Annotated in this window: 54 protein-coding genes (2 of these 54 running past the window's edge); 6 read left to right on the forward strand and 48 right to left on the reverse strand. The window is 54.8% G+C overall.

Annotated elements, in window-relative coordinates; genetic code table 11:
* Positions 1-1135 carry the 3' portion of a carbon starvation protein A gene (locus tag DXA66_RS07240; RefSeq protein WP_118527872.1) on the forward strand. It extends 593 nt beyond the left edge of the window, so 1135 of the gene's 1728 nt are visible here — the last part of the coding sequence; its start codon lies beyond the left edge, outside the window; its stop codon occupies positions 1133-1135.
* Positions 1136-1215: 80 nt separating this feature from the next.
* Here the strand turns inward: DXA66_RS07240 and DXA66_RS07245 are convergent, their stop codons facing one another.
* The 5 genes from DXA66_RS07245 to DXA66_RS07265 all read right to left on the reverse strand — a co-directional run bounded on the left by DXA66_RS07245 (position 1216) and on the right by DXA66_RS07265 (position 6367).
* Complete coding sequence (locus DXA66_RS07245) at positions 1216-1908, reverse strand: carboxylesterase (RefSeq protein ID WP_118527874.1); 693 nt, start codon at positions 1906-1908, stop codon at positions 1216-1218.
* A 191-nt stretch (positions 1909-2099) separates the two neighbouring features.
* Positions 2100-3023, reverse strand: a complete 924-nt coding sequence (tsf, locus tag DXA66_RS07250) for a translation elongation factor Ts (protein WP_118527879.1) — start codon at positions 3021-3023, stop codon at positions 2100-2102.
* A gap of 48 nt (positions 3024-3071) precedes the next feature.
* Entirely contained in the window at positions 3072-3794 is a 723-nt protein-coding gene (gene rpsB / locus DXA66_RS07255) for a 30S ribosomal protein S2 (RefSeq protein WP_005940316.1), read from the reverse strand.
* 200 nt (positions 3795-3994) lie between these two features.
* Entirely contained in the window at positions 3995-5932 is a 1938-nt protein-coding gene (locus DXA66_RS07260) for an LTA synthase family protein (protein WP_118527880.1), read from the reverse strand.
* A gap of 135 nt (positions 5933-6067) precedes the next feature.
* On the reverse strand, positions 6068-6367 hold the full coding sequence (locus DXA66_RS07265) for a PRC-barrel domain-containing protein (protein WP_097774865.1): 300 nt from the start codon (positions 6365-6367) through the stop codon (positions 6068-6070).
* A gap of 130 nt (positions 6368-6497) precedes the next feature.
* On the opposite strand from DXA66_RS07265, the gene DXA66_RS07270 reads away from it, so the two are divergent.
* Positions 6498-7112 carry an HAD family phosphatase gene (locus DXA66_RS07270; RefSeq protein ID WP_118527881.1) on the forward strand — a complete coding sequence of 205 codons (615 nt, stop codon included), beginning with the start codon at positions 6498-6500 and terminating at the stop codon, positions 7110-7112.
* 66 nt (positions 7113-7178) lie between these two features.
* Here DXA66_RS07270 and DXA66_RS07275 read toward each other — a convergent pair whose 3' ends face one another.
* The 6 genes from DXA66_RS07275 to DXA66_RS07300 all read right to left on the reverse strand — a co-directional run bounded on the left by DXA66_RS07275 (position 7179) and on the right by DXA66_RS07300 (position 11778).
* Complete coding sequence (locus DXA66_RS07275; protein ID WP_097777933.1) at positions 7179-7337, reverse strand: DUF1540 domain-containing protein; 159 nt, start codon at positions 7335-7337, stop codon at positions 7179-7181.
* Positions 7338-7395: 58 nt separating this feature from the next.
* Positions 7396-7752: a nitrous oxide-stimulated promoter family protein gene (locus DXA66_RS07280; protein WP_118527882.1), complete on the reverse strand. Its 357-nt coding sequence runs from the start codon at positions 7750-7752 to the stop codon at positions 7396-7398.
* A gap of 328 nt (positions 7753-8080) precedes the next feature.
* Positions 8081-8497: a flavodoxin gene (locus tag DXA66_RS07285; RefSeq protein WP_005940293.1), complete on the reverse strand. Its 417-nt coding sequence runs from the start codon at positions 8495-8497 to the stop codon at positions 8081-8083.
* Between the two features lie 152 nt (positions 8498-8649).
* On the reverse strand, positions 8650-9420 hold the full coding sequence (locus DXA66_RS07290) for a heparan-alpha-glucosaminide N-acetyltransferase (protein ID WP_118527883.1): 771 nt from the start codon (positions 9418-9420) through the stop codon (positions 8650-8652).
* Between the two features lie 157 nt (positions 9421-9577).
* Positions 9578-10129 carry an NADH peroxidase gene (locus DXA66_RS07295; protein ID WP_005926148.1) on the reverse strand — a complete coding sequence of 184 codons (552 nt, stop codon included), beginning with the start codon at positions 10127-10129 and terminating at the stop codon, positions 9578-9580.
* Positions 10130-10416: 287 nt separating this feature from the next.
* Complete coding sequence (locus tag DXA66_RS07300; RefSeq protein ID WP_118527885.1) at positions 10417-11778, reverse strand: uracil-xanthine permease family protein; 1362 nt, start codon at positions 11776-11778, stop codon at positions 10417-10419.
* Positions 11779-12171: 393 nt separating this feature from the next.
* Here DXA66_RS07300 and DXA66_RS07305 point away from each other — a divergent pair, with 393 nt between their 5' ends.
* Positions 12172-13293, forward strand: coding sequence for a cysteine desulfurase family protein (locus DXA66_RS07305; RefSeq protein ID WP_118527887.1), 1122 nt, complete (start codon positions 12172-12174; stop codon positions 13291-13293).
* Positions 13294-13502: 209 nt separating this feature from the next.
* Here the strand turns inward: DXA66_RS07305 and DXA66_RS07310 are convergent, their stop codons facing one another.
* The 16 genes from DXA66_RS07310 to DXA66_RS07385 all read right to left on the reverse strand — a co-directional run bounded on the left by DXA66_RS07310 (position 13503) and on the right by DXA66_RS07385 (position 29541).
* Entirely contained in the window at positions 13503-14138 is a 636-nt protein-coding gene (locus DXA66_RS07310; RefSeq protein ID WP_118527889.1) for a thiamine diphosphokinase, read from the reverse strand.
* 18 nt (positions 14139-14156) lie between these two features.
* Positions 14157-15035 carry a ribosome small subunit-dependent GTPase A gene (gene rsgA, locus DXA66_RS07315; RefSeq protein WP_118527891.1) on the reverse strand — a complete coding sequence of 293 codons (879 nt, stop codon included), beginning with the start codon at positions 15033-15035 and terminating at the stop codon, positions 14157-14159.
* 11 nt (positions 15036-15046) lie between these two features.
* Positions 15047-16945: a Stk1 family PASTA domain-containing Ser/Thr kinase gene (pknB, locus tag DXA66_RS07320; protein ID WP_118527893.1), complete on the reverse strand. Its 1899-nt coding sequence runs from the start codon at positions 16943-16945 to the stop codon at positions 15047-15049.
* Complete coding sequence (locus tag DXA66_RS07325; protein ID WP_118527895.1) at positions 16945-17685, reverse strand: Stp1/IreP family PP2C-type Ser/Thr phosphatase; 741 nt, start codon at positions 17683-17685, stop codon at positions 16945-16947. Before DXA66_RS07325 ends, pknB begins: the two co-directional genes overlap by 1 nt.
* 19 nt (positions 17686-17704) lie before the next feature.
* Positions 17705-18745, reverse strand: coding sequence for a 23S rRNA (adenine(2503)-C(2))-methyltransferase RlmN (rlmN, locus tag DXA66_RS07330; protein ID WP_005940261.1), 1041 nt, complete (start codon positions 18743-18745; stop codon positions 17705-17707).
* Positions 18746-18784: 39 nt separating this feature from the next.
* Positions 18785-20119, reverse strand: coding sequence for a 16S rRNA (cytosine(967)-C(5))-methyltransferase RsmB (rsmB, locus tag DXA66_RS07335; RefSeq protein ID WP_118527897.1), 1335 nt, complete (start codon positions 20117-20119; stop codon positions 18785-18787).
* Entirely contained in the window at positions 20119-21039 is a 921-nt protein-coding gene (gene fmt / locus DXA66_RS07340) for a methionyl-tRNA formyltransferase (RefSeq protein ID WP_118527899.1), read from the reverse strand. The genes rsmB and fmt overlap by 1 nt, the downstream gene beginning before the upstream one ends.
* Positions 21039-21575 carry a peptide deformylase gene (gene def / locus DXA66_RS07345; RefSeq protein ID WP_118527901.1) on the reverse strand — a complete coding sequence of 179 codons (537 nt, stop codon included), beginning with the start codon at positions 21573-21575 and terminating at the stop codon, positions 21039-21041. Before def ends, fmt begins: the two co-directional genes overlap by 1 nt.
* Positions 21576-21591: 16 nt before the next feature.
* Positions 21592-23850, reverse strand: coding sequence for a primosomal protein N' (priA, locus tag DXA66_RS07350; protein ID WP_118527903.1), 2259 nt, complete (start codon positions 23848-23850; stop codon positions 21592-21594).
* A 21-nt stretch (positions 23851-23871) separates the two neighbouring features.
* Positions 23872-24444, reverse strand: a complete 573-nt coding sequence (gene gmk, locus DXA66_RS07355) for a guanylate kinase (RefSeq protein ID WP_118527905.1) — start codon at positions 24442-24444, stop codon at positions 23872-23874.
* Positions 24431-24712, reverse strand: a complete 282-nt coding sequence (locus DXA66_RS07360; protein ID WP_097777947.1) for a DUF370 domain-containing protein — start codon at positions 24710-24712, stop codon at positions 24431-24433. Before DXA66_RS07360 ends, gmk begins: the two co-directional genes overlap by 14 nt.
* 22 nt (positions 24713-24734) lie before the next feature.
* The gene (locus DXA66_RS07365; protein ID WP_097774851.1) at positions 24735-25613 is read right to left on the reverse strand and encodes a YicC/YloC family endoribonuclease; all 879 of its coding nucleotides are present in this window, start codon (positions 25611-25613) and stop codon (positions 24735-24737) included.
* A gap of 231 nt (positions 25614-25844) precedes the next feature.
* A complete protein-coding gene (locus tag DXA66_RS07370; protein ID WP_118528073.1) occupies positions 25845-26186 on the reverse strand; it encodes a transposase family protein in 342 nt (113 codons plus the stop codon).
* A gap of 185 nt (positions 26187-26371) precedes the next feature.
* Complete coding sequence (locus tag DXA66_RS07375) at positions 26372-27775, reverse strand: oxaloacetate decarboxylase subunit alpha (protein ID WP_005940236.1); 1404 nt, start codon at positions 27773-27775, stop codon at positions 26372-26374.
* A 16-nt stretch (positions 27776-27791) separates the two neighbouring features.
* Positions 27792-28172 (reverse strand): biotin/lipoyl-containing protein, encoded by a 381-nt coding sequence (locus DXA66_RS07380; protein ID WP_005940233.1) that lies wholly within the window; start codon positions 28170-28172, stop codon positions 27792-27794.
* Between the two features lie 49 nt (positions 28173-28221).
* A complete protein-coding gene (locus tag DXA66_RS07385; protein ID WP_118527907.1) occupies positions 28222-29541 on the reverse strand; it encodes a carboxyl transferase domain-containing protein in 1320 nt (439 codons plus the stop codon).
* Positions 29542-29907: 366 nt separating this feature from the next.
* Here DXA66_RS07385 and DXA66_RS07390 point away from each other — a divergent pair, with 366 nt between their 5' ends.
* Complete coding sequence (locus DXA66_RS07390; RefSeq protein WP_243089052.1) at positions 29908-31863, forward strand: glycerophosphodiester phosphodiesterase family protein; 1956 nt, start codon at positions 29908-29910, stop codon at positions 31861-31863.
* A 530-nt stretch (positions 31864-32393) separates the two neighbouring features.
* Here the strand turns inward: DXA66_RS07390 and DXA66_RS14110 are convergent.
* From DXA66_RS14110 to DXA66_RS07435, 9 genes are all read right to left on the reverse strand, one after another.
* Complete coding sequence (locus tag DXA66_RS14110; protein WP_147365161.1) at positions 32394-33710, reverse strand: nucleotidyltransferase; 1317 nt, start codon at positions 33708-33710, stop codon at positions 32394-32396.
* A gap of 13 nt (positions 33711-33723) precedes the next feature.
* Positions 33724-34461: a DUF6602 domain-containing protein gene (locus DXA66_RS07400; protein WP_097777949.1), complete on the reverse strand. Its 738-nt coding sequence runs from the start codon at positions 34459-34461 to the stop codon at positions 33724-33726.
* A 24-nt stretch (positions 34462-34485) separates the two neighbouring features.
* Positions 34486-37638: a type I restriction endonuclease subunit R gene (locus DXA66_RS07405; protein WP_118527909.1), complete on the reverse strand. Its 3153-nt coding sequence runs from the start codon at positions 37636-37638 to the stop codon at positions 34486-34488.
* Position 37639: 1 nt separating this feature from the next.
* Positions 37640-38431, reverse strand: a complete 792-nt coding sequence (locus DXA66_RS07410) for a hypothetical protein (RefSeq protein WP_118527911.1) — start codon at positions 38429-38431, stop codon at positions 37640-37642.
* A complete protein-coding gene (locus tag DXA66_RS07415) occupies positions 38432-38986 on the reverse strand; it encodes a restriction endonuclease subunit S (RefSeq protein ID WP_243089059.1) in 555 nt (184 codons plus the stop codon).
* 65 nt (positions 38987-39051) lie between these two features.
* Entirely contained in the window at positions 39052-40251 is a 1200-nt protein-coding gene (locus tag DXA66_RS07420) for a restriction endonuclease subunit S (RefSeq protein ID WP_118527915.1), read from the reverse strand.
* Between the two features lie 5 nt (positions 40252-40256).
* Positions 40257-41069, reverse strand: coding sequence for a hypothetical protein (locus DXA66_RS14115; RefSeq protein WP_147365162.1), 813 nt, complete (start codon positions 41067-41069; stop codon positions 40257-40259).
* Positions 41070-41085: 16 nt separating this feature from the next.
* On the reverse strand, positions 41086-42126 hold the full coding sequence (locus DXA66_RS07430) for a virulence RhuM family protein (protein ID WP_118527919.1): 1041 nt from the start codon (positions 42124-42126) through the stop codon (positions 41086-41088).
* Between the two features lies 1 nt (position 42127).
* Complete coding sequence (locus DXA66_RS07435) at positions 42128-43690, reverse strand: type I restriction-modification system subunit M (RefSeq protein WP_118527921.1); 1563 nt, start codon at positions 43688-43690, stop codon at positions 42128-42130.
* Between the two features lie 286 nt (positions 43691-43976).
* Here DXA66_RS07435 and DXA66_RS07440 point away from each other — a divergent pair, with 286 nt between their 5' ends.
* Positions 43977-44519, forward strand: a complete 543-nt coding sequence (locus tag DXA66_RS07440) for a hypothetical protein (protein WP_118527923.1) — start codon at positions 43977-43979, stop codon at positions 44517-44519.
* A 57-nt stretch (positions 44520-44576) separates the two neighbouring features.
* On the opposite strand, the gene DXA66_RS07445 is transcribed toward DXA66_RS07440, so the two are convergent.
* The 6 genes from DXA66_RS07445 to DXA66_RS07470 all read right to left on the reverse strand — a co-directional run bounded on the left by DXA66_RS07445 (position 44577) and on the right by DXA66_RS07470 (position 49131).
* Positions 44577-45845, reverse strand: coding sequence for a plasmid recombination protein (locus tag DXA66_RS07445; RefSeq protein WP_243089053.1), 1269 nt, complete (start codon positions 45843-45845; stop codon positions 44577-44579).
* A gap of 253 nt (positions 45846-46098) precedes the next feature.
* Entirely contained in the window at positions 46099-46332 is a 234-nt protein-coding gene (locus DXA66_RS07450; protein WP_097778380.1) for a complexin-2, read from the reverse strand.
* Between the two features lie 85 nt (positions 46333-46417).
* On the reverse strand, positions 46418-47542 hold the full coding sequence (locus DXA66_RS07455) for a helicase RepA family protein (RefSeq protein ID WP_118527927.1): 1125 nt from the start codon (positions 47540-47542) through the stop codon (positions 46418-46420).
* Positions 47539-47868 (reverse strand): hypothetical protein, encoded by a 330-nt coding sequence (locus DXA66_RS07460; RefSeq protein ID WP_112147763.1) that lies wholly within the window; start codon positions 47866-47868, stop codon positions 47539-47541. The genes DXA66_RS07455 and DXA66_RS07460 overlap by 4 nt, the downstream gene beginning before the upstream one ends.
* The gene (locus DXA66_RS07465) at positions 47865-48941 is read right to left on the reverse strand and encodes a site-specific integrase (protein WP_118527929.1); all 1077 of its coding nucleotides are present in this window, start codon (positions 48939-48941) and stop codon (positions 47865-47867) included. The genes DXA66_RS07460 and DXA66_RS07465 overlap by 4 nt, the downstream gene beginning before the upstream one ends.
* Before the next feature lie 4 nt (positions 48942-48945).
* Positions 48946-49131 (reverse strand): DNA-binding protein, encoded by a 186-nt coding sequence (locus DXA66_RS07470; protein ID WP_118527931.1) that lies wholly within the window; start codon positions 49129-49131, stop codon positions 48946-48948.
* A gap of 333 nt (positions 49132-49464) precedes the next feature.
* Here DXA66_RS07470 and DXA66_RS07475 point away from each other — a divergent pair, with 333 nt between their 5' ends.
* A complete protein-coding gene (locus tag DXA66_RS07475; protein WP_118527933.1) occupies positions 49465-49968 on the forward strand; it encodes a helix-turn-helix domain-containing protein in 504 nt (167 codons plus the stop codon).
* A 157-nt stretch (positions 49969-50125) separates the two neighbouring features.
* Here the strand turns inward: DXA66_RS07475 and guaA are convergent, their stop codons facing one another.
* The 6 genes from guaA to rpsL all read right to left on the reverse strand — a co-directional run.
* Entirely contained in the window at positions 50126-51676 is a 1551-nt protein-coding gene (gene guaA / locus DXA66_RS07480; RefSeq protein WP_118527935.1) for a glutamine-hydrolyzing GMP synthase, read from the reverse strand.
* A gap of 102 nt (positions 51677-51778) precedes the next feature.
* Complete coding sequence (locus DXA66_RS07485) at positions 51779-52411, reverse strand: GyrI-like domain-containing protein (protein WP_118527937.1); 633 nt, start codon at positions 52409-52411, stop codon at positions 51779-51781.
* 265 nt (positions 52412-52676) lie between these two features.
* Positions 52677-53882 carry an elongation factor Tu gene (tuf, locus tag DXA66_RS07495; protein ID WP_118527939.1) on the reverse strand — a complete coding sequence of 402 codons (1206 nt, stop codon included), beginning with the start codon at positions 53880-53882 and terminating at the stop codon, positions 52677-52679.
* Positions 53883-54057: 175 nt separating this feature from the next.
* Positions 54058-56184, reverse strand: a complete 2127-nt coding sequence (fusA, locus tag DXA66_RS07500; protein WP_118527941.1) for an elongation factor G — start codon at positions 56182-56184, stop codon at positions 54058-54060.
* 24 nt (positions 56185-56208) lie between these two features.
* On the reverse strand, positions 56209-56679 hold the full coding sequence (rpsG, locus tag DXA66_RS07505) for a 30S ribosomal protein S7 (RefSeq protein WP_005930552.1): 471 nt from the start codon (positions 56677-56679) through the stop codon (positions 56209-56211).
* A gap of 161 nt (positions 56680-56840) precedes the next feature.
* On the reverse strand, positions 56841-57034 hold the 3' portion of the coding sequence (gene rpsL / locus DXA66_RS07510) for a 30S ribosomal protein S12 (RefSeq protein WP_005940205.1). The gene runs 235 nt beyond the window's last position; 194 of the gene's 429 nt are visible here — the last part of the coding sequence; its start codon lies beyond the right edge, outside the window; its stop codon occupies positions 56841-56843.

A 57034-nucleotide genomic window follows, 5' to 3' on the forward strand; every position in this document is an offset into this window, starting at 1 on the left:
CTGGAAAGAGAATGTGATCAGCATCGTATTCATCGTGCTGTCCTTTGTGGTGGGTGCAAACTTCCCCATCATTCTGGGCAAGGCTGCATGGAGCTACATCACCTTTGTGTACATCTTCTTTGCCGCTGTCCTGCCCATGTGGCTGCTGAAGCAGCCCCGTGACCACATGACCACCTTTATGTTCGTGGCCATGATCGTGGGTGCTGTTCTGGGCCTGATCGTCAACCATCCCGTCATGAACCTGCCGGTGTTCACCGGCTTTACCAACGCCAAGCTGGGCACCATGTTCCCCATCCTGTTCGTTACCGTTGCCTGCGGCGCTGTTTCCGGTTTCCACAGTCTGGTGTCTTCCGGCACCTCCTCCAAGACCGTTACCAATGAGAAGGATATGCTGAAGGTCGGCTATGGTGCCATGGTGCTGGAAAGCCTGCTGGCTGTCATCGCCCTGTGCGTGGCCGGTGCTTCTGCTGCTGCAGACGGCACCCCCGCAGACGGCACTCCGTTCCAGGTCTTCAGCCGCGGCGTTGCCAGCTTCTTCGTGGGCTTCGGCCTTGACCAGCACTTTGCCTCTGTGTTTATGACCATGTGCGTTTCCGCACTGGCCCTGACCAGTCTGGATGCTGTGGCCCGTATCGGCCGCATGAGCTTCCAGGAGCTGTTCAGCGTGGACGACATGGAGCATGCTGAGGGCTGGCGCAAGCTGCTGTGCAACGTGTACTTCTCCACCTTCCTGACTCTGGCTTTCGGCTTCCTGCTGACCAAGATCGGCTACGCCAACATCTGGCCCCTGTTCGGTTCTGCAAACCAGCTGCTGAGCGCTCTGGTTCTGGCCACCCTGTGCGTGTTCCTGAAGGTCACCGGCCGCAGCAACAAGATGATCTTCCCTCCGCTGATCATCATGCTGTGCGTCACCTTCACCGCTCTGGTGCAGCGCCTGATCGCCATGGTCAAGGCCATCAGCAATGCCGCTGCTGTCACCATCCCCGCTGGCGAGACCACTTGGGGTGCTGTGTTCATTGCAAACGGCCTGCAGCTGATCCTGGCCGTGCTGCTGATCGTTCTGGGCCTGAACATCGTGTTCCACTCCTTCAAGGCCTATAAGAATGCTGAGCACAACAGCGAGGCAAAGGTTTGAGTTTCAGATCCTGCTGAACTGAATCTGTAAATGCAAACTGCCGCTGACGGCGTAAAAACCGTCAGCGGCGTTTTTTGTACTCAGAGATTGGCCTCTTCCCAGCTCTGCAGCACGGCCAGCTGCAGCGGGGTGTGGAACCAGTGTTCCCCGCCCTCCATGATCGTCAGATGCGCCCCGCTTTCCTGACGGAAGCGCTCGATCATGGTGCGGCTGGTCAGGGCATCCCTGTCACCATACAGCACCTGCGTGCGGCCATGCCAGTGCAGCGGATGTTCCCGCACCCAGCACAGATATGGCCATGAGAGGGTCTCCCCAAGATCCGTGGGGATCTCCCCTGCCCGGTGCAGCTGTTCCTCGGTCACATGGGCATATTGCATCATATTCGTGATGAGAGCTTCCATATCCACCACCGGAGAGACCAGAAGGGCCTGTTCCGGCGCGTCTCCCTGCAGCGCCTGCATGGCAAGCCACGCGCCGATGCTGACCCCATACAGCCGGATATGCGCCCACACCGGCTTCATGCGGGCATAGACGGCTTCTATCTCCGGCACAGCCACCCACGGCAGAAGCCGCTCCGGGCTGTTTTTCCGTGCGCCATGCTCGGGCAGGTCGATAGCCAGCACCTGCCAGCCTGCTGCACAGGCTGTAGCGGCAAAGCGCTCTGCCTCTTCCTTGCAGCCGTTCTTGCCATGGAGATAGAGGTAAACATTCCGGCTCCGGCTGCCGTACAGGATGGCAGGGATGCCCGCAAGAGTCATGGTTTGTTTTTTCATAAGGGATTCTCCTTATCCGATCATGCTCTCCATTCGGAGAGACGTTTTGTTTACACTGCGCATTGCTTTTCGTCCTCCCTTCTTTCCGTTTTCTCTATGATAGCACATCCGCCCGCCAAACACAAACAAAAAAGGAGCCGCAGCGCCCTATTACGGGTACTGCAGCTCCCAATTCAACTTTGGAAGTTAAATTACTTCACCATGCTTGCAACTTCAGCAGCGAAGTCGTCAGCACGCTTCTCCAGGCCTTCGCCCTTCTGGAAGCGGGTGAACTTGACGATCTTGATGTCGCCGCCCAGATCCTTAGCGACCTTAGCGGTGTACTGAGCAACGGTCAGGTCGCCGTCCTTGACGAACTCCTGATCGATCAGGCAGTTCTCCTTGAAGAACTTCTTGATCTTGCCCTCGATCATCTTCTGCTTCACAGCCTCGGGCTTGTTCGCGGTCTTGGGATCGCCAGCCATCTGAGCCAGCATGATCTCCTTCTCCTTGGCCACGACCTCAGCGGGGACAGAAGCCTCATCGACATAGCCGGGGTTAGCAGCTGCGACCTGCATGGCGATGTCCTTGCCGTAGGTAACGAACTCGTCCTTAGCCTCGATGCCGTTGGTGGTCTCGAAGTTGACCAGAATGCCGTGGGTGCCGCCGCCGTGGACGTATGCAGAGCAAACGCCCTCGTAACGGACGAAACGGCGAACCTTGATGTTCTCCTTGATGACCAGGATCAGGTTCTTCAGAGCCTCGTCCACGGTCTCGCCGTTCTCGGTCTTGCAAGCCATCAGAGCCTCAACATCAGCAGGGTTCTGCTTCATGATGACCTGAGTAGCCTCCTTGACGAAAGCAACGAACTTGTCGTTCTTGGCAACGAAGTCGGTCTCAGCGTTGACCTCGATGACAACACCCACCTTGCACTCGGGGCAGTAGTCAGCGTAGACCATGCCCTCGGCAGCGGTACGGCTTGCCTTCTTGGCAGCGGTAGCCAGACCACGCTCACGCAGGATCTCGATTGCCTTCTCGAAGTTGCCGTCAGCCTCGGTCAGAGCCTTCTTGCACTCCATCATGCCGCAGTCGGTCTGCTTGCGCAGTTCCATAACGTCCTTTGCAGAAATAGCCATTTTCGTATTCTCCCTTACACGTTATTTTGTTGTTTGTGGGATGGGAAATCAGGCGTTTGCTGCATCCTCAGCGGGAGCGGCCTCCTGGTTGCCCTGCTTGCCTTCCAGCACAGCGTCAGCCATAGCGCCAGCGATCAGCTTGACAGCGCGGATCGCGTCGTCATTGCCGGGGATCACGTAATCGATCTCGTCGGGGTTGCAGTTGGTATCAACGATAGCCACGATGGGGATGTTCAGCTTGCGGGCCTCAGCAACAGCGATGCGCTCCTTGTGAGGATCAACGATGAACATAGCCTTCGGCAGGGTCTTCATGTTCTTGACACCGCCCAGGTACTTGTCCAGCTTCTCCATCTCCAGCTCCAGCTTGGCAACTTCCTTCTTGGGCAGCAGCTCGAAGGTGCCGTTCTCCTTCATCTTAGCCAGCTGATCCATACGGTCGATGCGCTTGCGGATGGTGCGGAAGTTGGTCAGCATACCGCCCAGCCAGCGAGCGTTGACATAGTGCATGCCGCAGCGCAGAGCCTCGTCACGGATGGACTCCTGAGCCTGCTTCTTGGTGCCGACGAACAGGATGTCGCCGCCCTCAGCTGCAACTTCCTTCACGTAGTTGTAAGCCTCGTCCAGCTTCTTCACGGTCTTCTGCAGATCGATGATATAGATGCCGTTGCGCTCGGTGAAGATGTACTTTGCCATCTTGGGGTTCCAGCGGCGGGTCTGGTGACCGAAGTGCACACCTGCTTCGAGAAGCTGCTTCATAGAAACGACTGCCATAATAAAATACCTCCAGATATTGTTTTGCCTCCGCACACCGTGATCCCGGGCCGTATCGGACGGTTCGGGACTGCCCTCCACCCATTTGGGCACAAAAGGGCATAGTGATGCGTGTGTAATGCTTTGTTATAATATCACAAACAAACGCCGGTTGCAAGAGTTTTTCTCTGTTTTTTACAAAGAAATCGTCTGTTTTTCGCTCATTTGCCTGTGTCCACGCCGCTCAGGCCCGCAAGGCCCATGCGCTGCAGGGCGTATCCCCTGCCGAACATCAGGTCGTACTGCAAAAGCCAGTGCTCTGCGCACCACCGCTGCTGGAACTCGGTAGGCTCCTGCGTGGTGGTGCCGTCCAGATTCATGGTGGTTCCGCGGGTATTGGTGCGGCTGGCCACACGCAGCTGACGGTTCAGGAACTGGAAGTAGAGCGGCTCTTCCAGACCGTAAATGTCCATCATCACCGGCGAGATATCGTAAGCGGCAATGGTGCCAAGGTCCACCTGCTGCTGGCTGTAGTTGGACCACATCAGCAGCGTGGTCTGGTGCAGGCGGGGGTCTGCGCTGGAATCGCTGGCATAGCCGGTAGTGGTGTAGACATCGTAATTGGAATCGATGGGGTTATAGTGGTCGCCCCAGAACACCAGAATGACCGGCTCGTCCACCTGCGAGAAGTATTCGGTCAGTTTGCCCAGCATGGCATCTGCATCCCGGATACCGGTAGCAAAATCTTCCAGCGCACCCACGGTGCTGGGCTTGAGGCCCGCCGGGTGGGACAGCACCTTCACCCGCTCGTCGTCCGGGTAGTTGTCCTTGTTATAATTGGTATGGTTCTGCATGGTGACAGCGTGCAGGAAGATGGGCTTGTCCGAGCTGGACTTCATGCTCTCGTACTGCTGAATGATCTGGTCGGCCATGGAATCATCGGTGACAAGGCCGCTGGTCCAGTAGTGCTTGCGCACCTTGGTCACGCCATGCATATCCTCAAGGCTGATAAAATCGTCAAAGCCGAGGTTGGGGTAAGCCTTGTCGCGGCTCCAGTATTTTGCCCAGAAGCAGTGCACGGCTGCGGTCTGGTAGCCCTTGAGCTTGAGGTAATTGGGCATGGCGAACATGGGCTTGGTCACATGCTGCTGGTAGGGCTTGCTGCCGCTGGGCAGGAAGGATACCGAGTAGCCGGTAAGGGCTTCAAACTCCACATCGCAGGTGCCGCCGCCAAAGCTGGGGCTGTAGGCCCGGCCATAGGCGCTGGTCTGCTGCAAGGCGTGCAGGTTCTTGGAGACATCGGTATCAAAGGTGATGCCGTACTGTTCCAGCTCCGAGACATCCCAGTAGGACTCGTCCATCACATAGATGATGGTGGGCTGCTTCACCTGCTCGTCCTTGGGGGTCACGGCGCTGTAGCTGGTGGAGTACAGCGGGCTGGTGGCAAACTTCTGGCTCTCGTCCACATTGTCCAGCAGGGCATCCACCGCTTCCTGCGAGTATTCCTCGGGCTTCGAGATCTCCAGATTGGTGAGGTTGGTCATAAAGCCGGTGATTACGCCATAGTAGCGATAGTAACGGTCCTGCATCCATGCATCCGGCGTAATGCCCAGCACCTGCGTGACAGCGGGCTGCAGGTACACGCCGAACACCAGCAGGCAGAGGGCCGCTACGGTGGCGGCACTGCCCGCCAGCCGGGGCAGCCACCGCTGTTTGTGACGGCCGCGGTACAGGAAAAAGCTGCCCGCCGTCAGCACCAGCACCACGATGATGGCCACGACCATGCTGGGCTGGATCTTGAGGCCCGCAGCGGATGCCACACCGGCAGCCTCCGACACCTGTGTCAGATCCCATGGCAGGAACGGCTCGCCGCGCAGCTGCAGGGTGTAAAAGTTCACCGCGCAGGGCGCACAGCCCAGCACCGCCATGCCCAGCGTGGACAGCGGCGGGCAGCGGAACACCCAGTCCAGCAGCAGCCACACCAGAAACAGCAGCAGCCACGCCAGCAGATAAGCCCCGATGTGCGGGAAGATAAAACTTGCAAAAACGTCTGCGCTCAGGCTCCCGCGGGCGATCCCCTCGCCCAGCAGCAGCACGATCAGCGATGCCGCCAGCGGGAATACCATCCGCAGCGCCAAAAGCGGTTTGGGAGTTTTCATAATTCCTGTTCCTTTCCTCATCCGTGAAACCTCAGATCAAACGCAAAAGCACATTTCTTTACGCTTTTTGCACAAAGCTTCTGCGATTATTATAGTCACTTCCACAAAAAAGTCCACCCTGTTTTTGCAAAAAATTTACAAACCCAGCTTCACGCGCAGCTTTTGCCACCATTTGAGCTGTTCCGGCTGCGGCGGTGCTTCCGGCAGGGCCGTGTGCACCAGCACTGCATCCGTGCCAATGGTCTCGATCTCCTGCCATGGGATGGTCAGGCTATCGTCCCGGCCAAGCAATCCGAACAGCCTTGGCCGCCCCAGCAGGATCAGGCTCTGCAGCCGGGCGGTGGCAGGGTCAAAGGTCAGGTCATCGGCCCGGCCAAGGCAGACCCCCTGCTCCAGCTGCACCACCTCTTTTTCACACAGTTCCCGGATGGTCAATGCCCTTCTCCCCTTTCTGCCACAGCTTATGCAGCCGCCGGGCGCATCATGCAAAAAGCAGTGGAAACCGCATGGCAGATTGTGGTATACTGTGGGCAGAGCATTCCATGAGAAACAGAGGAAATTTTAAATGTATAAAAGCATCGTGTTTGATCTGGGCGGTGTCATGGTGGATTTTGCCCCCCGCGCCTATCTGGTAGACCGCATTTGCAATGAAGAGATCGAGGAGCAGGTGTACGACCTGACCTTTGGCAGCGAGGAGTGGAAGCAGCTGGATGCGGGGCTTGTCTCCCGCTTTGACGGCAATCAGGCCATGCTGCGCAACGCCAAGGCCGCCGGGCGCGAGTTTGAGGTGCAGGGCGTGCTGGACGACTGGCTGCACATCCTGCGCCCGCGCCGCCGGATGCAGGAGCTGGTGCGCCGCCTGAAGAACCATGGCTACAGCGTGTACTATCTCAGCAACATCCCGGAGGACGTGCTGGCCCTGCTCAAGGAGCGCGGCGTGCTGGACCGCTTTGACGGCGGCGTAGCCTCCTGCGAGGTGCACGTCAACAAGCCCGACCCCCGCATCTATCAGGCCCTGCTGGACAAATACGGTCTGAAGGCCAGCGAGTGCGTGTTCATCGACGACAATCTGGCCAATGTGCAGGCCGCATTCACGCTGGGCTTCGTGGGCATCCAGATGAAGGAAAGCGTGGGCACCCTGATCCGCAGCCTTGCCACCTGCAATGTGGCCCTGCGCTGACCTCCGTGACCCAAAACAGCTCCTGCCGGAAATGCTCTGGCAGGAGCTGTTTTGCTGCTTTAGGAATTACTTTTTCTCGTAGCTCTGGCAGTAGTGCGGGGTCTCCACCTGCTGCGTATCGCAGGTGCACTGCTCGGTCACTTTGATCTGGGGCAGGTCGCACTTGCAGCCGCTCACATTGTGGCAGCACTCGCAGACATCACAGGTAACGCCAATGTTTTCCATATTTATCACCTCTCTGTCCACAGTATGGCCTGCGGGCAGGGTGTTTATTCTGGAAAACTCAGCCAGCCTTTTTCGCTTCGCGCTTAGACCGGAGTGTGACTGCTACATGCCGGATGGAAAGCACCGGGTGCACCGGCAGCATCCGCGGGCCTGCCCAGCGCATCACCGCGCGGATCTTCTCCCGCATTTCCGGCTTGTAGCAGTGCACTTTGCAGGCCGAACAGAAGGTTTTGGTCTCCATGAACGGGCATTTGTCAATGCGGGCCAGGGCGTAATCGTGCAGCTGCCGGCACTCCGGGCACAGGCTGCCTTTGGGTGTTTTGTGCTGCCTGCGGCAGTAAAGAGCGATCATCTCGCTCACCAGCATCTTTTCATCTGCGCGCTTCTGATCCAAGTTCTTCGGGGTATCCTGCATGGGATGGGGCCTCCTGCTGCCTTATTTTTTCTACGGTCCGACCGCATTGCAGCGCGGCGCACCGCACGGCGCAAAAATGCAAAGCCTACCGTAACACCAATTGCTGCAGCCACTGCCATATACACCGCCTTCTGAAACCAAAGCGGCAGGAGCGCAGACCTTTCCGTCTGCTGTCCCCTGCCGCAGTTTTGATGCATTCTGTACAGAGGCTGCTGCTTTTGCGCGAAAGTTAGCATTTACTAACTTTCAACTCTGCAAAAACACCGTTTTTCGGTGTTCTCATAGTTTATCGCACCCGTCTCTGTTTGTCAAGAGAAGCTTCTCCTGCTTACCATGCAGCCAGATCTGCACCCAGCTTGCGGCATGCAGCCTGAACATCATCGTCCGGGGCCTCGTTGCAGATCAGGCCCTCACCGTTCAGCACCTGTGCGCCGTCGCCCTGAGCACGCTCCACCCAGTCACGCATCCACTGGCCGTCGCCCCAGCCGTAGGAGCCGAACAGGGCGATCTTCTTGCCGTTCAGAGAACCCTCCAGATCAGAGAACATCGGCTCGAACTCGCTCTCCTCCAGCTGCTCCGCGCCCATTGCGGGGCAGCCAAAAGCCACTGCATCAAACTCAGCCAGCTTTGCGGCGTTCATCTCGCTGCAGGGCACGATGGTGCCGTTTGCACCCTCTGCCACGCAGTTTGCCATGGTCTCGGTGTTGCCGGTTGCGCTCCAGAATACGACTGCTACTTTACTCATAAAGATCGTCCTCTCTCAAATCAATATTAGTTAGATATATCTAACTTTATGTTCCATGAAAATGCGTCCAACCACGCAGACGCATCCTCATTTGGTTAGTATCTTCTAACCATTGATAGAATACCACAGCTTCCCTGCCCTGTCAAGCCTTTTCAGCGAAAAATCATCGCCCACACCGTCAGCACCGCGTAGATCACCGGCTGATGCAGCAGATACAGCACCAGCGAGTGCCGCCCCATCCAGCCCAGCGCCGGGCACACCGAACGGCGCAGCGGTTCCATCCGCGCCCGGCCCACCACGCCGTGCAGAAAGTACCCCGCCCAGAACAAAAACAGCCACGGCAGCAGGCCAAAGTAATCGGTGGAGTAGAAATCGAAAGGCGGAAAGCCGAAAAACGCTGTAAAGTAATTCGCGTACCATGCATCCGGCAGCGCAAGGCGCAGCCCGCCGAAGCCGAGCCAACGCTCGTCCAGATGATAAGTCAGTGCAAACAGCACCGCCGAAACCGCCAGCCCTGCGGCGGGCGGGATCTTTTTCAGCAGCGGTTCCAGCAGGCCGGTAAGCAGCATGGCGCTGCCCAGAAAGGTCAGCACGCCGAACACTACCCGATCCTCCGGCATGAAGAGCAGCGTCACCGCCGTGACCAGCGCCCCGGCGGCAAACACCTGTGCGCCGCGTTTCAGGGTGTGATGTCCCAGCGGCACGCAGAAGCCGGACAGCAGGATGAACACCCAGCAGATGCTCTGCTGCCACAGCCGCCCCGGCCAGCCGATATACCAGTCCATCCAGATGCCGAACAGAAACATCAGGTCCCAGCAGGCGTGATACAGCATCATGCTGATCAGGTCCAGCCCGCGCAGCTCGTCCAGCAGGGCGTAGCGGCCCGCCGGGGCCTTTTGCCGGGTGGTGTGTCCGTTTTTCATTCCCCCGTCTCCCCTTTCGCAGTTCATTGAACACGAGATAAATTATAACCCACCGCCGCTGTGCCTGTCAACGGAACCGTTCCGTAGGTTGAACAAAAAACCGCTGCACAGCGGCAAAGCCATGCAGCGGTCAGAATGGATAACCGGGGAAACCTTATCAGACTTCGGTGTTGAAGTAGCGCTTCAGCAGGCCCTCAAAGCCGCGGCCGTGACGGGCCTCGTCCTTTGCCATCTCGTGAACGGTGTCGTGGATGGCATCCAGATTCAGGGCCTTTGCCTTCTTGGCCAGATCCATCTTGCCTGCACATGCGCCGCACTCGGCCTCGGCACGCATCATCAGGTTCTTCTTGGTGCTGTCGGTGACAACTTCGCCCAGCAGCTCTGCAAAGCGGGATGCGTGGTCTGCTTCCTCGTAGGCATAACGCTTGTAAGCCTCAGCGATCTCGGGGTAGCCCTCGCGCTCAGCCACACGAGCCATTGCCAGATACATGCCAACCTCGCTGCACTCACCCTCAAAGTTTGCGCGCAGGCCGTCCACGATCTCCTGCGGCACGCCCTCGGCCTTGCCGATGCCCACAACATGCTCGGTGACGTAGGTGTTGCCGGTCTTCTCCACAAAAGCGGAAGCAGGAGCCTTGCAGACGGGGCACTGTGCCGGGATCTCGCCTTCAGCAATATAACCACAAACGGTGCAAACGTACTTCTTCATAAGAATAGACCTCCATCATTCTTTTTATATCAGTTAGAAAACAGGCTGGGCGGTGTTGGTACTCACCGGCCCTTGTCATGGCTCTATTATAGCGAATGATTCTTAGTTAGTCAAGGATAATTTTAAGAATAATTCCTATTTATTTTGCCTTACAGATAAATTCCGGCAGGGTCACTAAAAACCATCATCAAAAACTGTGTGCTTTGCCCTGTGCACCTTAAAAACAGCAAAGCCGCCCTGCACACACAGGACGGCTTCTGCCTTGTTCTTCCTTCTTCTATGGGAGATCAGACCTGCAGGTTGCTGCTGGTAGCGGCTTCGGAGCCGTCAGCAGCATCAAACTCGTAGTCGTTGCCGGGCAGGATAGCGTTCAGCAGGATGCCTGCGATCGCGGCCACAGCCAGACCGGACAGGTTGATGGTGACGCCTGCAACGGCAAAGCTGACGCCGCCCACAGAGTTGAAGCCCAGTGCGCACACCAGAATGACAGCGGCCACGATCAGGTTGCGGCTGTTGGTAAAGTCCACGCGGTTCTCCACCACATTGCGCACACCGATGGCGGAGATCATGCCATACAGCACAAAGCTGATGCCGCCGATGATGCCGGTGGGGATAGTGTTGATGACAGCCTCAAACTTGGGGCTGAAGCTCAGGATGATGGCCAGGACAGCCGCAATGCGGATGACCAGCGGATCGTAGATCTTGCTCAGAGCCAGCACGCCGGTGTTCTCGCCGTAGGTGGTATTGGCCGGGCCGCCCAGCAGGCCGGCCATGGTGGTAGCAAGGCCGTCACCCAACAGGGTGCGGTTCAGGCCGGGGTCGTTGATATAGTTGTGGCCCACGGTTGCGCTGATGGCGGCGATATCGCCCACATGCTCCATCATGGTTGCCAGTGCAATGGGGATGATGGTGAACAGTGCGCTGATGAACTCCGGGCTGCCGTCGATGGCAAACAGGCCCGTGGCCTCCTTGTGCAGAGGGATGCCCACCCATGCAGCCTCAGAAATGCGCTGGAAGTCCACTGCACCGGTCACCAGTGCCACTGCATAGGACACCAGCACACCGATGAGGATGGGCAGGATCTTGACCATGCCCTTGCCCCAGATGTTGCACACGATCACGACACCCAGTGCCACAAAGGCCAGCAGCCAGTTTGCCTGACAGTTGGAGATGGCGGAGGGAGCCAGGATCAGGCCGATGGAAATGATAATGGGGCCAGTGACCACCGGCGGGAAGAATTTCATAATGCGGCGGATGCCGAAGGTGGAGATCAGCACGCTGGCCACCAGATACACCAGACCGGAAAATGCGATGGCGGCGCAGGCGTAGGGCAGCATCTTGGTGTTGGCAACGGTCAGGTTGCCGTCTGCATCTGCCAGCATGGGGGCCACGATGGAGAAGCCGCCCAGATACGCAAAGGAGGAGCCGAGGAATGCAGGCACCTTCTTTTTGGTAATGAGGTGGAACAGCAGGGTGCCCAGACCTGCGCACAGCAGGGTGGTGGAAACGCTCAGGCCGGTGAGCAGCGGCACCAGCACCGTTGCGCCGAACATGGCAAACATGTGCTGCACGCCCAGAATGAACATGCGGCCTGCGCCCAGCTGGCGCGCGTCGTAAATGCCTTTGGAGTAATCGATCTTTTCACTCATGAAGTTTTTCTGCCTCCTACAGAACTCGCAGCCCAAAAAAAGAGGCACCGCCGTCAGCAAAACGGCAATGCCCCTGAAATTTGGGAACAATGATCCCGCCCGGAAATGAGAAGTGCAATGCAGCGCAGTCGATGATTCTTGTGCAGCATGGTGCGCTCCCCCTTTCATTCAGGCTCTTTCCAAACCGCCGCCAAAAGCCCCGCAAAAGGCCGCAGCGGGCAGTCCTTCAAGAGATTATAGCAGACTTTTTGCCGCCGTGCAACTATTTTGCTTAATTCTCCTGTATTTCCAGCCCGGAAGTTTGTGCCGCTTCTCTTGCAATCCGGCCCAAAGCGCACTATAATATAACCTACCATTGCAATCTGTATTATAAGAGAATTATCAGGAGAGTTTATGATCTATCTGGATTATTCCGCCAATACCCCAGTAGACGAAGCGGTTTTACAGCGCTTTTGCGAGGTGGAGCGCAATTGCCCGGGCAATGCCAATTCCCGCCACGCAGCAGGCACTGCCGCAAAGGCTGCCATCGATGCCGCCACCCAGAGCATTGCCCGCAGTCTGAATGTGCAGCCCGCCGAGATCATCTATACATCCGGTGCCAGCGAGGCCAACAACTTTGCCATCAAGAGCATCGCCCGGCTGGAGCGCCACCATGGCAGACACATCATTTCCACCCCGCTGGAGCACTCCTCGGTGAGCGGCAGCCTGACCGCCCTGCAGGAGCAGGGATACGAGATCGACCTTGTGGACATCCGGCAGGACGGCACGGTGGACCTTGCCCACCTGAAAAAACTGCTGCGCCCGGACACCATTCTGGTGGCCGTCACTGCCGTGGACAGCGAGCTGGGCGTGGTGCAGCCGGTGGCCGAGATCGCGGAAATGTTGAAGGCCTGCCCCCACTGCCACTTCCATGTGGATGCCACACAGGCCGTGGGCAAGCTGCCGGTCAGCTTTGCGGGCATCGACACCATGAGCCTGACCGCCCACAAGTTCTACGGGCTGAACGGCATCGGTGTGCTGGTCAAGCGGCGCGGCCTTGCGCTGGAGCCGCTCATCCATGGCGGCGAGAGCACCACCATCTACCGCAGCGGCACCCCCACCGTGGCGCTGGCCTGTTCGCTGGCGCTGGCGCTGGAAAAGGCAGTGAGCGAGCTGCCCGCCCGGGTGGAGCACATCCGCGCCCTGAACGCCCGCCTGCGCACCGGGCTTGCCCAATACCCCAAGGTGCGCATCAACAGCCCGGACACCGCCGTGCCGCAGATTTTAAACCTGAGCGTACAGAACGTGAAGGGCACCGTGTTCCAGCGGGAGCTGGATGCCAGGGGCGTATGCGTCTCGGTCAAATCGGCCTGCTCTTCGGACGGCCTGCCCTCCCGCGCCGTGTTTGCCGTGAGCCATGATCGGCGCAACGCGCTGTCCTCGTGGCGCATCAGCCTGAGCCACCTGACCACGGAACAGGAGATCACTGATTTTATGCAGGCCTTCGATGCCTGTTACAACGCCCTGACGCAATAAAAAGGAGTATTATGAAGCAAGATCCCCCCGCCGACCAGCAGCGAGGGGATCCTTTTTACTGTTTTTGAATGCCGAACAGTCTGCGCAGAATGCCGCGCAGCGCCTTGGGGCTTCGGATCACAACTACCTGCATATGCTCCCCGCCTTTCCGTTTTCTGGCCCATCCTATGCAGGCAGGGGCCGGAACGTTCCGGCAAGGGCAGCAGCGCTCAGTCTGCGATGGTCTCCACCACCACCAGCGCACCGCTGCGGGTGGAGATGGTGATGCAGTCCGACCCGGCAGCGTACTCGTTGCTGACACCCAGCGGGTAGCTGGCGGTCAGCTCCGCATCGGTCAGCTCATAGTAGGAGCCGCGCTCGCACACGCCCTGCGCCCTGCCCTCCATCGGGAAGGCCGAGAAGAAGAAGTACTTCTCCTTCGGGTAGCAGCGGGTCTCGCCGGGCATCACGTAGGTGATGCGGCTGCGCTCATCCAGCAGGGTGGTGCGCACACCGCGCTGTTCCAGCCCAAGGCCGGTGCACAGGTTTGCAAGGGTGTGCTCCACCCGTCTGCCGCCAAGGCCGCCCAGCAGCAGCACCTCATCAAAGCCCTTTTCCGAGACCAGCTTTGCGGCATACTCGGTGTCGGTATCGTCCTTCACATGGGGCAGCACGATGATATCGTCGTCCTGCTGTTCCGGGCAGGGGGCGGTGTCAAAGTCGCCCACGATGATGTTGGGTCTACGCCCCAGAGGTGCGCAGTTGCGGTAGCCTGCATCACAGGCAATGATAAAGTCGTCCGGCCGCAGGGCCTCTGCCAGCTCCGGAGAAACCGGGCAGGCCGAAATGATCACACAGCGTGACATGAATCTCTTCCTTATCCTTTATACTTTCGGGCGCTGCCAATCCTTCACGTCCTTGACTTCCTCGTACATGGCGCAGTAGCTGTCGTACCGGGTCTGGGAGAGCCTGCCCTCGGCCAGTGCGGCGCGCACGGCACAGCCTTTTTCGCTGCGGTGGGAGCAGCCGGTGAACTGGCACTGGCCCAGATAAGGCCCGAACTCCGGGAACGCATGCTCCAGATTTTCCTTGGGGATGAACCCGGCGCGGTTCGCTTCCAGACTGGCAAAGCCCGGCGTATCCGCAATGCGCCCGCCAAAGGCTTCAAAGATCGTCACCTCACGGGTGGTGTGGCGGCCGCGGCCCAGCTTCTGGCTGATGGCACTGGTCTCGCGCTCTGCTTCCGGCAGCAGATGGTTCAAAAGGGTGGATTTTCCCACGCCGGAGTTGCCACAGAACGCACACAGCCTGCCGCTGATCCACTGCTTCACCTCGTCCAGCCCGCCGCCGGTCTCGTAATCGATGCGGATGAACGGCAGGGTCGATCTTTCGTAGGCCTTACGCAGGAATTCCGCCTCGGCCAAGTCGCCCTTGGTGCACACGATCACCGGCTGCACGCCCTTGTCCACCGCAATGGCAGAAAGCTTATCCAGCACCAGCGTGCTGGGCGTGGGCTGGGTGGTGCTGGCCACAAGGAACAGCACATCCAGATTTGCCACCGGAGGCCGCACGAACACATTTTTGCGCGGTGCGATCTCGGCAATGACGGCTGCACCGTTCTCGGTCTCCAGCGTCACCTCATCGCCCGCCACCGGCGTGATCTTCTGCTTGCGGAAAATGCCGCGGGGCTTGCATTCCACAATGCCCTCCGGCGTTTTCACATAGTAAAAGCCGCCGATGCCCTTTGTGATATATCCCTTCATGCACGCCTCCGTCAGCTCAGCAGCGAGGACCACCAGTCGGTCAGCGGTTTCTGCGAGGGGTCGCCGCTGCCCGCTGTGCCCTGTTCGGTGCCGGTCTCGGTGCTGGAAGAAGAGGAGCCGCTGCCAAACAGGCCGCTCCACCAGTCGCCGCCGGTGGTGCTGTCGCTGGGTGCTTCCGGTTCCGGTGCAGGCTCCGGCCCTGCGCTTACCACAATGTTCACGCGGCCGTTCAGCTTTGTGGTAGAGCCTGCCGCCGGGTCCTGACTGATGACAGTGCCCACCGGCTGGTCGCTGTACTGCTCGGTCTGGCTGCCAAGGCCCAGATGGTTCTGCACCAGCAGGGTGCGGGCATCAGCGGTGCTCATGCCGGTCAGCGAGGGCACCTTGGTGGTGGTTGCCACCTGCGGGCGGCTGATATACATCACCACAGTGCTGCCTGCAGCCACCTGACTGCCCGCCGCCGGGTCGGTGCGGATCACCGCGCCGGATGCCACAGAGGTATCCACAGCCTGCGTTACCAGCACCGAGACACCCAGCTCCTTGAGCTGCTGCTCTGCATCGGCCTGCACATAGTTGGTCAGGTCCGGCACGGTAACGTACTGGGTGCCAAGGCTCACAGTCAGGGTCACATTCTGGCCCTCGCGCACCGTGCGGCCGGACACCGGCGACTGCTTGTAGATATAGCCCGCCGCATAGTCACTGTTGTACTCCTGCTCCCAGGTAACGCTGATCTGGCCGGAAACCACCTGCTCGGTGGCAGCAGCCTCGTCCTGCGTCATGCCGATATAATCGCCCAGCGTGATATCGGCCTTGTTGTTCATCAGGTTGGAGGAATCGTTCAGGATCATCCAGCACAGCGCAAGGCACGCCAGTGCAAATGCAATGGTAATGCCGAACAGTGCCGGCAGGAATATGGTGCGCTTTTTCTTGCGCGGTGCGGCCTTTTTGCCGCGGGGCGCAGGCTTTTCGGCCTGACGGTTTGCACGGTTCTGGTTCATGGTACGTTTCACCACCTTTTCGGGAGCATCTTCTGTAATATACTTGTACTCGAACATCACGGAGGGGTTCTGCACGTAGGCGTCCAGCGCATCCAGCATTTCGCGGGCGGATGCGTAGCGGTTCTGCGGCAGCTTTGCCATGGCCTTTTCGGTGATCTCCACCAGTGCATTCGGCACCTCCGGCGCGATCTCGTGCAAAGACTTCGGCTTATCGGAGATCTGCTTGATGGCAACTTCCACCATGTCGTCTGCATCAAAGGGCAGATGACCGCTGAGCATCTCGTACATCATCACGCCCACCGAGTAGATATCGCTGGTGCAGTCGGTCTCATCGCCCTTGGCCTGCTCCGGGCTGATATAGTGCACGCTGCCCATGGCCTTGCCGCTCAGCAGCTGGTTCTCGGCACGGGAGATGCGCGCAATGCCAAAATCCATCATGCGCAGCTGGCCGTTGTCCAAAAGCATGATGTTCTGGGGCTTGATGTCCCGGTGCACCACACCGTTGGCGTGGGCATGTTCCAGCGCCTTTAAGATCTGGGAGATGAAGTGCACGGTTTCCCGGTTGGTCAGCCTGCCGCCGCGCTGGTTCAGGTACTCGCGCAATGTCATGCCGTCCACATATTCCATCACGATATACTGCAGATCATCATTCACCGATACATCGTACACTTTTACGATGTTGGGGTGGTTCAGCAGCGAGATGGCCTTGGATTCATTTTTAAAGCGGCGCACAAGGTCCGGGTCGTGCATATACTCCTGCCGCAGCACCTTTACCGCCACCACGGTACCGGCAGGCACCGGGCCGTTGTGCCCCAGCATGACCGCCTTGTAGACGTTTGCCATGCCGCCGGAACCGATCAGCTCCCGCACCTCATACAGGCCGTCCAGCTTTTTGCCGATCAGGTTGTCCATCAGCGCACCTCCTCCACACGCAGCAGCAGCGCGGTGATGTTATCCGGGCCGCCGTTCTCGTTGGCCGTGCGGATCAGAAGGTCCGGCAGGTCGTAGAACCTGCCGGTGCGCAGCAGCTGTTCCAGCTGTTCTCTGGGCACGGCATTGGTCAGGCCGTCCGAGCACAGCAGCAGGATATCCCCTTTCTGCAGCGGTGCGGTGGTGAACTCCGGGTCCAGCCGGTAGTCCACGCCCAGCGCCTTGGTGATGATGTTTTTCTGAGGGTGGTGCTCGGCTTCCTCCACGGTAATGGTGCCGCAGTCCACCAGCTCCTGCACATAGGAGTGGTCGTGGGTGAGCTGGGCAAGCCTGCCGTCCCGGTACAGGTACGCCCGCGAGTCGCCTGCATGGCACAGGAACACCTTGCCGCCGCGCACCAGTGCGCACACGGCCGTGGTGCCCATGCCCGCCAGCGATTCCTCACGCAGGGCCTTCTGGAACACAAAGCGGTTGGCGCTGAGCAGGCTCTTTTTCAAAAAGGTCTCCTCTTCGCCGGGCAGGCACTTGGAAGCATACTGCTCCTGAAAGCAGCGCTCGATCACATCGCACGCGCTCTGGCTGGCTTCCCTGCCGCCGCGTGCACCGCCCATGCCGTCGCATACCAGCAGCCATGCGGCATCGCCGGGCAGTTCTCCTGCGCGATAATCGTCCTGATTATCCTGCCGGACCCTGCCGACATCCGTTTTTCCTGCAAGTTTCATAGGCTTCTCCCTTTAATATTTACGCTTTCCCGTTCATTTCGTCACGGCGCAGCTGGCCGCATGCGGCGCTGATCTCGCTGCCAAGGCGGCGGCGCACCGTAGCGTTCACGCCAAGGCTCTCCAGCTTCTGCTGGAAGCGGTGCACGTTGGCTGCATCGGTGGCCGAGTACGGGCTGCCGTCCACCGGGTTGATGGGGATCAGGTTCACATGGGCACCCATGCCCCGGATCAGGTTTGCCAGCTGTCTGGCGCAGGCATCGGAATCGTTGACACCGCGCACCATGGAATATTCAAAGCTCACGCGGCGGCCGGTGGTATCCTGATAGCGGCGCACGGCCTGCATCAGCACTTCCACGGGATAGGCATCGTTCACCGGCATCATGCCACTGCGAATTTCATTGTTGGGTGCGTGCAGCGACACCGAGAGGGTCAGCTGCAGCTTTTTCTCGGCCAGCTGGTCGATCTTGGGCACCAGACCGCAGGTAGAAAGGCTGATGTTGCGCATCCCGATGTTCACGCCCTCGGGCGAGGTGATGTTCTCCAGAAACTTCATCACTTCGTCAAAGTTATCCAGCGGTTCGCCAATACCCATGAGCACGATGTGGGAAATGCGCTCCCCGATATCCTTCTGGGCGGTATAGATCTCAGAGCAGATCTCGCCTGCTTCCAGATCGCGCACGCGGCCCGCCTGGGTGGACGCGCAGAAGCGGCAGCCCATGCGGCAGCCCACCTGCGTGGACACACACACCGTGTTGCCGTAGTGGTAGCGCATCACGACGGTCTCGATGCAGTTGCCGTCCGCCATGCGCAGCAGATATTTTACCGTGCCGTCCTTTGCTTCCTGCCTGCGCTCGATCTTGGGCGCGGCAATGTAGAAGCTTTCTTCCAGCTTTGCCAGCAGGGTCTTGGGCTGGTCGGTCATGGCAGAAAACTCGGTGACCAGCTTCTGGTGCACCCAGTGGAAGATCTGCTTTGCCCGGAAGCCCGGCTGACCCATCGCTTTCAGTTCAGCGGTCAGCTCTGCCAGCGTAAAGGAAGAGATACAGCGTTTTTGTTCCATTGTGTTCTCCTATTGTTTTTTACGAACAAGCCACCTGTTTCATTGCAGCTTTTCCCCGTTTTTCTGCATGGCACACAGGAAAAAGCCGTCCATGCCGGTACGGGTGGGCACCGAAAGCGCGCCGTGCTCCCCTGCCGTCATCCCGGCGGGCAGCGCTGCGGCAGGCTCCACCACCGTAAACTCCGGGTGGCGGGCCAGAAATGCCGCGATCTGCTGCTGGTTTTCTGCCGGGTCGATGGTGCAGGTGGAGTACACCAGCCTGCCGCCCGCTTTCAGCAGCTGTGCCGCCGTATCGAGGATGGCCGACTGCGTGGCCAATAATTCAGCTTCGCGGGCCGGTTCCAGCTTTTTGTAGCGCAGATCCGGCTTTTTTGCCAGAATGCCAAGGCCGCTGCAGGGCACATCCGCTAAAATGCGGTCGGCCTGCGGCAGGGCCGGGTTCACCTTTGTGGCATCGTTGCACAGGGCTTCCACATTGGTAAGGCCCATGCGCTGCACTGCCGTGCGGATCAGGCCCACGCGGTTCTCGGCGGCATCGCAGCTGTAAAGCCTGCCGGTGCTGTGCATCTGCTCGGCCAGCAGGATGGTCTTGCCGCCGGGCGCGGCGCACAGGTCGATGACTGTTTCTCCGGGCTGTGCGTCCACGCAGAGCGCCGCCAGCTGGCTGGCCTGCCCTTCCACATGGAAGTACCCCTGCCGGAACAGCTCATTTTCCGCCGGGCTGCCCTCGAAGCGGGCCAGCACACTGCCGGGCACAATGCCCCGCTTTGCTTCCTTTGCGCCGGAAGCCAGCAGCTTTGCACAAAGCTCATCGGCGCTGCCTTTCAGCGGGTTCGCCCGCAGGCTGGTCATGCCGCCGTCGGCCTTGTAGGTAAGGATATCCAGTGCTTCGTCCGGGTAGTTTTTGTGCAGAAATTCCGCCACATCCCGCCCGGCAGAGCCAAGCACCATGAGCCGCTCCACTTCGTTTTTGAAGCTTGCGGTGCTCAGGTCGTAGCTGCACGCCTTGCGCAGCACGGCGTTGACCAGACCGGATGCGCTGGATTTTTTGAAGGCACGGGTCAGCTTGACGGCCTCGTTCACCGCAGCGGACACCGGCACCTGCATATAGCGGGCCTGCGCCAGCGCCGCGCGCAATATTTCGCGCACCGGTGCATCCAGCTTGGCAAGGCCCTTGGGCAGGAACTGGCACAGGATGTAGTCCAGCGTGCCCTGATGTTCCAGCACCGTGTAAAAGATGGCGCTGGCAAAAGCTTTATCGCGGCCTTCCAGCTGCTGGCGCTTGAGTTCGGCATCCAGAACAAGGTTGGAAAAGCCATCCTGCTCCTGCCGCACCAGCGCCGCCACTGCCGCCGCGCGGGGATTCGCCGCCATCAGAGGATATCCCCCGTTTTCAGGCGCTGACCGGCCGCAAAGGCGGTGCCGTCCATGGGCTTTTTGCCTTCCGGCACCACATTCAGCAGCTGGACGGCCCCCTCACCGCAGGCCACCGTGAGCGGCTTTGTGGCCAGCACGGTGCCGGGCGCTTCGCCGTGAGCTTCCACGGCACGGCACTCCATCACCTTGAGCTTCTTGCCGCCGGAGGTGACAAACCATGCACCGGGCCACGGGTTCATGCCGCGCACCCAGTTGTGGATGTGGGCAGCCGATTCGGTCAGGCGGAACTCTGCCATCTCCTTGTTCAGCATAGGTGCAAGGCAGGCGTTCTCATGATCCTGCGGCTGGGGCTTCAGCGTTCCGGCGGCGATGGCGGGCACCACCTCACACAGCACCCGTGCACCCACAGCGGTCACGCGGTCAAACAGCTGGCCGCTGGTCTCCTCCGGGTCAATGGCGATCTTCTCGCAGCAGAGCACATTGCCGGTGTCAAGGCCCTCGTCCATCTGCATGATGGAAACGCCGGTCTCGGCATCGCCGTTCAGCACGGCCCACTGCACCGGGGCGCTGCCGCGGTACTTGGGCAGCAGGGAGACATGCAGGTTGATGCAGCCGTACTTCGGCGCTTCCAGCACAGACTTCGGCAGGATGCAGCCGTAAGCCACCACCACGATCAGTTCCGGGGCCAGTGCGCGGATGTTCTCGTCCTCGCTGCCGTCCCGCAGGGTGCGGGGCTGGAACACCGGCGTGCCGTGGGCAAGGGCCACTTCCTTGACCGGGGGTGCGGTAAGCACCTGCTTGCGGCCAACCGGCTTGTCCCGCCGGGTGTACACCGCGCAGATGTCATGCCCGGCGGCATACAGTGCTTTGAGGCACTCTGCGGCAATATCCGGCGTGCCCATGAACAAAATGCGCATTACTTGTTTCCTTTCGCTTCGCGGGCAGCTTTTTTGCCCTCTTCGGTATCCTCATAGAAATACTCGCTGGACTGCATGATGGTAATGCCGTCCAGATGGTCGTTCTCGTGCTGGATGCAGCGGCCCAGCAGATCCTCAGCTTCCAGCTCGAACCACTCACCGTGGCGGTCCTGTGCGCGCACCTTGACAGCGACGGGGCGGGTCACAGCGCCGTTGTGGCCCGGGAAGGACAGACAGCCCTCGTAGGCGGTCTCCTCTTCCTCGGATACGGCCAGGATCTCCGGGTTCACAAAGTCGATGAACTTATATTCGTAATCGGCGGGGATCTCCTCGGGCGCGTCGGTGGTGTCCCACACCACGAACAGACGGCGCAGCATGCCCACCTGCGGGCCGGCCAGACCCACGCCGTCGGCGGCGATCATGGTCTCGTGCATGTCGTCCAGCAGGGTAGCCAGACGGTCATCAAAGGTGGTGACGGGGCGGCAGACCTTGTTCAGGATGGGATCGCCCTCTTTTACAATGTTACGGATAGCCATTTATGGTACCTCCAAATCAGATGTCACCGTCCGAGTGCAGGTCCACCGCAACGGTGGCCTTGGACGGAAGTTTTTCCTGTTCGTATCTTTCCAGTGTGCTGCGCACGAGGTCGCGGAAGCGGCGGTCGTTGCGGCACTTGATGGTAAGTTTGTAGCGGTAGGTGTCGTTGATCTTTTCAATGCTGCCGGGCGTGGGGCCAAGCACCCGCAGCGGCAGGTCCGGCTGTTTTGCCGCCTGCTGGCCCAGAAGGGCCGCAAAGCGCGCCGCCGCCCGTGCCACCTCGATCTCCTTTGCGCCTGCAAAGCCAATGACGCACAGCCCGCAGAAGGGCGGGTAGAGGCCCAGCTTGCGGTAGGCGATCTCCTGCTCAAAAAAGGCATCGTAGTCCTGTGCGGCGGCAAGGTTCAGCACCGGGTTATCGGGGTCGGTGGTCTGGATGATGGCAAAGCCGGGGTCTCTGGCCCGGCCGCTGCGGCCCACCACCTGTGTGATGAGGCTGAACACGTTCTCATACGCGCGGAAGCCCTGCGCAAACAGCAGCGAGTCGATGCCCAGCACGCCCACAAGGGTCACATCCTCAAAATCCAGTCCCTTGGCCACCATCTGGGTGCCCACCATGATGTCATATTCGTGGTTTGCAAACCTTGCCAGCAGCTTTTCGTGGGCATCCTTTGCGGCAGTGGAATCCTGATCCATGCGCAGCACCCGCGCATCCGGGAACAGCTTTGCCAGCTCTTCCTCGGCTTTCTGGGTGCCGAAGCCCCGGTACTGCAGCTTGCCGCCGCAGGCGGGGCACACAGTGGGCGGTTCCATCTGGCTGCCGCAGTAGTGGCACAATACCTTGTGCGCCGCTTTGTGGTACACCATCGGCACGCTGCACTTTGTGCACTTGAGCACCTCGCGGCAGTCCTCGCACTGGGCCATGGTCTGGTAGCCCCGGCGGTTCAGCAGCAAAATGGTCTGCTTGCCTGCATCCAGATTGCGGCGGATGGCATCTTCCAGCGCAAGACTGATCTCCCGTGGGTTGCCTGCCGCCAGCTCTGCGCGCATATCCACGATCTGCACCGTGGGCAGCGGGTTGCCGCCGTAGCGCTGGGTCAGCCGCACCAGCTGGGTGCGGCCATGCTGGGCCGTGTAAAAACTCTCGGTGCTGGGGGTGGCGCTTGCCAGCAGCAGCAATGCACCGTTTTCCGCCGCGCGCTGCCGGGCCACCTCGTGGGCAGAATAGCGGGGCGCGGATTCCGAGCGGTAGGTGTGCTCCTGCTCCTCATCGATGATGATGAGCCCGATGTTTTCCAGCGGCGAAAAGATGGCACTGCGGGTACCCACCACGATGTCTGCGCCGCCGTCCTGGATCATCTGCCACTGCAAAAGGCGTTCGGTGTGGTTGAGGGCAGAGTGCTGCACCGCCACCCGGCGGCCAAACTGACTCTTGAGCCGCAGGATCATCTGCGGGGTCAGGCTGATCTCCGGCACCAGCACCAGCGCACGCCTGCCCTGCTCCAGACAGCGGGCAATGAGCTTTAAAAACACCAGCGTTTTGCCGCTGCCGGTCACGCCGTAGAGCAGCGCCGAGTGGGGTGCATCGTCTTCCAGCTTTGGCAGCAGAGCATCGTAAGCCGCCTGCTGCTCCTGCGTGAGGGTGATCGGCTCGTTTTTCAGCGGAATGGACGCATACAGGTCGATGGATTTATTCACCTTGCTGCATTCCAGCACGCCTTTGGCGCACAGGTTATCCAGCACGGCACGGCTGATGCCCTTGTCTTCCAGCTCGTTCAGGGTGCGCGGCCCACCGCCCAGCAGCGCCACTGCCGCCAATTGCTTGGCTGTCGGCTTCGGCTTTGGCGGCAGCCCGCCCACAAGGCGGTAGGAGTTCTCGGTGTGGCGGGTGAGCTGCTTTTGCAGCACCGGCGTTACGCCGTCTGCCGCCACGGCAGGCTTGTACTGTGCACCATAGGGAATGACCGCCTTGACCGCTTCGTAATAGGTGCAGAAGGTGCGCTCCTTCAAAAAGTGCACCAGCCGCAGCAGTTCCGGGGTCAGGCAGGCCGAAGCCGGGGCCACGTCGAAAAGATATTTCAGCTTTGCACTTTCCGGTTCGGCATCGCAGGCCAGCACCACGCCCATGCGGGCGCGGCTGCCGCGGCCAAAGGGCACCAGCACCATGCTGCCAAGTTTTACCGCATTCTGCTGATCCGGCATGACGGCATAGGTATAAAGCTTATCAAAGTGGAAGGTCGCATTGCTGACGGCAACGCCTACCGTTTTGGGCATTCGTCCAGCTCCTTCAAAATGTTATTCTGCGGCACCAATGCGCTGGCAGATGGCCTGATACAGTGCATCGGCGCAGGCATCGACCTGGTCGTTGACCAGCTTCAGGGTGAATTCATCCTGCTGGGCCAGCTCCTGCCGGGCGGTGGCAAGACGCTCCTGAATGCTGTCCTCGGTCTCGGTGCCGCGGCCGCGCAGACGGCGCTCCAGCTCCTCCACCGACGGCGGCAGCAGGAACACGGTGGTCGCGCCCGGGAACATGCGGCGGATGTTCGCTGCGCCGTGCACATCGATGACCAGAACGACCACCTTCCGGGCTGCAAGGCGCTTGTCCACTTCCTCGCGCAGGGTACCGTAGTAGTTGCCGTTGTAGAAGTTGTGCTCCACCACCTGATCGTTCTCGATCAGCTGCTGGAACTGCTCCCGGGTGCGGTAATAATAATCCACGCCCTCCTGCTCACCGGGACGCGGTGCGCGGGTGGTGGCGGAAACAGTCTTTTCGATCTCCGGGTGTGCTTCGCGCAGTGCCTTCACCACGCTGTCCTTGCCGGTACCGGCCGCGCCGGAGACCACAAACAAATATTTATCGTTCGCCATGGGTCTGTTCCTCCTCTGTTGGTGTTTTGCCCTCCTGCCCTGCCGCACGGTTGGCCACCGTTTCCGGCTGAAGCGCCGAGAGCACCACATGATCGGAGTCCATGATAAGCACTGCACGGGTGCTGCGGCCATAGGATGCATCGATCAGCATTCCGCGCTCCCGCGCTTCCTTTACAAGGCGCTTGACCGGGGCGGAATCCGGGCTGACCACTGCCACCACACGGCCTGCACTGACCATATTGCCAAACCCGATGTTGATGAGCTTCATAAACCCCTCCGAATTCTCTGTATCACTCCAGATTCTGGATCTGTTCGCGGATCTTTTCGATCTCCGCCTTCATATCCACCACGATGCGGGTGATATCCAGATCCTGACACTTGGAGCCGATGGTATTGGTCTCGCGGTTCAGCTCCTGCGTCAAAAAGTCCAACTTGCGGCCCACCGGCTCGTCCAGCTTGAGGATATCGCGATACTGCGCAATGTGGCTGCGCAGGCGCACCGTCTCTTCATCCACAGCGGTCTTATCACCAAAAATAGCGGCCTCGGTCAGCACGCGGGCATCGTCGATATCGCGGTCCTCCAAAATGACCTTGAGCTTCTCGTACAGGCGGTTGGTGTAGGCTTCCACGCGGCCTGCGCTCAAGGTCTCCACCCTGCCCACACACTCCTCGAGGAAGTTCAGACGGTTTTCCACGTCTGCCTTCATCTTGGCACCCTCGGCGGCGCGCATCTCCACAAAGCGGTCCAGCGCCTGTGCGGTAACGGCAGAAACATCTTCCCACAGCTGTTCCTCGTCCACATCCGCGTGGCGGGTGGTGAGCACATCCGGGAAGCGGGTCAGCACGCCCGCAGAGATATCGTTCTTGACACCCAGCTGTTCCGAAATATCCCGCATGGCCTGCTGGTAGCTGCGTGCCAGCTCCATGTTGACGGCCACCACCGTATCGGCAGCGTCCACATTCTGCACGGTCATGCTCAGCTCCACCTTGCCGCGGGAAATGCGCTCGTTGAGCTGCTTTTTCAAGCGGCTGTCCAGATAGCTGCAGGTGCGCGGGATGCGCGAAGAATACTCAAAGTAGCGGGAATTCACGCTGCGCAGCTCCACCGTGATCTCACGGCCATTGCGCACAGCAGTCCCCCGGCCAAAGCCGGTCATGCTTAAGATCATAACGCTCTCCTGTTCTTACATTTTCAGTGTTTCAGCTTACAAGTTTCGGTATACGTATCCGCCTTTGGGTACACAAACCCATGTTACGATACATATAGTTCCATTTTACTATTCTTCGGCCCAAAATTCAAGGTGCACTGTTGCGTGCCGCCGCCAAAACCGGCCGCAATACACGGTGCAAAGCAAAAAAGCTCTGATACAAAATCTTCCGATCCTGTATCAGAGCCTGTTTCAGTTGGTTTTATATACGCAGGTCACGCTGTTCTGCAGCAGATTTGCGTTCAGCAGTGCGCGCTCCACCCAGTGGATATTGTCCGCAATGGTATCGCGGGAGACACCGTATTCTGCCGCAATGTTCTCCATGCTGCGGTACTCGCGGCGGTAGAGCAAAGTCAGCACCAGCTTATCCTGCATTGTGATCTTGGTAAAATGCGGCCTGCGCCGGTGTTCCTTGCAATAAGCCGCATTCAGTGCTTCCAGCATCTGGGCAAATTCCTTCCGAGTGATGCCGAAGGTAAATTCATAATCCTGCTCTGTAAATTCCGCAAGGCGCTGTACCGTGATGCTTCTCATGCAGATCACCTCTTCTTTTTCCGGGGATGCCCGGGTGTCGGCTGCATCCATTTTGATTCATTATAAAATGGATGGATTTTCATGTCAATGAGCCGCCGCCCATTTTTGGGGCCAGATCCGGTGCAAAACACAAAAAGGAGCCTCCCGCCGCAAAAGCGGGAAGCTCCTGAATCCGTTATGAAAGATCAGACGGGATGAGACTGATTGGTGTAGTCCACATGGTCGCCGTCCACGCCCTGCTTCTTGGCATTGCGCTTTTCAAAGAACTTGGGTGCCACCTGCGGGAACATTGCGTAGGTCAGCACATCCTCTTCCTGCGTTGCCCACTTGGCAGCTTCTGCCTTCAGCTTGTCCATCTCAGGAGCCAGAGTATCAGCAAAGCGGCAGGTAATGGGCTGCTCGTCGCCCAGGATCTTCTTGGTGAACTCGGGCTTGATGGGAGCGGGAGTCTTGCCGTAATCACCGTGGACCAGACCCTTGAACTCCTTGGTGACCATCTTGTAGCGCTCGCCCAGGATCACGTTGAACACAGCCTGCGTACCAACGATCTGGCTGGTGGGGGTGACCAGCGGCGGATAGCCTGCATCCTCGCGGACGCGGGGGATCTCTGCCAGCACTTCGTCCAGCTTATCTTCCTTGCCGGCATCCTTCAGCTGTTTGAGCATGTTGGAGAACATGCCGCCCGGCACCTGATACAGCAGGGTGTTTGCATCCACGCCGAGGCTCTTCGGGCTGATCTGGCCGTTGGCAATGTACTTCTCGCGCAGCTTTGCAAAGTATGCGCGCACAACGTTCAGCTGTTTCAGATCCAGACCGGTGTCGTAATCGGTGCCCTGCAGGGCAGCGACCAGACTCTCGGTGGGCATGTGGCTGGTGCCCAGGCTCAGGGGGCTCATGGCGGTATCGATGATGTCGGCACCTGCCTCGATGCCCTTCAGGATGGACATGGAAGCCAGACCTGCGGTGTAGTGGCTGTGGATGTCAACAGGGATGCTGACGGTCTCCTTCAGCTTCTTCACCAGATCGTAGCAGGTATAGGGGGTCAGCAGACCGGCCATATCCTTGATGCAGATGGAGTTTGCGCCCATCTCCTCCAGGGTCTTGGCGTAGGCTGCAAAGTACTCGTTGTTGTGCACGGGGCTGAGGGTGTAGCTGATGCAGCCCTGCACATGAGCGCCTTCCTTGTTGGCTGCCTTGATGGCGGTCTGCAGGTTGCGCGGATCGTTCAGTGCATCGAAAATACGGATCACGTCGATGCCGTTTGCAACAGACTTCTGCACAAAGTACTCAACGGCATCGTCTGCGTAGGGGCGGTAGCCCAGCATGTTCTGGCCGCGGAACAGCATCTGCAGCTTCTGGTGGGGCAGCTCCTTGCGCAGGATGCGCAGGCGCTCCCACGGGTCTTCGTCCAGAAAGCGGATGCAGCTGTCGAACGTAGCGCCGCCCCAGCACTCCACGGAGAAGTAGTTAATCTTATCCATTTCCGGCAGGATGGGACGCATCTCATCCATGGTCATGCGGGTGGCCAGCAGAGACTGGTGGGCATCGCGCAGGACGACCTCAGTAACCTTGATCGGCTTTTTGGCCATGATTGTCACCTCTCCCTTAGTTCATGGAAACCAGAACGTCACCGGAGTTGACGGTGTCGCCCTTGTTGACGTTGATGGAAGCCACAGTGCCATCCTGCGGAGCAACGATCTCGTTCTCCATCTTCATGGCCTCCAGGATCACCAGCACGTCGCCAGCCTTCACGGATGCACCGGCCTTGACCTTGACATCCAGAATGTTGCCGGGCATGGGAGCCTTGACGGCAACGGCACCAGCAGCGCCTGCAGCAGCCTTGGGAGCAGCAGCAGGAGCCGGAGCAGCCTTAGGAGCAGCGGGTGCGGCAGGAGCTGCAGCAGCAACCGGAGCAGCACCAGCGGCAGTCTCCTCCACGGAGACGCTGTAAGCAACGCCATTGACGGTAATATTGTAGTACTTCATGGAAGGATCCTCCAAATCAAAATCGTATCAAAAAGATTTATACAGACGATTACAGAGCCATGTTGCCGTGCTTCTTGGGCAGGCGGGCAGCACGCTTGGTGCTCAGCAGTTCCAGTGCGGCAACAACGCTTGCACGCACATTGGCTGCATCGCAGGTCAGGTCAGCAGCGCCGCAGGCAACTGCATTTGCTGCGCTGCACACCTCGGCGGTGTAAGCAGCAGCCTTTGCGTTGGTGGCTGCAATGATGTTGTCGGAAGCATCGATCTCTTCCTTGTACAGGACGCTGACCGCTGCGCTGGGTTCCAGTGCGCTGACGGTGCAGCCAGCCACGGCAATGCGCAGATCGGCAGCAGCCAGAGCGGTGTAAACAGGGCCGACGGCCTTGCCAGCCAGCACAGCCACCTTTGCGGTGGTAGCGTCGGCATAGGTAGCAGCCAGACGGGCAGCCTCACGGATGCCGCCTGCAATGTCGTCGGTCGCGCTGGGCACAAAGCCCTCGGTATCCACAATGGTGATCACCGGCACGCTGAAGGCATCGCACAGACGCACAAAGCGGGAAGCCTTGGCCACGCAGTTGTGGCACAGGGTCTTGCCGGTGGCCACAACGCCCACGGCGTTGCCGCCCACGGTGGCAAATGCAGTGTAAACAGACTTGCCAAAGCCTGCATACAGCTCCACAGCGCTGTCCTTATCGACCACGGCAGCAGCAGCCTTTGCAGGCTCTGCACCGGCAGTCAGAGCAGCAGTGGGCTGCTCGAACTCAAAGATCGCAGGGCCGGTCAGGTTATTGGCCGGCAGCAGGCCCACGATGTGAGCAGCTTTCTCGGCAGCTTCCTCAGCAGTGGGTGCCACAATGGCAGCCACGCCAGCCTTTGCAGCGGCGGCTGCGGTGCCGGCATCGGCCACCTTGTCGCCCTTGGCAGCAGAGGTGAACGGAGCGGTGAAGAACAGCTCTGCGCCCTCAGCCATGATGCAGACATCTGCATTGGCAGCGCTCAGTGCGCTGGTGCCGCCGCAGACACCCAGAACAACAGCCACCTGCGGGATCACGCCGGAAACCTTTGCGATCTGCGCATTCAGCTTTGCGCTGGCGGTCAGCACGTCCAGACCCTCAGCCAGCTTTGCGCCGACGGAGTTGTAGAAGGTGACGACCGGGCAGCCAGTCTGAGCTGCCATCTCCAGAACCTTGATGTTCTTTTCAACATCCTTTACGGTAACAGCTTCGCCGTTCTGGTAAACAGCGTAAGCCTGCTGACCTGCCGCATAGCCGCAGGCAGCGCTCACTGCACCGTCAGCAAACAGTGCAGTGTATTCCCCGTCATCAAAAAACTTGGCGAGGATTTCTCCCTTATTGATCTTTGAAGCCATGGTAAGACCTCCTGGTTGTCTGTGTGAGCTTTCAAAATTAGTTTTATTATACTGAATTTTCCATAAAAATGCAAGAGATTCTATAAAAGTCCATGCGAATCAACATCTGTCGCGCAAAGTTCTACAATTTTTTAACGATTCATCGTTTCTCCGCTTTCCCGCCTTTTTGCGGGCATTTTGCACCGCACACTCAGCTGCCAAAAATTCTCTTTCAATTTTGTGGATTCTGTCTTCCCCTGCTGCATTTTATTTTATAAGAAGTTATGTTACACTATATTTAATATGTAAATTTTTTTCGCAGAACAGCCCGCCGAGAAGCTTCGGGGCGGGTCATTTTGCAGAATATAAAAGGAAGGCCATGTCAAATTGAAAGATCTGCTCACTTCACTCCGCGCCTCCAACGAAACCTACAACTCCATGAAGCACTCCGCCCGGGCTATCATCCGCCGCGCCGAGATTCCCCTGCTCGCGGTCATCGTCCTGTATAAGGCTGCAACGAACCTGCTGTTCGTCCCCCTGATGCAGCAGCTCTGGTCGCTCACGCTGCGGTTCGCACCCATGCACTACCTGAGCAACAACAACGCTTCCGATATCTTTTCCTCCCCCGCGATCATCCTGTGCATCACGCTCATTGCCATCCTGACCGCGTTCTGGGCGCTGTATGAGTTTTCCGTCCTGCTGCATGGGCTGGATCTTGCCCGCAAGGGCGAAACGATCTGCCTACCTGCCCTGCTGCGCACCTCTCTTGCGGATATCCGCCACGCATTCCTGCCGCAGAACTGGCTCGTTCTGATCTACAGTGCCGTGCTGATCCCGTTCACCAATTTTTTCCTCGCCTATAACTATATCACGCAGCTTGCCGTGCCGGAATACATCATGGGTGTCATCCGGGCAAACAGCCGGTATTACCTGCTCTATCTGGCTGCCGGTGCCGCCCTGCTGTTCCTCTGTGTCAGCTGGGTGCTGGTGCTGCCGCTGTTCGTGCTGGAGCGCAAAAGCCTGTGGCAGTCGGTAAAGGAAAGCTTTTGCTGCATCCGCAGGCGCGTCTTCCGTGCTTTTCTTTTGCTGCTGCGCTGGAACCTCTCGGTCGTCCTGCGTTCCCTGCTGCTGACGGCAGCGGTTGCCGTGCCGCTGTACGGCATCATCATCGCGGTCGGGCTGCAGAGCACACAGGCCATGTTTGCACTGTCCCGCGCGGCGCTGGCCATTGAGATGCCTTTCTTCCAGTTCCTGATTGACTGCGCCATCACCATAGCGCAGTGCACGATCCTCGCCATGCTGCACTGCCGCCTGCGGGAGCCTCTCCCCTCTGAGCCGGAGCCGGTCCAGAGCGGAAAGCATCACCGTTCCACCGGCAGGCTGCTTCTGGGTGCATCGGTTGCGGGTGCTACTCTGCTCACCTTTGCGCTGGCATTCTGTTACCTTGCCCTGCCCAGAGACGACGAGCTGCTCTCCATGCTGGGCGGCGTTGCGCCGGTAGTCACCGCGCACCGCGGCTACTCCGCTGCCGCACCGGAAAACACCCTGCCTGCTTTCCAGCTGGCCATCGATCAGGGCTGCGAGTGGGCCGAGCTGGATGTGCAGATGACCAGGGACGGCGTGGTCATGGTGACCCACGATACCAGCCTGCGCCGCTGCACCGGCCGCAGCGAGAACATCTACGACCTGACCTATAACGAGGTTCGCAAGCTGGATGCCGGGCGCTGGTTCGGCCAGAAGTACACTGGTGTCAAAGTTCCCACACTGGAAGAAGTGCTGGACCTGTGCAAAGGTAAGATCCAGCTGAACATTGAGATCAAACCCAATGCCGCCACCCCGGAGCTGGAAGCGGAAACCATCCGCATCATCCGCGAAAAAGGCTTTGCGCAGGACTGCACCATCACCTCGCAGAGTTATGAAACCCTCTGCAAGGTCAAGGATCTGGCACCGGAGATCCGGACCGGCTATATCCTTGCACTGGGCGTGGGCAGTTATTACGATCTGCCTGCCGCAGATTTCTTCAGCGTACAGTCCACCTTTATCACCTCCGGTATGGTGCAGCAGATCCATAAGCGCAGCAAGACGATCTCCGCATGGACCGTCAACCGCGAAGAGGATGCCAGCGAACTGCTGAGCATCGGCGTGGACGACCTGATCACCGATAAGCCGGATATGATCCAGCAGCTGCTGAGCGAGGATGCCGACCTTGACAACAGCCTCGTCCTCCTGCGCGACTTCATCCGTGACCTGTTCGCTCCGTCCGATGTCGATGAACCCACTCCTGAGGAAGAGACCATCGAAGAAGCCATCGAGGACCCGGACGAATTGCTGGATGCGTCGTGATCGCGGCAAAGATCAAGTATCCTGTTAAACTACCTGTACACACATAGACGCAGGTCTTGGGGATCATCAGCATACCGATCATGGGGACGGTATCTGGAATGGAAGCTCAACTGGCCCCAGACCGCCGATGGCTGCGGACGCTACGAGCCGAAGAAAAAGTGGCGCAAAGAATAAAAGACACAAAAATGCCCTCTGAAAAACTTACCGTTTCTCAGAGGGCATTCTCATGTCTCTCTTTGTGAATAATCGCCCGATCGTATCAAAGCAGTATCAGAAAGCCTTTCAGCTCTCAAAATATCGCATTGTATCAATACTTTTCAGGGTTTGCAGATCACTCGAGCTCGGTAAGTCCAGACTGTCACTAAACAAATTTGTTTAGTTATCCTGTTCTTGGATGTTCACTTTTCCATGAGATTGCCGTGGTAGATGCGGCTTGCTGATTTTTTAGTATCAGGATAGTATCACTCAACCAGCGGAGTCTCTGTGAGTATTATAACGAACTCTCCCTCATAAAGCAAGTCTGTTCTCTACTACCGAATGTTAACAATAAATTCCTTACTTTTCGCTACACAAATTCCATTTTTTATAATAAAGCATTGCACTGAATGTGTTCCTTTATACAAAGTGCTTTCCCTCTTCCCATCAAATCCCTCATTGGATGGTTCAAAATTTCCTCGTAAGCAATTTGCCATTGTAGCTTCTTGCCCAGTATTCACAACTTGCCATATAACGCTATATGGTCGCCTTACTCCAGTTAATGCCCGAAAATGCAATGTGCATCTTTTTTCAAGTGGGATATCGTTGCTTATATACTCAACATCGCTTCCATCTGCTGCAGTCACTCTTAATGTTATAAAAGCAGCTCCACCACGCTGCATAGGCCATCTTGGCTTTTCCTTATAAGGTGCGAATATACAACTGTATACATTACTAACGCTTGAGCATGCAATAGCCTTGCAGCCTTCTTTGGGGAATTCATCTCCTAATATTTTTCTCCATGTATCATTTTCTGTTCCTTCATCGTTTAACATTGAAACATGCTCACTAAGTTTATCTATAAAATTAGAAAAATCCGTTGTACTATACCCAGCAAGCAGATCATTGCCCTCAATTTTTTCTGATGGGTCACTTATAGTTGGATTCACTCCGGCATCTGCATAATCTTCTTTATATGTAGCTACTATATTTTGCATTGTTGCAATAAGAAAATCTTCTGTTCCAAGAGATGAATCTCCCAAATTATCTGCTATGATTTTTTCTAGTGTAATTCCTTTGGGATATTTAATATCCTCTGGACAATTTGTCTGACGCCACCACTTAAATATTTTTACAAGTGGTTTATATTTTTTATTATGTTCTTTGTTGACTGTAGTAGACCACACTTTATGACCTTTAGGATCAGTTTTTGTCCATTCTCCTGTATTAGAATCCCCAATATAATACACTTCCTCATCATCTTGATCAGAGATAACTGGAACAACATCTATTGACAGTCCGCCCATCTCAATTCCAACAGAATGCGATTGAATTGTTGCTGAATTATAATTCGCATTTTGAATCAAGACATCTTTTAACTCACTTATTACTTTCTTGGAATCATCTGTCATCTCATAAGACGTCACAACTATAATGTCCACATCTCTCTTTTTCCCTTTAGATGTGGGTCTAATAGATGTATGTTTTGCGTATGAACCGGACAAAAATGTATCTACATGTATTTTTTTATAAGTATCATGATTCTTCAGATAATCCCTCAATGTACTTTGCAAACTGCTAATATATGCCACTGTTGTACTACTCGGTTCGATTTCCGACAAGAAATTATTGAAATCCCGCTGTTTCGCCATAGTCTTTCCTTTCTTATGGATGTTGATGAACTTCTATCTTTTGCGCATACGCATTATAATCAATTGCTGGTACGGTTCCTATTTCCTGCAATTTTCCCAAAACTTTCAAAAGAAAATATACAAGTGATTTTGACTTGTCGCAGTAACTTATTGTCTTATCCCCTCGATCACATACAAAAGTTCCTGCTGCCACACAGCATATCATATCAAGCCTTTTCAACTCGTTTTCAGATAGGTTGTTTGCAATGTTATCTATAGTACTCGATTCTGCCCAGTCAGATGTTGTTGTTAATAGTCCTGCAACAATTTTGTGTAGTGGTTTAGGGTCATATTTTCCTCCTGCGTGCTTTATTGCCACTGATGTCCGTTTTAATTTTCTTACACTTTCTGTCTTATGTTGGGCATATTCCATATAGCCTTTGTTTAGGCTTTGCTTTACTTCAAAAACTGCATATACGCTTTCCGCTGGAATCAAAAATGTTTCATTGTGTTTAAGCACCAGATATGAGTACTGTCTATCGTAAATGATTACATCTATTTGTTCGCTTTCGTTCCCATCTGCATCAATTACAACTCCTTTGGCAACAGCATATCTATTCGGAAGATATGCCATTAGCCACTCTCTCCAATTATCTTCTGTGTCGTCCCCTTTCATTCCAGGATGCATCAATACTGATGCGCCAGTCTTTAGCCCTGCTTCCATTTCTTGTTGCATTCCATCATACAGTTTTCCAAGATCAACACTCGGCATTTTCGCATTCCTCCACTCTTAATTTCAAAGCATCTTGGTTCCAATCCCAAAGAACTTATCAAAGAAGCCTTTCAACTTATCGATCACGCCCTGTTTTTTCTGCGCACGGCCACCGCCGCCGAAGCGGGAAACAGGAGGCATCAGTTTGTCAATATCAGTGCCCACAGTTTTGATCTCACCATCACGGAACGCATTGGCCAGATATTTGCGTGTCTCCGGCTCCTTCAGCTTTTCCTCTTGGATGATCTTTGCAAGCTCTTTCTCTCGCTGTTCGGACACATAGCTGTTCCACTCTGCCATCACGTCATCCACATCGTTGACCCCTGCAATAAAGGTTTCGATCAGCTGCTTTTTGCTGCGCAGTTCCGGGCTGGCGTCAATCGCCTTGCGAATCGTGATGAGCACTTCTTTATCATCGCAATGAGTGTCATGGTACTTTTTGACCAGCATCAGGATGTAGTCAATGTTAATTTCCACCTGCCGAATCAGCTCCACCTCAAACACCACATCATCGGTGATGTCCTCTTTGGTTTCATCGTGCTTTTTGTTGCGCCATTCATCCCGCAAATCCTGATAGCGGCCAAGATAATCCTGCAAATCACGCTCCGAGATCAGCTCGTTGCCCTTGAAATCATCAAAGGAAGACAGCAAGTTCCGCATCCGCAGCAGTGCGCCAAACAGCACGATAAAATCTTTCTGGTTCTGCTCTCCAACGATCCGCGGCTCTGCCAGCGGGAATTTTTGCGTCAGGTCATCAATCATGTCTGCGTAGCCCTGATGATATTTTCCCTGCTCATCCGTATAACCGTGGTAATAGTCCGCGTATTTGCGCAGCAGAACGATGCCGCCCGCATTTTTATCTCCAAACAGCGAAATTGCCGCATCCACTCGCTTTTGCAGGTTGCGGAAGCAGACGATATTGCCAAAGGTCTTGATGCTGTTCAGGATACGGTTTGTCCGGCTGAACGCCTGAATCAGACCGTGCATCTTCAGGTTCTTGTCCACCCACAGGGTGTTCAGGGTCGTGGCATCAAAGCCTGTCAGGAACATATTGACCACGATCAGCAGGTCAAGCTCCTTGTTCTTCATGCGGAGCGATACATCTTTGTAGTAATTCTGGAACCGTTCGCCATCGGTAGAATAGTTCGTATGGAACATCTCGTTGTAGTCCTGAATGACGGCATCCAGAAAATCCCGGCTGCTCTGGTCGAGGTTGGAGGTATCTTCCGGGTTTTCCTCGTCCAGAATGCCATCCGTTTCCACTTCGTTGGCTCCATAGCTGTAAATGGTGGCAATGCGCAGCCGCTTGGTTGGGTCTGCCGCCATCTGCTTCTTGAATTCCTGATAATACAGCTTCGCCATCGGCACAGAAGCCACGCAGAAAATCGAATTAAAGCCGCTGACACGCTGCTTCTGCTTGATTTCCTCCACTGCACCACGCTGGGCAGAGGCAACCTCCGCCACATTCGTCAGCAGATTGAACTCATACGATTTGTCTCCCCGATAGGTTTTCTGGTCGAAGTGGTCGAGGATGTACTTTGTCACCAGAGAAATACGCTTGGGTGCCATGAACGCCTTTTCCCGGTCAATGTCCCAAACCTGCTTGTCGTCCATGTCTGGCTCTGCATCCATCGTCTTGATGTAATCCACACGGAATGGCAGCACATTTTTGTCGTTGATAGCATCCACAATGGTGTAAGTGTGTAGCGGCAGAACTTTCTCACCTTTTTCATTTGGCTCACCGCCAAATAGCTGCGGCGTTGTTCTCATGCCGGATTTTCCGCTCGTACCTGCATTTGCTGCATAAATCGGTGTTCCGGTAAAACCGAACAGGTAGTACTTTTTGAAGTTGTGAACGATAGCACCGTGCATATCACCGAACTGGCTGCGGTGGCACTCGTCAAAGATGATCACAACGTGCTTCTGGTAGACCTCATGCCCCGGATTTTTCTTGATAAAGGTCGCCAGCTTCTGGATGGTGGTAATGATGATATGTGCTTCCGGGTTTTCCAACTGACGTTTCAGTATCGTGGTGCTGGTGTTGGAGTTTGCTGCACCCTTCTCGAAGCGGTCATACTCCTTCATGGTCTGGTAGTCCAAGTCCTTGCGGTCTACCACGAACAGCACCTTGTCGATATAGGGCAGCTGTGATGCCAGCCGTGCCGTTTTGAACGAAGTCAGCGTTTTGCCGGAGCCTGTGGTGTGCCAGATGTAGCCGCCGCCTTCGATGCTGCCATACTTTTTGTAGTTGTTGGCGATCTCAATGCGGTTCAGAATCCGCTCCGTTGCCGTGATTTGGTAGGGACGCATCACCATCAGCATCTTTTCCGAGGTGAAGATACAATACCGGGTCAGAATATTCAGGATCGTGTGCTTAGCGAAGAATGTCCGGGTAAAGTCGATCAAATCGGTCAGCACCCGGTTGTTTGCATCCGCCCAGTAAGAGGTAAATTCAAAGCTGTTGCTGGTCTTTTCCTTTTTCGTTCTTCCGTTCTTGGAGTCCTTGATGGCATTGTAGCGGGTACTGTTGGAGTAGTACTTGGTATTTGTGCCGTTGGAGATCACGAAAATCTGCACATATTCGTACAAGCCGCAGCCTGCCCAGAACGAATCCCGCTGATAGCGGTTGATCTGGTTGAACGCCTCCCGGATGGCCACCCCGCGCCGCTTCAGTTCCACATGAACCAGCGGAAAGCCGTTGACCAGAATCGTCACATCGTAGCGGTTATCATGCCGCGCACCGTCTGCCTGCTTCACTTCATACTGGTTGATGACCTGCAGACGGTTGTTGTGGATGTTCTTTTTGTCGATCAGTGTGATATTTTTGGAACTGCCATCATCCCGATGCAGCACCTGCACGTTATCTTCCTGAATCTTCCGGGTCTTTTCGGGAATATGTTCGTTGGGGTTGGCAATTACATCACTGAAAAACTGCCGCCACTCTGTGTCCGAAAACTGGTAGTGGTTCAGCTCTTCCAACTGGCTGCGGAGGTTGGCAATCAGTTCATCCTCGGTATGCAGCGACAGATAGGTATAGCCCTCCTCACACAACAGCCGGATAAACTCTTTTTCCAGTTCCGCCTCGCTCTGGTAGCTGTCCGAGCGCACCTTGGAGGGCTCATAGGCGGCAACAACAGTATCTTCATTGGTGGCCGCAACGATATTGAAAAAGGACATTTCAAATTCCTCCTGCCAATGGTTTTCCTGAATATCGTTCTAAATTGCAAAATAATGTGCTTCTCTGAGTCGGTATTATATCAACATACTCAAGTTTTTCGCCCGTCCAGCGCGTAATCATAAAATTTTTTGCCTGATATATAAACGCAATATAGGTATCGTATTCCGCGCAATTCTCCGTTCGATATTGAAAGAGTTTCTTAAAATCCGAATAAATACTATTTAGTGCTAGATTTTTTCCAGATTCAAAGTCATCATTTAAGTCGAAATTGATATTATACGGAAAGAACATCATCAAATTTTTCTTCGTTTCAAATTTCTTTATAATCTGCACGACCTCTTTTTCCAATTCTTTGGCATACTTTTCCTTTTTGCGAATTTCAACTATCTCATTAAAGTTCAAGCTTCTAAACATCGCATATGGAATAATGCAAGTGATCTCTTTATAGTTCTCATCGTTTTTTGATACCAGCGGCGGACCATAAAGCACCACCCCTGGTGCAACCAGTGTAATTGATTGCGAAAAAATTCTTGCCGCCTGTAGTCTTGATTGAGATGTAAAGAGTTTAAAATCAAATGAATACCCATCCGAAATACAGTCCCATTCTCCATTTGACTCCGAAACAGGTTTGCTATACGGTTTTCCATTCGACTTTTGCAAGAAGTAGTCTGAATGATTTACAAAATCTCGCAGATAATCTTCATACGAGTATGGCTCCATCGTTCCATCAATAAAATTGTCAATGACCATACATGGTCGAAGAATTTCTGCCCTCATTTCAGTATACTTCAATCAGTTCAACTCCTTAAAGCTTAATAGTTTATCCCTATAAAACTCATACTGCTTTTGTCTTGCTTCAATCTCCGCAGGCAGGCCGCTGGTCAAATCATTGCAGATTGTATCAAAACGGTCAAGAATTTCCACAATATATTTTTGCCGCTCCTGACTCGGAAGCGGAATTTCAATTCGGTTCAAATTCTTCTGGTTCAATTTAGGCTGTGCTCCACCTGAAATATAAGAAGATAAGTCGATCGAATTTAAATAAAATTCAATAAATCTTCTAGTTTCATAACAATCAAACTTCAGAACATGCGCATGATTATTGACCCAGTTCTTTCCAGAAATTGAAAACGCAATTGGCGTACTCCTTGCCAGAAGATTTGCCCCGTCCTCCGACACAAGCAGGTAATCACCGTCAAAAATATAATCCTTTACATAGTCCACGATACCAGAAGCCCCATAATACGGGTATTCTCCCGCTTCACGTTTTCCGCTTGTGACAGGCTTACGCATACTGTCGCAGTTTTCGGCAATATCTTCAAGCGTAACAACCACATAGCCAAACACATACTGCAAGAGCTTAATCAGTGCTCTGCTCTGCTCTGCTCTGCTCTGCTCTGCTCTGCTCTGCTCTAAATTGTGTTGCCGATTTCTGCAAATGTCAAGAGTTTATCGCGGTAATACTCGTACTGCTTCTGCCGGGCTTCAATTTCAGCAGGCAGACCAATATTTAGGTCGGAGCAAATCTTCTCAAAGTTGTCCAGCACATTTACAATGCGGTTCTGGACATCGAGAGGTAGAACAGGCACAGGAAAAGCATTCAGCATAGGTCTACGAATAGATGCAACAGAGCCTTGAAACATCGTTTTCTGAATGTATGGCAAAAATTTTGCTTTCATGTAATGGAAATAATATTTAGGCACAACTTCCGATGTGTTGATGTGAATACGGTATGCCCGTTGGTGTAGGGCATACTTTCCTTCGATATAATGATATACCTTTCCTACACCTACACCATCACCCGCCGTTATAATTGCCGCTTCGTCATACTCAAAATCGTTTTTTCGCAACGGTTCCTGAGAACGAACAAAAAACGGATATTTGCCATCTTCCACCGCCTCGTTCGTATTGCTATTACCTGTACTAATGTCCGCGATTTCGCAGAGCATCCTCCATCGAAAATCAATTGTCCCCCCCCTGAGGACATCAAATGTTAAAAGTTTATCCCGATAAAATTCATACTGCTTTTGCCGGGCTACAAGTTCTTTTTCAAGACTTGCTTTGATTTTAGCTGTAACCTCTGTATAATTGTCTAGAACCCCAACAATTTCACGCTGAATCTCCATGGGCAACCGTGGAAATTGAAATTTAGAAAATTTCTTCATATCGACCGATGCAAAATTCCCCTGATTCAAGCATTCTTTGCAGTATTCGTCCAGCTTAAAGCAATAGTAATACAAAAATTTTGGATCATACTCATTTCGATATTGATTTTTTATCATCAAATATGTAAATCTCTGGTTTGCAATAGACGGCACTGTGATCAATGCATGCTCACCAATTGTTGCTGACGTAGCAACAATAATAGAGTTTGCCGGGAAAGGGTCACCCTTTATCGCATTTATAGAAACGTACTGCATAGCATGGTCGAGAATACCGCCATTCTCCCGAATGTCTTCCATACGAAACCATGGTACTGTTCCATTTTCCCAAAAGTTCTTTTCTTTTTTTGATGGCGTATACCCATTACGTGTATTGAATATCTCCGACAATGGCTTGTACTCTACACCATCCGGGCAAAGTTTTTGAATCAAATCGTCCAGCTTACTCATTTGTTTTATTCTCCATCCAGTTCATCATTCCATCCAAGTTCACGAATCTTTTGCAATATTTCTTCGCTATTTTTTATTAGTGTCTCGTTATTTTTTACATTATCCAATATTCCAATAACTAATCTCTTCAAGGCACTATACTTTTTCAAGCTTGTTTCTTCGTCTGAATTTCCATGAACGACTTCACTCAGTTCGCTAAACAGCCTATATCCCTTTTCTGAGAATTCTTTTGGAATGATATGACACTTTTTATCAACTTCCTCCAGCGACTGTTTGAATGGGCGCCTTTTTCCTTTTTGCCCTATCAAGTTTATATTTTCATTTTGCGCCACTTGATATGTAATGCCTTCCATGATTTCTCTTAAGTAGACAATTGCTCCTGCTCCAAGCCCATCACTAAAGGCCCTATCCGCCTTATCCAAATACTCCGTATATTTTCCGTATGCACCATGTGAAATTGAAACATTCTCTGGAAGTTTTTCTGTCCTTTTCAAGATTCTTACCCAAACCGTAGTATCTGTAACTTCATTTCTACTTTCCACCAAATACCAAATAGGAACAGTTGTTGCACATCGGGGGCATTTCAACACACAATCGATACTTACCAAATAATTTGTGACACCGATACATGCTATTTTAGCTCTATCTCCCATTGAAAAGGTTAAATCGCTTCCACAGTTTTTACAGTAAAAGGCCCTGCAAACAACGCCTACGTCTAATCTTTGCTGTCCACCACACGGGAGTTTCTTTTTCAGAAATCCATCGACTTGTTGGAATTCCAAGCTAGGTTCCTTTGATAATACATCTGACAGGCGCATTTTTTATTCCTCTATGTCAAGTTTCACTATTTTCCACCAAATATCTGTCAAAATCGCTCTGGTACAGCCGATCCTGTACCACACGATACTTTTCAAACTCCGTTTCGGCGTGCATTTTTGCCAGCTGCGCCGAGATTTTGCCTGCATCCTTCAGCACTTCCAGATCATCCGCCTGCAAATAGATGTCCAGCCGCTTGGCCCAGTCCTCCATGGTCATAGGGATATGACGGCGGGCACGGTTCTCGGCAAGGTCGAGGTATGCCGAAACGATCAGTTCCATGGATTTCATTTCATCTTCGGTCAGGTAGTTTTTCGCCACGGAAACATCGCTCTTTTTGATTTTGCCGTTGGGAGCATCCTTCCATGTGTGAAGCCCCATGTGCGGCTTTTCGGCATCCGCCCGCTCATAGATCAGCTCTGCCGCCGTATGGCGATGCACGGCATAGTGCATCTTGTTCTGCACCTTTGCAAAGAACTCTTTTGTGGTCAGCGCGTTGCGGTCATAATCCAGCGAAGTAGCGTAAATGTCGGTGAGTTTCTGGTAGAAGTTGCGCTCCGAAATGCGAATCTCCCGGATGCGCTCCAACTGCTCTTCAAAGTATTTCTTGGTCAGGACTGTGCCGCCGTTTTTCAGGCGTTCCTCGTCCATTGCCCATCCCTTGATGGTGTACTGCTCCACGATCTGATTTGCCCAGACACGGAACCGCACCGCCCGCTGGTTGTTCACCTTGAAGCCGACCGCAATAATCATTTGCAGATTATAGTGGTTCACGCTGCGAGTAACCTGTCGGCCACCCTCATTTTGAACTATTCGGAATTTCCGAATAGTTGCCGCTTCGTCCTGCTCATGGTCAGCATAAATCTTTTTGATATGCTCATTGATGGTCGGAAGCCCCACATCGTAAAGGGTCGCCATCATCTTTTGCGTCAGCCAGATGTTTTCATCCTCGTAGCGCATCTCAATGCTGTCCTTATCCTCGCCCGTAGAGGCAACAAAGGTCAGGTATTCCGCCGCAGAAGAACGTACCAATGCAGAATCTTTCTTTTCGCTTTCCATCTCAGCCCTCGATTTCTGCCACGATCTGGTCAATGGCGGCCCGCAGTTCGTTTTCTCGTGCTACGATTTGCGCAATTTCAGCGTTCAGCTTCACAATGTCAATCTTCTCGCGGGTATCCTTGGCTTCCACATAAGTGGAAACCGACAGGTTATAGTCATTTTCCTGCACCTCGGAATACTCCGCCAGATGGGAGAAGTGTGCTTCTTCTGCCCGCTGTGCAAAGGTGTCCACTATTTTGTTAATGTTTTCCGGGGTGAGTTTGTTGTTGTTCGTCACCTTGACGCACTCGGAAGAAGCATCAATGAACAGCACCTTATTGTCCGTTTTGCCCTTTTTCAACACCATGATGCAGGTGGCAATACTAGTCCCAAAGAACAGGTTGCTCGGCAACTGGATGATGCAGTCAATGAAGTTGTTGTCCACCAGATATTTGCGGATCTTCTGTTCTGCACCGCCACGGTACATAATGCCGGGGAAACAGACGATTGCTGCCGTGCCGTTGGAAGCCAGCCATGCCAGCGAGTGCATAATAAAGGCCAAGTCTGCCTTGCTCTTCGGAGCCAGCACACCAGCCGGAGCAAAACGCGGGTCATTGATGAGCAGCGGATTCTCGTCACCGGCCCACTTGATGGAGTACGGCGGATTCGATACGATCAGCTCAAAAGGTTCATCATCCCAGTGCTGCGGATTTGTCAGCGTGTCCTCACAGGCAATGTCGAATTTGTCAAATTCGATGTCGTGCAGGAACATATTGATACGGCATAGGTTATACGTTGTGATGTTGATTTCTTGTCCAAAGAAGCCATTGCGCACAGCATCCCGTCCCAGCACCTTTTCTGCCTTCAGTAGCAGCGAACCGGAACCGCAGGCAGGATCATAGACCTTGTTGATTTCCTTCTTGCCTACCGTACCCAGCCGGGTCAGCAGCTCCGAAACATCGGCAGGCGTAAAGAACTCGCCGCCGGACTTGCCTGCATTGCTGGCGTACATGGTCATCAGGTATTCGTAGGCATCGCCAAAGGCATCAATGTCATGCTCTTTCACATCGCCAAGGTTCATATCTGCCACGCCGTTCAGCAGTTTCACAAGCTTCTCATTGCGCTTGGCAACGGTCGCCCCCAACTTGTTGCTGTTCACATCGTAATCATCGAACAACCCTGCAAACTGCCCCTCGGAGGAGCTGCCCTTTGCGGATTCCTCAATGTGCCGGAAGACTGTTTCCAGCGTTTCGTTGAGGTTTTCGTCGCTGGCCGCTTTTGCCCGTACATTGCAGAACAACTCACTGGGCAGGATGAAGAACCCTTTTTCCTGTACCAGCCCTTCCCGTGCCTGCTCTGCCTCTGCATCAGGCATATCCTCATAGCGGAAGTCCGGGTTGCCTGCATCAATTTCGCCCTGATTGATATAGCTGGCAATGTTCTCCGAAATATAACGGTAGAACATCGTACCGAGAACGTAGCTCTTGAAATCCCATCCGTCCACTGCGCCGCGCAGATCATCCGCAATCGCCCAGATTGCACGGTGCAGTTCTTCGCGTTCCTGCTCTTTTTTGGTGTCTACCATTTTTATTTCCTCCATCAAATGCGGATTCCCGCATTGTTTTCTTTCATTTTAACATAGTAAATGTACCACTATTGGTACATCATTGTGCTTTTTTCTAAAAAGGATATACTTTTCCTTTATACTATCCTAGTAAAGCGTACCACAGCTTTTCCGTGATTGCAAGCCGATAAAAATTTCTATTGCATTTTTCAGCGAGATAGTGTACACTTTTTTCAATCTTGTCCACTGTCTGTATCTCGGACGGAGTTTCGTATCGTCAAACACCTGTGAACTGAGAGGAAAGCCAATGAAAGCGAAAAAGACCAAACTGCCCGAAAATCTGTATCATTACACCAGCCTCATCAAGTATCGGATGATTTTGGCCACCGGGAAATTAGTGCTGACTCCGTCCAACCTAAAGTACGATCGTGCAACCTTCCATCAGGAGCCACTGTACTTCAATGGGCATAAAATTGGCATCAAGGCCGTTGACAAATATGAAAACTATCATCCTGTCGTCTGGCTGACCGCCAATGACCATGCTGGCGCAAAAAACACCGGTCTGTCCAACGACAAAATCATGTGTCGCATTACCATCAAGACCAATGGTAAAATCTGGCGGTATCTTCCTTGGCGCACTTTCTGCGACAAGTACAACGCTGACCGCAGCGTTGCCTCAACCCTCAAACAAACCGCTAATGACTACCTGAACTGGTATGTCTGTGAATCTGAGATTCCAGTCGCGGACTTTGCAAAGGTCGAGTTTCTGGCTGAAGATGGCATCTACAAAGACGAGAAAGACATTCCCGGCTTTGCTCTGACGGATATTGCCCCGGAGCTTTTTGAGTAAAATATCACTTATATGTACAGACCCCCGCCAACATCCGCTGGCGGGGGTCTGCTATGCTTACAGCTCTATGCTGTTCTGCCTGTTCTTCTTCTGGCTCCTATCTGTGGTCTGCTCCTGCTCCCTCATAAACCCAATGACCTGCTGCATCTTTTCGGCACCGAAATAGTTCCATACTCGCCTGAAATCACGTTTCATCGCATAGAGCTGCGAATTCTCAGCTTTTACCTGTTCCAGCTGCTGGCTCAAATGGCGGGTAGCTTTCTTCTCGTCCTGATAGAAATACTGGTACTTATCCCTCTCGTTCTTAACCTCCCAGTACTTCCGATGGAGGGCAAAGAGTACCTTCACCAACTTCTGGATCAGCGGCATGGCCTTCTTCTCCCGATAGCTCTTGGCGGTCTCAAACGTGGCTGCTTCTGGCACCCATTCTTCTGGCCGCTGGGAGTACTGCGCTGACAGGTTTTCCAAACCTTCCATGATGGGAGCCAGCTTGTTCAGCTTCTGGCTCTGCTTCTGGTAGGTCAGCTCTGCTTTCTGTACCCGCTGTTCAGCGGCTTCTACAGCTGTCTGCGCTGTTTCCAGTTGCTCCTGCATCTCGGTCAGGTCGGTCTGGCACTCCTGCTTGGCAACTTCCAGAGCCGCTACCTCTTTACTACGCTCCTGCTTTTTGAAGTCCAGCACAGACAGGTGCTCTTCGTGGGTGCCTTTCTGTTCCCACTCGATGCCGTGCCGCTCCATCACGGCAGCAAGCTGCTCTTTCTCGGCGTTGATCCACTGGTTCAGCTCAGATTCCCGCTTGGAGCCGCCTGCAAAGCCCAAGGCCTTCAGAGCCTGCTTCAGGGAAACCTTGGTGTCCAGTCCTTTGCCCTTCCAGCCGGACACATACGGCACGAAGTCGATGTGCAGATGGGGCGTAGCTTCGTCCATGTGGAGGAAAGCCCCGAACACCCGCAGTGTCGGGTTCCGCTCTTGGAAGCCCTGCATATACTCGTCCAGCAGTTCCTTTGCCAGTGCGCCATTCTCGGTCAGGACACCCATATCATCTTTGTTGCCGATCTGGACGATCAGCTCATGGAAAGGCTTTTCCTGCTTGCCTGTCCGCAGGTGCTCATAGTAGTCGGTGATACAGCGGTCCTTGCGCTTCTGCTTGGCATTGTAACGCTTCACTGCCTCGTCAAACAGTTCGTGGTACACCTTCTGAATCGGCTGATCACGGTACACGACATTCAGACTGCTGCGCTTCGGGTCTACGTTTTCAGCGGTGAAACTTCTCCGGTTATGGTTGAGGGAGCCGGGACCCCGCATTGCGGAAATGGTTCTTTTCAATCGCACGTCCTTTCTCTGTGGAAGTAACTGGTGCCGGACACGGCAAAGGCTTTGTTACTTTCGTCGAAAGTAACGCAAAAGCACTTTTGACAGACGTTCCGTCCATCAAAAGATGCCTTTGCGCCCTGCCGGGGGCTTCCGTCTGCGGACGGGGTTTCGCTGCACCTCGCCGCTGCCCGGTCCAACACCACCTTCCTGCGTGATTGCATTCACAGGAGCGTGACACGCTCCTGTCCTCTGCCAATAGAGGAACTCACCAGCGGAAGCTTTCTGGCACGCCTCGTCTGTCCAGATACTCCTGCCGAGCCTGCTCCCGCTGTTCCTCGGTGGGTGCTGTCTTGTACTGGGCATACAGCTCATGCCGCAGCATCGCATCCAATTTTTGCTCCAGACCCTGCTCAATAACCTCTTCGTACTCATTTTCGCCGCTCAAATGATAATGCAGCAAGGCGACGAAAAGTTCCTGCGAAATTTGCACGTTTTTCATCATTATCACCATCCCGTGTCGGTTGTGTCGATTGTGACGGTATTTTACATAGTAGCAAAAATACCGTCACAACCGTCACGAATCGTCACGCCCCAGAATTTTCCAGCGTTAATTTGACCACCCTGCCCTCATGGGTGCGCTTGCTTTCGTACCGAATCCCATAGTCGTTGTAGAGCCTGTCGGCACTCACGTTCAGCTTCCGGGTCAGGATGTTTGCCTGTATGCTCACACCAGACAGACGTTCCAGCAGCTCCGTGGGCGTACCACTCCACTCCGGCTGTTCCGGGGTGAGCACCTTTGCCACCGCTTCCAGAAGCGGGTCGGGCGGTAGCTTCCAGAGTTCCGTTTCGGCTCCTTGGAACTCCCACACGCAGCGTTCCCGGTTGAACTCCAACGTCAGCTCCTGATCCGGCTGATCACGCCCCACGATGTCCAGCAGAGCGGTATTGTCGGTGCGCCGCTTCTTCTGCATGATGAATGCGCCATCCGCTGCACCCAGCAGGCCATTGGTGCCAGAGATCATATCGAAGCTATCCTCGGCTTCCATCTTCCGGGTGTGATGAACCACCAGCAGGCAGATGCCGTACCTGTCGCTGAAAGTTTTCAGTTTGGTCACGATCTCGTAGTCGCTGGCGTAGCTGTATCGGTCACCGCCGATCTCCCGCACCTTCTGCAGGGTGTCGATGATGATGAGCCGTACATCCGGGTGCTCCCGGATGAAGCCTTCCAACTGCTGGTCAAGTCCCTCGCTCACGGACTTAGCTTGCGTTGCGAAGTAGAGATTGCTGGTCTCCTCTACCCCGAACATCCGGGAGAGCCGCCGCTGCAGCCGGGCGTAATCGTCTTCCAATGCAAGGTAGAGGACGGTGCCCTGATGCACCTCGTACTCCCACAGCGGAAGCCCCATCGCCACATGGTAGGCAAGCTGCCCCATGAAGAAGGACTTACCCACCTTGGGCGCACCTACAAAGAGGTAGGTGCCGCTGTACAGCAAGTCGTTCACGATGGGTTTCCGAGGTTGATACACCGTATCGTACAGCTCGGTCATTGATATCGTGTTCAGCCCGAAATTGTTTGACTTTTTCGCGGCTTGCAGATTGATTTGCTTGTCCGAATTTGTTATAATATTGGTGGTAATTTTATCAGACGACTGTACCGCATCTGCGCCAACAGATGCACCCAGTACGGTCGTTTTTCTATTGTCCGTCATTCGCATTCCTCCTTAAGTCCGTTCAACGTCAGGGCTACCATTTGCAGGGTCTCCAGCAAGTCCGGCGGAACCTCTTCATCCACGGCCAGCCGCTGCAATTCCTGATAGATCAGCCTCATCTGGTCTCGCAGGGCTTTGTAGACCCTTGGGTTGCCTACCACGGTGATCTCCCGGTCAGTCAAGCGGCGGATGATATACTCCTGTTTGGTCAGCCCGGAGAGCTTTACTTTGGCTTCCAGAACCTCGTCCTCTTCCGGGGACATTCGGAAGGCTACCACCTTGTTCCGCCAGCGGCCTTGCTGGTCGAGCACTCGTTCCATTTTCATCCCTCCTTTCGCTCCATGTTCAGCTTCTGCGCCATCTCCTGCTGCTTTGAGGGGAAGAGATGGGCGTACTTATAGGTGATGTCCACGCTCTCATGCCCCACCCGGTCTGCGATTGCCAGCGCCGAGAAGCCCATCTCGATCAGCAGCGATACATGGGAGTGCCGCAGGTCATGGATTCGGATGCGCCTCACCCCGGCTTCCTTGGCTCCCCTGTCCATCTCGTGGTGCAGGTAGCTCTTGGTCACCTCAAAGATCCGCTGGTCTGGCTGGACTTTGTAGAGGGATTTCAGGTAATCCCTGATCTCGTCCGTCAGAAACTGTGGCATCTGGATGACCCGGACGCTCTTGGGCGTTTTCGGGTCAGTGATCACATCCCGGCCTTTCAGCCTTTGATAGGATTTGGTGATGGAGAGCAGCCCCTTGTCCAAGTCGAAGTCTGCCGGAGTCAGAGCCAGCAGCTCGCCCTCCCGGATGCCACACCAGTAGAGGACCTCAAAAGCGTAATAGGATTGCGGCTTGTCCATCATGACTTCTGCGAATTTGAGGTACTCTTCCTTTGTCCAGAAAAGCATTTCCTTGTGCTTTTCTGACCCCATGCACCCGGCTGTGGCTGCTGCGTTTGATTTTAGCCCATAGAACCGGACTGCATGGTTCAGAATGGCACTGAGTTGTCCATGCAGCGTCTTGAGGTAGGTCGGCGAATAGGCCTTGCCGTTCTTGTCCCGATAGTTCAGCATCTCATTCTGCCATGCGATCACATCCCGTGGCTTTATCTCACTAATCCGTTTTTCCTTGAAATAAGGTAAGATTTTCGTTCGGATGATATGCTCCTTGGTAGACCATGTGTTTTCCCGGAGCCGCTTTTTCTTATCCGTGATATAAATCTCCACGAAGGCTTCAAAGGTCATGGTCAGGTCTGCCGCCTGCTGAAGAAGGAACTCCCGCTCCCACGCCAGAGCGTCCTTCTTGGTGGCAAACCCCCGTTTCAGCTTCTTCTGCTTCACACCTTGCCAGTTCTCGAAGTAGAAGGAAGCGTACCATGTGCCCTGTTTGCTGTCCTTGTAGGCTGGCATCCTATCACTCCTTTCCTGCCCCGTAGATTTTCTCCTGATAGTACCTCCTGCTCACCCGGCCTCCTACAGTCGTGTAGCCCTTGGCCTTCAGTTCCTCGTTCCACTGAGCGATCATCTTGTAAGCCAGACCCTGCGAGATGTCCAGTTCCTTTGCCAGCTCGTCTGCTTTGATAAAAATGCTGTTTGCCATTTTTTGTCCTTTCCTTGTCGGTTTTGTTTCGGTGCCGCTTCATCCTCGCTGACTTCCGGCAGGCATATCCCCTTTGCGGTGCTGTGTCGTCCCCTTACGGAGCGCTCGCTTCCTTTCGGAAGGTCTTGGCGGTTTGGGTCAGTTTGGCGGTCATTCAATTTTACTAAGCATTTTTGCTTATCTTTTTGTGCTCTCATTATACTAAGCACATTCCGTTAAGTCAAGAGGCTTTCGGGTAAAATCTTAAACTTTTTTGTTTATTTTCTATTGCACCTCCTGTTTTTCTGTGCTATACTGGGTTCAACAAATATGTTTAAGTCAGGAGGCAATCGCATGGCAGTCGGTGACCGCATCAAACGTGCCCGCAACCTCCGAGGTATGACCCAGAAAGAACTGGGCATTGCCATCGGGTTTGAGGAGAAAAGTGCAGACATCCGCATCGCACAATACGAAAGCAACACCCGTACGCCCAAGGAAGAGTTGCTCCGCAAGATTGCGGAGGTACTGGACGTGAACTACCGTTCCCTCTATGAGCCGACCTTGTACGCCGCAGAAGATGTGATGTATACCCTGTTCGAGCTGGACGAGCACTATCCCGGCACCCGGCTCTACGAGGTCACAGACACCACCGCCCCAGATTTCCCGGAAAAGCACATGGCAGTCAGCTTCCGGTATCGCCTGCTGGATGAGTTCTTAAAGGAGTGGCAGCTCCGTAAGAAGCAGCTCCGGGAGGGCGAGATCACCAAGGAAGAGTATCTGGAATGGAAGCTCAACTGGCCTCAGACTGCCGACGGCTGCGGCCGGTACGAGCCGAAGAAAAAGTGGCGTAAAGAATAAAAGACACAAAAATGCCCTCTGAAAAACTTACCGTTTCTCAGAGGGCATTCTCATGTCTCTCTTTATGAATAATCGCCCGATAGTATCAAAGCAGTATCACAGAGTCTTTTGGCTCTCAAAATATTGCATTGCATCAATACTTTTCAGGGTTTGCAGATTACTCGAGCTCAATGGTTGCCGGCGGCTTACCGGTGCAATCATAGAACACGCGGTTCACATGCTTGACCTCATTGACGATGCGGCTGGTGACAGTGCCCAGAACATCCCAAGGCATATTATAGCTCTCTGCAGTCATGAAGTCGGTGGTGGTCACAGCACGCAGGGCCACAGCGTAATCATAGGTGCGCTCGTCGCCCATGACGCCCACACTGTGCATGTTGGTCAAGGCTGCATAGTACTGGCTGATCTCCTTATCCAGACCCGCCTTTGCGATCTCCTCACGCCAGATCGCGTCGGCATCCTGCACGATTGCCACCTTCTCAGGGGTCACTTCGCCGATGATGCGGATGCCAAGACCCGGGCCCGGGAACGGCTGACGGCTGACCAGATATTCGGGCAGACCCAGCTCACGGCCAGCCTGACGCACTTCGTCCTTAAACAGGTTGCGCAGCGGCTCCACCAACTCCTTGAAGTCCACGGTGTCGGGCAGACCGCCGACGTTGTGGTGGCTCTTGATAACAGTGGACTCACCGCCCAGACCGCTCTCAACAACATCCGGGTAAATGGTACCCTGTGCCAGAAAATCCACCTTGCCGATCTTCTTTGCCTGCTCTTCAAATACGCGGATGAACTCTTCACCAATGATCTTACGCTTGCGTTCCGGCTCAGTGACGCCAGCCAGCTTTGCAAAGTAGCGGTCGCGGGCATCCACACAGATAAAGTTGATATCAAAGCCATTGGCATTGCCCGGACCAAAGACTGCACAGACCTCTTCCTTCTCGTTCTTACGCAGCAGACCGTGATCCACGAACACGCAGGTCAGCTGCTTGCCGATGGCCTTAGCCAGCATAGCTGCCAGAACGGAGGAATCCACGCCGCCGGACAAGGCGCACAGCACCTTGCCATCGCCGATGCGCTCACGCAGGGCCTTGACATTGTTCTCCACAAAGGAGTCCATCTTCCAGTCGCCGGTGCAGCCGCAGACGTTGTACACGAAGTTGCGCAGCATCTTCTTGCCTTCCGCAGTGTGCAGCACTTCCGGATGGAACTGGACCGCGTACAGGCCCTTCTCGGCGTTCTCTGCCGCAGCTACCGGGCAGTTGACCGTGTGAGCAGTGATCTTAAAGCCGGGCGCTGCCTGCTCAATATAGTCGTTGTGGCTCATCCAGCAAATGGTAGAGGGCTGCACATCGGTGAACATCTTGCTGTTCGTGTCCACGAACACCTCAGTCTTGCCGTACTCGCGCTCCGGTGCGCGGCAGACATGGCCGCCCAGAAGATGCATCATCAGCTGGCTGCCATAGCAGATGCCCAGCACAGGCACACCCCAGGTAAAGATCTCCGGGTCGATCGTGGGAGAATCCTCCAGATAAACACTGTTGGGGCCACCGGTAAAGATGATACCCTTGGGGTTCTTTGCCTTGATAACCGACAGATCGGTTTTATAGGAATAGATTTCACAGTAGACATTGTTCTCGCGGACGCGGCGCGCGATCAGCTGATTGTACTGGCCGCCAAAGTCCAGCACGATGACAGTTTCATGCTGCATGAAGTTCTCTCCTCCCTTATCCATTCAATGTGTTTCTACAGATAGAATCAGTATATCACATCTGCCAAATAAAAGCGACATCATTTGTGAATTTTCCCGTTTTTATTTTTCACGTATGGGATGCCGCAGAACTGTTTTCAGTGTTCCCGGTGCAGCGCGGCGAGGATCACTCAGATAGATCTCGTGGTGGAAGCGTGTCTCTGAAAAATCAAGCCTATACCCCTGCTCTACGGCAAAGGCATCCATCTGCGCCAGCGTTTTCGGTTCTTCATCATAAGGGCCGATATGCAGGCACTGAACGCAAAGTCCCTCGTCATAGGTCAGGAATTCCGCCTTGGAAAAATCCTTTTTCTTTTTTGCCGTTGCTTCCTGTACGGCCCAATCAAACGCTTCCGACGTCACGAATTCCGGCAGGCGGATCATAGATGTCCACTCAAATAATTCTTTATGCGCATAGTCAACGCCATCCACGCCCTTCTGATGCCACAAGCCCTCCAACGGTGGAACCACATATTCAAAATAGCCGTCCATCTTGTGGCTGCCCTTATAGCTCATTTTGATGGTAAAAGCAATGCCGTACAGCACTCCCATAGCCTCCTGATAGGCTCCACCCGGAGCATTCGGGTCGCCCTTGCCGTGCACTGCCACAAAATTCATACGAGGTATCGTAATCAGATGCGGTTTTTTCGGCGGGAGATAAAATTCCCTGTACTCTTTCTTATAATCAAACGGCATTGCCCTTCACCTCTTCCAGAAGTTCACGCTGTTTCTTTTTGCTGAATCCTCTCAGCACCAGCCGATAGGACTTTTCCAGTATTTCCTTTTTTAGTATACCAGAACAACCTTGTTTTGTAAACAAAGAGTTGTGACATGCCGAAAAAAATCCCCTGCCCTTACAGACAGAGGATCTAAAACAAAAAGAGACCTTCCCACTCTCCGGAATGGGAAGGTCTCTCGTAAGTTTAACCTTTAGCCTTAGGAAAGGCGCGAAGGGTCAAAATCACTCAATGATCTTGCCAACAACGCCAGAACCAACGGTACGGCCACCCTCACGGATAGCGAAACGCAGGCCCTCTTCCATAGCAACAGGGGTCAGCAGCTCAACGTGCATCATGACGTTATCGCCGGGCATGCACATCTCAGTGCCTTCGGGCAGAGTGATGATACCGGTCACGTCGGTGGTGCGGAAGTAGAACTGAGGACGATAGTTGGAGAAGAACGGGGTGTGACGGCCGCCTTCGTCCTTGGTCAGAACGTACACCTGAGACTCGAAGGTCTTGTGGGGGTGCACGGAACCGGGCTTAGCCAGAACCTGACCACGCTCGATCTGGGTACGATCAACACCACGCAGCAGAGCGCCGATGTTATCGCCAGCCTCAGCGAAGTCCAGAGACTTACGGAACATCTCCAGACCGGTGATGGTGGTGCTCAGACGATCGGGCTTGATGCCGACGATCTCCATAGCATCGCCAACCTTAGCAACACCACGCTCAACACGACCGGTTGCAACGGTACCACGGCCAGAAATGGTCATGACATCCTCGATGGGCATCAGGAAGGGCTTGTCTTCCTCACGATCGGGGTTGGGGATATAGCTGTCAACAGCGTCCATCAGCTCCTTGATGCAAGCATACTCGGGAGCATTGGGATCAGTGGAGGTAGACTCCAGAGCCTTCAGAGCGGAACCACGAATGATCGGGGTATCGTCGCCCGGGAAGTCGTACTCGCTCAGCAGCTCACGGATCTCCATCTCGACCAGATCCAGCAGCTCTTCGTCGTCGACCATATCGCACTTGTTCATGAACACGACGATATAGGGCACGCCGACCTGACGAGCCAGCAGGATGTGCTCACGGGTCTGGGGCATGGGACCATCGGTAGCAGCAACGACCAGAATAGCGCCGTCCATCTGAGCAGCACCAGTGATCATGTTCTTAACGTAGTCAGCATGGCCCGGGCAGTCAACGTGAGCGTAGTGACGAGCGTCGGTCTGATACTCAACGTGAGCGGAGTTGATCGTGATACCACGAGCACGCTCCTCAGGAGCCTTATCGATGTTGGCATAATCCATGAAGTCTGCGTCGCCCTTCAGAGCCAGGAACTTGGTGATAGCGGCGGTCAGAGTGGTCTTGCCGTGGTCAACGTGACCGATGGTGCCGATGTTCACATGCGGCTTAGAACGGTCGAACTTTGCCTTTTCAGCCATTGGAATATCCTCCCTTAATTTAGGTTTTGATATTTGGTTACAACAACCCTGCAAGATGCAGACATTGCATTGCAAGGCTATTCTACTAAATTTGCCCTGTAAAATCAAGTGCTTTTACAGGAAATTTTGCCGAGGTTACACTACCCCGGCAAAATTCACTTTAAATTTAAGGCGATCAAGCCTTGGTGCGGCCAGCAATGATCTGGTCAGCAATGTTCTTAGGCACCGGCTCGTAGTGAGACGGCTCCATGACATACTGGCCACGGCCCTGAGTCTTGGAACGCAGGTCGGTAGCGTAGCCGAACATCTGAGCCAGAGGCACAAATGCATTGACACGCTGAGTACCAGCCATAGCTTCCATGCCCTGGATCTGACCACGGCGTGCATTCAGGTCGCCGATAACATCGCCCAGATACTCATCGGGAACGATAACTGCAACCTTCATGATAGGCTCAGTGATGATAGGATCAGCCTTGCGCATAGCATCCTTGAACGCCATAGAACCAGCAATGGAGAAGGCCATTTCAGAGGAGTCGACCTCATGATAAGAACCATCCCACAGGGTAACCTTGACATCAACGACAGGATAGCCAGCCAGAACACCGGACTTCATAGCACCCTGGATACCGTTGTCGATAGCCGGGATGTATTCCTTCGGGATGGCACCGCCAACGATGGCGTTGACGAACTCGTAACCCTTGCCGGGCTCGTTGGGCTCGATCTTGATCTTAACATGACCGTACTGGCCCTTACCACCGGACTGACGTGCGTACTTGGTCTCCTGGTTGGCCTCTTTGCGGATGGTCTCACGGTAAGCAACCTGAGGTGCACCCACGTTTGCTTCAACCTTGAACTCACGCAGCAGACGGTCAACGATGATCTCCAGGTGCAGCTCGCCCATACCGGCGATGATGGTCTGACCGGTCTCTTCGTCAGTGTAGGTCTTGAAGGTCGGATCCTCTTCGGCCAGCTTTGCCAGCGCGATGCCCATCTTCTCGTTGCCGGCCTTGGTCTTGGGCTCGATGGCAACGCGGATAACAGGCTCGGGGAACTTCATGGACTCCAGAATGATGGGATGATTCTCATCACACAGAGTGTCACCGGTAGTGGTGTTCTTCAGACCGACAACAGCAGCGATATCACCTGCGTAGCAGCAGTCGATATCCTTGCGGTGGTTAGAATGCATCTGCAGGATGCGGCCCATACGCTCCTTGTTGTCCTTCACGGAGTTGTAGACAGTGGTACCTGCCTCAACCTTACCGGAGTAAACACGGAAGTATGCCAGCTTACCAACGAACGGGTCGGTAGCGATCTTGAAGGCCAGAGCTGCGAAGGGAGCGTCGTCGGAAGACGGACGGGTCTCCTCTTCCTCAGTCTCGGGATTCACGCCCTTGATGTCAGGGACATCGGTAGGTGCGGGCATATAGTCAACGATAGCGTCCAGCAGCTTCTGGACACCACGGTTCTTGTAGGAAGAACCGCAGACAACGGGAACCAGCGTGTTAGCGATGGTCTCCTTGCGGATCGCAGCCTTCAGCTCGGCACGGGTGATCTCCTCGCCCTCGAGGTACTTTTCCATGAGCTCTTCGTCGTTCTCAGCAACAGCCTCGATCAGGATGTTGTGATACTCCTCAGCCTGCTCACGCATATCCTCGGGGATCTCCTCGGTGCGCATGTCGTTGCCCATGTCGTCGTAGTAGACCTCAGCGTTCATATCGACCAGGTCAACGATACCGCGGAAGGTATCTTCCTGACCGATAGGCAGCTGGATAGCCACGCCGTTGGCATGCAGACGATCGTGCAGCATCTTGATGCAGCGGAAGAAGTCAGCACCCATGGTGTCCATCTTGTTGACGTACACCATACGGGGAACCTTGTACTCGTCAGCCTGACGCCAAACGGTCTCAGACTGCGGCTCAACACCGCCCTTTGCAGCCAGAACGGTCACAGAACCGTCCAGCACGCGCAGAGAACGCTGGACCTCAACAGTGAAGTCCACGTGGCCCGGGGTGTCGATGATGTTGATGCGGTGACGGTTCTTCTTGAATGCAACCGGATCCTTCTGGGTCTCAGAGTGACTCCAGTAGCAGGTGGTAGCAGCGGAAGTGATGGTGATACCACGCTCCTGCTCCTGAACCATCCAGTCCATGGTAGCGCCGCCATCATGAACTTCGCCGATCTTGTGGTTGATACCGGTGTAGTACAGAATACGCTCGGTAGTAGTAGTCTTACCAGCATCAATGTGGGCCATAATGCCGATATTTCTCGTCATCTGAAGAGAAACTTCTCTGGGTGTAGCCATGAAATTAACCTCCTACAGAACAGATCAATAACGGAAATGAGCGAAAGCCTTGTTGGCCTCTGCCATCTTGTGAGTATCCTCACGCTTCTTCACGGCGTTACCAGTGTTGTTGGCAGCATCCATGATTTCAGCAGCCAGACGCTGAGCCATGGTCTTCTCACCACGGCTGCGGCTGTAGGCAGTCAGCCAGCGCAGACCCAGAGTCTCGCGGCGAGCCGGGCTGACTTCCAGAGGAACCTGGTAGTTAGCACCGCCAACGCGGCGGGTCTTGCACTCGAGGCTGGGCATGATGTTCTCCATCGCCTTCTCGAAAGTCTCCAGAGGATCGTTGCCGGTCTTCTCCTGAATCATGGAGAAAGCTTCGTAAACGATCTTCTGAGCGACGCCCTTCTTGCCATCCAGCATAACGCTATTGACCAGACGAGTGACCATCTTGGAATTGTAAATAGGATCAGCTAAGACATCGCGCTTAGCAATGTTACCTCTTCTAGGCATCTTTCTTCCCTCCTTCACAGAATGATATCATCGGTACTCGAAAGTAATAAAACTCCCGTTGTGTCACAAAGAGCTGACCTTTACATAAACTGTTGCCCTCCGCTTTACAAGCGGACTTGTTATTTATATAATGGAAAGCCGTTTATGGCGGTTGTCCTCAATTACTTCTTTGCAGCACCGGCCTTAGGACGCTTTGCGCCGTACTTGGAGCGGGCCTGATTACGGCCTGCCACACCCTGAGTATCCAGGGTACCACGGATGATGTGGTAACGCACACCGGGCAGGTCCTTAACACGACCGCCACGGATCAGCACGACGGAGTGCTCCTGCAGGTTATGGCCGATACCGGGAATGT

The organism is Faecalibacterium sp. OF03-6AC, from assembly GCF_003478175.1.
GTDB lineage: Bacteria > Bacillota > Clostridia > Oscillospirales > Ruminococcaceae > Faecalibacterium > Faecalibacterium taiwanense.

What these genes read in the sequence shown, in the direction of transcription:
- DXA66_RS07295 (WP_005926148.1), bottom strand. Translation starts at nt 10,129, where the DNA reads ATGAAGAAGTACGTTTGCACCGTTTGTGGTTATATTGCTGAAGGCGAG.
- DXA66_RS07245 (WP_118527874.1), bottom strand. Translation starts at nt 1,908, where the DNA reads ATGAAAAAACAAACCATGACTCTTGCGGGCATCCCTGCCATCCTGTAC.
- DXA66_RS14115 (WP_147365162.1), bottom strand. Translation starts at nt 41,069, where the DNA reads ATGCGCCTGTCAGATGTATTATCAAAGGAACCTAGCTTGGAATTCCAA.
- DXA66_RS07430 (WP_118527919.1), bottom strand. Translation starts at nt 42,126, where the DNA reads ATGGAAAGCGAAAAGAAAGATTCTGCATTGGTACGTTCTTCTGCGGCG.
- DXA66_RS07365 (WP_097774851.1), bottom strand. Translation starts at nt 25,613, where the DNA reads ATGATCTTAAGCATGACCGGCTTTGGCCGGGGGACTGCTGTGCGCAAT.
- DXA66_RS07260 (WP_118527880.1), bottom strand. Translation starts at nt 5,932, where the DNA reads ATGAAAACTCCCAAACCGCTTTTGGCGCTGCGGATGGTATTCCCGCTG.
- tsf (WP_118527879.1), bottom strand. Translation starts at nt 3,023, where the DNA reads ATGGCTATTTCTGCAAAGGACGTTATGGAACTGCGCAAGCAGACCGAC.
- DXA66_RS07385 (WP_118527907.1), bottom strand. Translation starts at nt 29,541, where the DNA reads ATGGCTTCAAAGATCAATAAGGGAGAAATCCTCGCCAAGTTTTTTGAT.
- pknB (WP_118527893.1), bottom strand. Translation starts at nt 16,945, where the DNA reads ATGGACAACCTGATCGGCAAAAAGCTGGACGGCCTGTATGAGGTGCGG.
- DXA66_RS07450 (WP_097778380.1), bottom strand. Translation starts at nt 46,332, where the DNA reads ATGAAAAACGTGCAAATTTCGCAGGAACTTTTCGTCGCCTTGCTGCAT.
- DXA66_RS07435 (WP_118527921.1), bottom strand. Translation starts at nt 43,690, where the DNA reads ATGGTAGACACCAAAAAAGAGCAGGAACGCGAAGAACTGCACCGTGCA.
- DXA66_RS07325 (WP_118527895.1), bottom strand. Translation starts at nt 17,685, where the DNA reads ATGAAACTTGCAGGAAAAACGGATGTCGGCAGGGTCCGGCAGGATAAT.
- rpsB (WP_005940316.1), bottom strand. Translation starts at nt 3,794, where the DNA reads ATGGCAGTCGTTTCTATGAAGCAGCTTCTCGAAGCAGGTGTGCACTTC.
- DXA66_RS07440 (WP_118527923.1), top strand. Translation starts at nt 43,977, where the DNA reads ATGAAAGCGAAAAAGACCAAACTGCCCGAAAATCTGTATCATTACACC.
- DXA66_RS07360 (WP_097777947.1), bottom strand. Translation starts at nt 24,712, where the DNA reads ATGAAGCTCATCAACATCGGGTTTGGCAATATGGTCAGTGCAGGCCGT.
- DXA66_RS07380 (WP_005940233.1), bottom strand. Translation starts at nt 28,172, where the DNA reads ATGAAGTACTACAATATTACCGTCAATGGCGTTGCTTACAGCGTCTCC.
- DXA66_RS07475 (WP_118527933.1), top strand. Translation starts at nt 49,465, where the DNA reads ATGGCAGTCGGTGACCGCATCAAACGTGCCCGCAACCTCCGAGGTATG.
- DXA66_RS07275 (WP_097777933.1), bottom strand. Translation starts at nt 7,337, where the DNA reads ATGGAAAACATTGGCGTTACCTGTGATGTCTGCGAGTGCTGCCACAAT.
- DXA66_RS07300 (WP_118527885.1), bottom strand. Translation starts at nt 11,778, where the DNA reads ATGAGTGAAAAGATCGATTACTCCAAAGGCATTTACGACGCGCGCCAG.
- DXA66_RS07310 (WP_118527889.1), bottom strand. Translation starts at nt 14,138, where the DNA reads ATGTCACGCTGTGTGATCATTTCGGCCTGCCCGGTTTCTCCGGAGCTG.
- tuf (WP_118527939.1), bottom strand. Translation starts at nt 53,882, where the DNA reads ATGGCTGAAAAGGCAAAGTTCGACCGTTCTAAGCCGCATGTGAACATC.
- rpsG (WP_005930552.1), bottom strand. Translation starts at nt 56,679, where the DNA reads ATGCCTAGAAGAGGTAACATTGCTAAGCGCGATGTCTTAGCTGATCCT.
- DXA66_RS07285 (WP_005940293.1), bottom strand. Translation starts at nt 8,497, where the DNA reads ATGAGTAAAGTAGCAGTCGTATTCTGGAGCGCAACCGGCAACACCGAG.
- gmk (WP_118527905.1), bottom strand. Translation starts at nt 24,444, where the DNA reads ATGGCGAACGATAAATATTTGTTTGTGGTCTCCGGCGCGGCCGGTACC.
- fusA (WP_118527941.1), bottom strand. Translation starts at nt 56,184, where the DNA reads ATGGCTACACCCAGAGAAGTTTCTCTTCAGATGACGAGAAATATCGGC.
- priA (WP_118527903.1), bottom strand. Translation starts at nt 23,850, where the DNA reads ATGCCCAAAACGGTAGGCGTTGCCGTCAGCAATGCGACCTTCCACTTT.
- rsgA (WP_118527891.1), bottom strand. Translation starts at nt 15,035, where the DNA reads ATGAAGGGATATATCACAAAGGGCATCGGCGGCTTTTACTATGTGAAA.
- DXA66_RS07405 (WP_118527909.1), bottom strand. Translation starts at nt 37,638, where the DNA reads ATGTCCTTTTTCAATATCGTTGCGGCCACCAATGAAGATACTGTTGTT.
- DXA66_RS07305 (WP_118527887.1), top strand. Translation starts at nt 12,172, where the DNA reads ATGATCTATCTGGATTATTCCGCCAATACCCCAGTAGACGAAGCGGTT.
- DXA66_RS07270 (WP_118527881.1), top strand. Translation starts at nt 6,498, where the DNA reads ATGTATAAAAGCATCGTGTTTGATCTGGGCGGTGTCATGGTGGATTTT.
- fmt (WP_118527899.1), bottom strand. Translation starts at nt 21,039, where the DNA reads ATGCGCATTTTGTTCATGGGCACGCCGGATATTGCCGCAGAGTGCCTC.
- DXA66_RS07420 (WP_118527915.1), bottom strand. Translation starts at nt 40,251, where the DNA reads ATGAGTAAGCTGGACGATTTGATTCAAAAACTTTGCCCGGATGGTGTA.
- rsmB (WP_118527897.1), bottom strand. Translation starts at nt 20,119, where the DNA reads ATGGCGGCGAATCCCCGCGCGGCGGCAGTGGCGGCGCTGGTGCGGCAG.
- rlmN (WP_005940261.1), bottom strand. Translation starts at nt 18,745, where the DNA reads ATGGAACAAAAACGCTGTATCTCTTCCTTTACGCTGGCAGAGCTGACC.
- DXA66_RS07485 (WP_118527937.1), bottom strand. Translation starts at nt 52,411, where the DNA reads ATGCCGTTTGATTATAAGAAAGAGTACAGGGAATTTTATCTCCCGCCG.
- def (WP_118527901.1), bottom strand. Translation starts at nt 21,575, where the DNA reads ATGGCTATCCGTAACATTGTAAAAGAGGGCGATCCCATCCTGAACAAG.
- guaA (WP_118527935.1), bottom strand. Translation starts at nt 51,676, where the DNA reads ATGCAGCATGAAACTGTCATCGTGCTGGACTTTGGCGGCCAGTACAAT.
- DXA66_RS07375 (WP_005940236.1), bottom strand. Translation starts at nt 27,775, where the DNA reads ATGGCCAAAAAGCCGATCAAGGTTACTGAGGTCGTCCTGCGCGATGCC.
- DXA66_RS07460 (WP_112147763.1), bottom strand. Translation starts at nt 47,868, where the DNA reads ATGAAAATGGAACGAGTGCTCGACCAGCAAGGCCGCTGGCGGAACAAG.
- DXA66_RS07370 (WP_118528073.1), bottom strand. Translation starts at nt 26,186, where the DNA reads ATGAGAAGCATCACGGTACAGCGCCTTGCGGAATTTACAGAGCAGGAT.
- DXA66_RS14110 (WP_147365161.1), bottom strand. Translation starts at nt 33,710, where the DNA reads ATGGCGAAACAGCGGGATTTCAATAATTTCTTGTCGGAAATCGAACCG.
- DXA66_RS07400 (WP_097777949.1), bottom strand. Translation starts at nt 34,461, where the DNA reads ATGCCGAGTGTTGATCTTGGAAAACTGTATGATGGAATGCAACAAGAA.
- DXA66_RS07470 (WP_118527931.1), bottom strand. Translation starts at nt 49,131, where the DNA reads ATGGCAAACAGCATTTTTATCAAAGCAGACGAGCTGGCAAAGGAACTG.
- DXA66_RS07280 (WP_118527882.1), bottom strand. Translation starts at nt 7,752, where the DNA reads ATGCAGGATACCCCGAAGAACTTGGATCAGAAGCGCGCAGATGAAAAG.
- DXA66_RS07290 (WP_118527883.1), bottom strand. Translation starts at nt 9,420, where the DNA reads ATGAAAAACGGACACACCACCCGGCAAAAGGCCCCGGCGGGCCGCTAC.
- DXA66_RS07465 (WP_118527929.1), bottom strand. Translation starts at nt 48,941, where the DNA reads ATGCCAGCCTACAAGGACAGCAAACAGGGCACATGGTACGCTTCCTTC.
- DXA66_RS07455 (WP_118527927.1), bottom strand. Translation starts at nt 47,542, where the DNA reads ATGACGGACAATAGAAAAACGACCGTACTGGGTGCATCTGTTGGCGCA.